The following is a 56211-nucleotide window of genomic DNA, read 5'->3' on the forward strand; positions in this document are numbered from 1 at the left end:
GGGTGCTCATGAAGCCGGCGAGCACCGCGGCGTACGTGAGGAACGAGAACATGATCATCGCGGCTTCGCTCGCGCCGGTCGGCGCCGTGCGGAACAGCAGCAGCGCGGGGCTACCGACCGCACTGCGCAGGATCTCGATGCGGTCCGCCTCGGTCGGGTAGCGGTCCTGTACCGACGCCACCACGATCGGGACGAACAGCGCCGTGCCGGCGATCCACAGTGGAAGCTGGACGCGGTCCCGCCGGATCGCCAGCCGCACGAGGCGACCGGTACCCGTGAAGGCGCTCATCAGACCATCGCCTCCTGTAGCTCGTCGCCGTAGTGGCGCATGAACAGCTCCTCCAGCGACGGCGGGGCGCTGGTGAGCGTCCGCACCTCGAAGCGGGTCAGGTAGCGCAGCGCGTGGTCCAGCTCGTGACTGTCCACATCGAACTTCGCGCGGGTGCCCTCGACCTTTGCGTCGTGTACCCCCGACTGCTCCTCGAGGCCGGTGATCGGGTGGGTGGTCTCCACCGAGATCGACGTGCGCGTCAGGTGGCGCAGCTCGCTCAGCGTGCCGGCCTCCACGGTCCTGCCCTGCCGGATGATGCTCACCCGGTCGCAGAGCGCCTCCACCTCCGAGAAGATGTGGCTGGAAAGGAGGACGGTGCGGCCCTCGTGCTTCACCTCGCGCACGCACTCCTGGAAGGCCGCCTCCATCAACGGGTCGAGGCCCGAGGTCGGCTCGTCGAGGATGTAGAGCTCGACGTCGGAGGCGAACGCGGCGACGACCGCCACCTTCTGCCGGTTGCCCTTGGAGTACGTGCGGGCCTTCTTGCTCGGGTCGAGCTGAAACCGCTCGACCAGCTCGGCGCGGCGCCGCTTGTCCAGCCCGCCGCGGAGGGCGCCGAAGAGGTCGATCGCCTCCCCGCCGGTCAGGTTGGGCCAGAGGTTCACGTCGCCGGGTACGTAGGCGAGCCGCCGATGCAACGCCACCGCGTCCCGCCACGGGTGGCCGCCGAGCAGGCTCACGTCGCCGGCGTCGGCGCGGAGCAGGCCGAGCAGCACCCGGATGGTCGTGGACTTGCCCGAGCCGTTCGGGCCCAGGAAGCCGTGCACCTCACCGGTGTCGACGGACAGGTCGAGCCCGTCCAGCGCGCGGGTCTGACCGAAGGTCTTCACCAGGCCAGAGACCGAGATCGCAGATGTCATACCGCTGAAGCTACGCTCGTTTCACAAATTTGTGAAACGTCAGAAGCGTATGAATAGCGTCAAGAAATGTGACCCGGGCCACCGCCCTGTCAGAGCTGGGCGTCGACCACCTCGCCGATGCCGGAGGCGACCAACTCGTCGCGGATCACGGCGGCGTCGCCCTCGACGACCAGCGTGAGACCGTGCGGGTTGAGGTGGCTGGCGGCCGCCTGGGAGACCGTCGCCTCGTCGGCCGCCAGCAGGGTCGCGCGCAGGTTGGCGTGGTAGTCGTCGGGCAGGTTGTGCACCACCAACGTGGCCAGGGCACCGGCGATCGCGCCCGGCGTCTGAAGCTCGACCGACAGCTGCCCCGCCCGCCACGACCGGGCCACCGCCAGCTCCGGCTCGGTGACGCCCTCGGCCGCGGTACGCGAGATCTCGCCGACGGTGTCGACCAGCGCCGGCACGGTGACCGCGGTCTGCACGCTCGAGCTGACCAGCAGCCGGCCGAAGCGGCGGGACTGGCCGAACTCGCCGCGGATGCCGTACGTGTACCCGCGCACCTCGCGGATCAGGTGGTTGAGCCGGGAGGTGAACGCCCCGCCCAGCACCGTCGCGGCCAGCGTCATCGGCACGTAGTCGGGGTGCGCGCGGTGTGGCGCGGCGTGCCCGAGCCGCAGCGTCGACTGCACCGAGCCGGGTCGGTCGACGAGCACGACCCGCCGCTCGGTACGCGGATCGATCGGCAGCGGCCCGCCCATCCCCTCGACCGGCGCACCGGCACCGGCGAAGACCGCCGCGCCGAGCGCGTCGAGGTCGACCGTCGTCAGGTCGCCGGCGACCACCAGCGTGCCCCGCTGGCCGAACCAGCCGCCGTGGTACCCGGTCACGTCGTCGACCGTGATCGCCGCGACCGAGTCGGGGTCGCCGTGCAGCGGGCGGCCGTGCCGCTGGTCGCGCCCGAAGAGGTCGGCCCGCAGCGCGGCCTCGGCTCGCGGCCCGGGGTCCGCCCACTCCATCCGGAGCGCGGTCGCCTCGTCGTCGCGCACCCGGGCGATGTCCGCCGGGTCCAGGCGCGGAGTGCGGGCCGCCTCGGCGAGCAGCGCCACCGCGTCCGGCAGCCGGTCGACCGGCGCCTGCACGCCGATCCGGAACGAGTCCCAGTCCACTGTGGTGAAAAGCTCGGCGCCCAGGCTCTCCAGCGCGAGCGCGTACGCGGCCGAGTCGCGCTCGCCCGTGCCCTCCTCCAAGGCCTTGGCCACCACAGCGGCGAGCCCTTCGCGGCCGGCCGGCTCGCGGCCGGCGCCGGCGTCGATCAGCAGGATCGCGATCGCCAAAGCCTGGCCGGGCAGGTGGGCGGCGACCACGCCGTCGCGGCGCACGACCTCGGGAAAGCGGTACGGCCGGGCGGCACCAGGCCCCGGACGCTCGGCGACCAGACTCACGAAGGCTCCTCGGTCAGGTAGGTGAGGGTGACGCGGCTCGACGGGCGCAGCTCGGCGGCGACCTCGGCCACGGCGTCGAGCGTGACCGCCTGCCAGGCCGGCAGCCGATCCCCCGCCCGCGCCGCGTCGCCGAACTGCGTGGCGTACCGGCTCAGCGCGTCCGCCCGACCCGCCACTGTGGACACCTGCCGCCACCACGCGGTGGCCAGCAGCGCCTTGGCCCGATCCAGCTCCTCCTGGCTGACGTCGGCGAGCCCGTCGAGCACGCCGACCAGGCCGGCCTCCAGGTCGGCGGCGGACACGCCGTCGCGGGCGGTCGCGCTCACGATCAGCGGGGCGGGCGCGTGCGCCAGGTCGACGCCGTACGCCGAGACGTAGTCCGGCTGGGCGAGCCGCGCCCCGTCCGCGAGCCTCTGGTAGAGGCGGCTGCCCCGGCCGTTGCCGAGGATCGTGGCGAGCACGGTGACCGCGTCGTACTCCGCCGAGCCGAACGCGTGGGTGCGCTGCGCGATGTAGATGCGCGGGGCGGGCACGTCGCCGACCACGTCCTCGCGCACCGGACCGCCGGGCGGCGCCGGCCGCGTGCCGTCGGGGGCGGGCGGGATGTCGGTACGCGCCGGCAGCCCGCCGAAGTATTTCTCGGCGAGCGCGAACACCTCGGCCGGCACCACGTCGCCCACGACCGACAGCACCGCGTTGTTGGGCGCGTAGTACGTGGTGTGGAAGGCCGCGAACGTCGGCAGGTCGGCCGCGTTGAGGTCGTCCATCGAGCCGATCGTCGCGTGGTGGTACGGGTGGCCGGGCGGGTAGAGCAGCGGCAGCAGGCGCAGCCAGGCGTCGCCGTACGGCACGTTGTCGTACCGCTGGCGCCGCTCGTTCTTGACCACCTCGCGCTGGTTGTCGAGCGTCTCCTGGGTGAGCGCCGGCACGAGCCCGCCCATCCGGTCCGCCTCGAGCCACAGCGCCAGCTCCAGGTGCTCCGACGGCACGGTCTCGAAGTAGTTGGTGCGGTCGGGGTTGGTGGTCGCGTTGAGCGAGCCGCCGGCGCCCTGGATCAGCCGCATGTGCTCGGTCTTCGCCACGTGCGCCGACCCCTCGAACATCAGGTGCTCGAAGAGGTGCGCGAACCCGGTCTGCCCCTCCGGCTCGTGCCGCGATCCCACGTCGTACCAGATATTGACGGCCACGACTGGTGCCGTGCGATCTTCGCTGACCACGACGCGGAGGCCGTTGTCGAGGCGGGTGGTTTCGATGGGCCACGGGTAGCCGGTCGGCGACATGCGCTCGACGGTAGCGGATCTATTGCGTTCCGCACGCAACGGTCCCTCGGCGGTGTCCGGGGCGGGCCGGGAAGCATACTCGGGACATGCTGTGTGAGCCGTACCTGCTCGATCCCACCGCGGACGGCGTGCACGTCGTCTGGCACACCGAGGGGCCCGGCTCCCACCACGCGGTGCTCGTCGGTCCGGCCGTCGCGGCCATGACCGGCGACCAGGCCCGTGCCGCGGCCGCCGGCGACGCGGGTGAGGGATGGCGCCGCGTCGGCGCGGACACCGTCGAGCTGTCCCGCACCCGGGAGGACCAGGAGTCCGCGGTACCGGGCCGGACGTACCCGATCGTCACCCGCCGCCCCGTGTACCGGCACCTGGCCACCGTCACCGGCCTCGCGGGTGGGCGCACGCCGTACCGGGTGGTGTCCGACGGCACGGTCACCGCCGCGTACACGCTCGCGCCCGCCCCGCCGCCCGACCGGCCGGTGCGCCTGCTGCTCACCAGCGACCACCAGCTCAAGGCGATGGTGCCGGTCAACCTGGCGAAGGTGGCCGAGACGGCGGGCGAGACCTTCGACGGCGTGCTGATGGCCGGCGACATGGTAAACGCGCCCGACCGGGCCAGCGAGTGGTTCGACAGCACGGCCGAGCCGCCGTTCTTCCGCACGTTCGAGCGGATCCTGGCGCACTCGCCGATCTACCCCGCGCTCGGCAACCACGAGGTGATGGGGCGCTGGTCGGAGACCGCGACGCTGGACGCCCAGTTCAACGACCCGCAGCCGGGCGACTGGGACATCACCACGTACGCGGAGCTGTTCCCGTACCCGCGCAGCGAGTCCGGCGGCCAGAAGTGGTGGTCCCGCACGATCGGCGACGTGCACGTGATCTGCCTCTTCGCCACGCAGGTGTGGCGCTCGCCGCACCCCGAGGGCCGGGGCAAGTTTCAGGAGGCGCTCGAAGACGTCGACAACCCCGACCGCTGGGGCTGGGGCCAGTTCATCTTCGAGCCAATCAAGCGCGGCTCACCCCAGTTCGCCTTCCTGGAGGCCGAGCTGGCGTCGTCCGCCGCGCGGGCCGCGCGCTATCGCGTGGTGATGTTCCACCACCCGAGCCACGGGCTGGGCAACCACTCGGTGCCGCCGTACACCGATCCGGTCCAGGTCGTCGGGCACAAGTCGATCCGGTACGAGTACCCCCTGGCCGACGACCACATCCTGCGCGACGTGGAGCCGCTGCTCTCCGCGTCCGGCGTGCACCTCGTCCTCAATGGACACTCGCACGTGTGGAACCGCTTCCGGAACGCGGCCGGCGTGCACTGGCTCGAAACGTCCAATGTGGGCAACAGCTACGGCGCCTACGACGTCACCTCCGGCATGACCCGCTGGTACCCGCCGGGCTACGTACTACAGGGCGACCCGGGCGGCCTCCAGCCGGTGGTGCCGACGGTCGCTCCCCTGGTGCGCCCCGACGGCGTGCCGCTGCCCTTCGTGGCGAGCAACGAGGTCACCGTCTTCACCCTGCTCGACTCGGCGGCGGGCGTCGTGCGCTCATACCGCCACGACACCCGCCACCCCGAGTCACCCGCGATCCTCTTCGACGAGTTCCCCTTGCGCTGAAAGGCCCCTTCGCCGTCATACCCCGGTCCGCAGGTGACGCGGACCGGGGCAAATTTCCGCCTCTAAGAAAGTCCTACCTGAAGGGGCCGCGGACCTCGTAGGTGATGCCGCCGGACGACGAGCCTGACGTGCCGCGCTGTGACGAGAAGTACAGGCGCGTGCCGTCCGGGGAGAAGGCCGGGCCGGTGATCTCCGAGCCGGACTGCCCGGCGAGGCGGATGAACGGCGCCACCACCCCGGCCGGCGTGATGATGTTGATCTCCATGTTGCCGCCGTCCTCGGCGACGAAGAGGTCGCCCGAGTCCGAGCCGGTGATGTTGTCGACGCCGGTCAACGGGGCGGTGCCGCTCACCAGCGAGTCGTCGTAGGCGAGGTCGATCCGCTGGTTGACCGCGTCGTAGGCCCACACCCGGTTGTCGCCCTTGGTCGTGAACCAGCAGACGCCGTCGGCGTAGTAGCAGCCCTCGCCGCCGTTGAACCGCTTGGCGCCGGAGACCTGGCTCCGGGTGCGGGTGGGGCTGCCGTCCGGGTCGGGCACCGGCGCCCAACTCACCGGACCGCTGGTGGCCGTGCCGGCGACCAGCACCTCCAGCGTGCCGGACGAGAGGTTGCCCCAGCTGGTGGGACGGAAGCGGTAGAAGCAACCGTTGGTCTCGTCCTCGGTCAGGTAGATCACCCGCCGGTCCGGGTCGGCCGCGGCCGCCTCGTGTGTGAAGCGTCCCATCGCCGGCCGCCGCACCGCCGCGGTCCCGCCCAGCGGGTACGTCTCGTACACGTACCCCAGGTCGGTCTCCTCGCAGGACAGCCAGGTGCCCCACGGGGTGGCGCCGCCGGCGCAGTTGCGGTTGGTGTTGCCCAGGATCCGGTACGCGGACGCGACGCTGCCGTCCGCGTTGAACCGCACCGCCGAGGCACCTCCCGTGGACGAGATCTCGGAGTTGGACACGTACACCCAGCCGGACCCGGCCACGAAGCACGCGCCGCCGTCCGGGGCGTCGTGCCAGGTGTACCCGGCCACCGCCTGGCGGGAACGGGCGATGATCCGGCTGGTGAAGCCGGTCGGCAGTTGTACGCCGTTGGCGTCGGCGGCGCGCAGCCCGCCGTAGGGACTCGGCCCGGGCTGGGCGGGGGCGGCGAAGGCAGCCGACCAGAGGCTGCCGGAGAAGGCGGCGGTGCCCGCTCCGATGACGGTGGCACGCAACACAGTGCGACGATCCATGCCGGAAACGTATTGATTGATCGGTGTCGTGCGGCATGCCCGGAAGGTGAACGCCGGACGACGGTCCGTTGATAGTCCAGCGATGGGATATGATGCGACGGTGACCCGATGGTATGCGTGCTTTAGTTGGCCGGCGCTGGCGCCGGCGACTGAGGCATGACCGCATGACCTAGTCACCACCGCCAGAGCCGGCACAGGGCAGGAGAGACTCCTGCCCTTTCGCGTGCAACGACGACGCAGAGCCGGCTTCGGCCCCGGGACGCCGGCCCCGGGGTGGCTGGCGGAAGGAACCCCACGTGACTCTCCCGAGTGTGCAGCGGGTCAGCGACACCCGGATCGACAAGGTCGTGCCGCTGGTGTCGCCCGCGCTGCTCCACCATGAGCTGCCCCTTGACGACGATCTTTCGGCCGCGGTGGTCGACGGCCGGCGTGCCGTGGCCCGCGTGCTGGACCGGGAGGACGACCGCCTCATGGTCGTCGTGGGCCCGTGTTCGGTGCACGACCCCGCGGCCGCCCTCGAGTACGCCGACCGGCTCGCCGAGACGGCGGCGCGGCTCGCCGACGACCTGCTGATCGTGATGCGGGTCTACTTCGAAAAGCCGCGCTCGACCGTCGGCTGGAAGGGGCTCATCAACGACCCCGGCCTCGACGGCTCCGGCGACGTCAACACCGGCCTGCGTACCGCCCGCTCGCTGCTGCTCCAGGTGCTGCGCAAGGGCTTGCCGGTCGGCTGCGAGTTCCTCGACCCGATCACCCCGCAGTACATCGCCGACACCGTCTCGTGGGGTGCGATCGGCGCCCGCACGGTGGAGAGCCAGGTGCACCGCCAGCTCGCCTCGGGCCTTTCGATGCCGATCGGCATGAAGAACAGGCCGGACGGGGCGATCTCCACGGCCGTCGACGCGATCCGGGCCGCGGCGGTGCCGCACGTGTTTCCCGGTATCGACGTGTCCGGCACGCCGGCGATCCTGCACACCCGCGGCAACGCCGACTGCCACCTGGTGCTACGCGGCGGCCGCGGCGGGCCCAACTACGGCGCCGAGGACGTCGCCGGCGCGCTCGACCTGCTGCGCGCGGCCGGGCTGCCGGAGCGGCTGATCGTCGACGCCAGCCACGACAACAGCGGCAAGGACCACACCCGCCAGCCCGTGGTCGCCGAGGACGTGGCCGCCCAGCTCGCCGCCGGCCAGCGCGGCATCGCCGGGGTCATGCTCGAGTCGTTCCTGGTACCGGGCCGGCAAGACCTGGACCCGACGCGCCCCCTCGCCTACGGCAAGTCGATCACCGACGCGTGCATGGGCTGGGACACGACGGTCCAGGTCCTGGAAGGGCTCGCCTCCGCCCGCCGCTGATGCCTACGCGATCTTGCACCCCGCATTCCGGCGCGGGGTGCAAGCTCAGGCGGTTCTGCGGCGCTCGCTGGAGCCCATGAAGCGGGCCGCCAGCCAGACGAAGAGGACCGCGAGCGCGATCTGGATGGCGTGCCGGATCCAGTCGATGCCCTTGGTGTCGCCGACGCCGAGCCAGTCGGCGAGCACGCCACCGAGCAGCGCCGCCGCGATGCCGACGCCGATGGTGACCCAGACGGAGATGTTCTGCCGGCCGGGCAGGAGCAGCCGACCCAGCATGCCGACGATGGCGCCACCGATGATGGCCCAGAGAATCGTTCCGATCATGTGGGGAGCGTATGACCGGTGCTCGCCTAAAAGAGGTGAATTGCCAGGAAAGCCCGGACCACTCGTGAAAGTGCTGTGAAGATCGGTATCAGCTGCAACCCCAGCCTCACCTCTGGACGTCTTTGCAGGCGTGACCGAACCTCTCCTCCGCTTCCACCCCGGGCGCGCCGCCGGACGGCCCCGGCGCCACGCGCTCGTCAACCTCGCGACGCTCGTGGTGTGCGGCCTCCTCGCCGGCCTCGTCGTCGCGGCCGCGATGTTTCCGGCGCTGGCCGCCTCGGGCCTCGCGGCGAAGGCGGGAGCGGAGTCGTTCGAGGCCTTGCCCACCGAGCTCACGACCACCCAGGCGCCGCAGCAGACCGAGGTGTACGCGTCCGACGGCAAGACGCTGATCTCGCGGTTCTTCGACGAAAACCGCGACGACGTCACGTTCGACCAGATCTCCGAGCCGATGCGCGAGGCGATGATCGCGGCGGAAGACCACAACTTCTACGTGCACAACGGCGTCGACGTGAAGGGCACGTTCCGCGCCCTGCTCAACAACAGCACCGGCGGGGCACAGCAGGGCGCCTCGACGCTGACGATGCAGTTCGTGCGGATGTCCACCATCTACACCGCGCCCACGTACGACAGCGCGGTCAAGGCGGGCGAGGACACCACCGCCCGCAAGGTCCGCGAGATGCGGCTGGCGCAGCAGGCGGAGAAGAGGTTTTCCAAGGACGAGATCCTCACCCGCTACCTCAACCTCGCACCGTTCGGTCACAACACGTACGGGGTCAACGCCGCCAGCCAGTTCTACTTCGGGAAGAAGCCGAAGGACCTGACCATCCCGGAGGCGGCGCTGATCGCCGGCATGGTCAAGTCGCCCACCTACAACGACCCGCTGGATCCCAAGGGCAAGGAGCGCGCGCTCGACCGGCGCAACTGGGTGATCGGCCAGATGGTGGAGATCAAGGCGATCACCGCGGCCGAAGGCGAGGCCGCGAAGAAGGTCAAGCTGACGGTCAAGGGAAAGCGCCCGCCGAAGGGCTGCACGGTCACCAAGCCGAACGACTGGGGCTTCTTCTGCGACTACTTCCGCCGGTGGTGGCTCGGCCAGGAGGCCTTCGGCGCCACGCCGTACGACCGCGAGCGGCGGCTGCACGGTGGCGGCTACCGCGTCGTAACCACGCTCGACCCGAGCGTGCAGAAGAAGGCCCGGGACAACGTGGAGGAGCACCTCAAGACCGGCAACAAGCACGCGCTCATGGTCGCCGCGATCGAGCCGGGCACCGGGCGGGTGCGCGCGCTCGCCACCAACCGGGTGTTCAAGCTCGACAACTCCAAGAACAAGCCCACGACCAATCCGAAGAACCAGGGGCAGAGGGGCACCTACCCGAACACCACCAACCCGTTGCTCACGGGGGGCAGCGGTTACCAGTTCGGGTCGACCTTCAAGATCTTCACGCTGGTGGCCGCGCTCGAGAAGGGATATCCGCTCGCCACCACGATCAACGCCCCGCAGCAGTACAAGTCCAAGTACCACGCCTCGGGCAGCTCGGCCTGCCCCGGCACCGACCAGTGGTGCCCGAAGAACAGCAGCCCCAGCCTCGCCGGCGTGCACAACGCCTGGACCGGCTTCGGCAAGTCGGTCAACACGTACTTCGTGCCGCTGGAGGAGATGGCCGGCGCGGCCAACACCGTGGAAGCCGCGAAGAAACTGGGCATCCGCTTCCTCAACGAGGACGACGCCAGCATGGCGAACGACAAGGAGAAGGCCGACGGGTGGGGCTCCTTCACGCTCGGCGTCTCCGGCACGACCCCGCTCGACCTCGCCAACGCGTACGCCACCCTCGCCGCGGACGGCAGGCACTGCGAGCCGATCCCGGTACAGGAGATCAAGGACTTCGAGGGCAAGAAGCTCGACGTCGCCAACCCACGCTGCGACCAGGCGGTCGACCGTGACGTGGCGCGCGCCGCGATCGACGCCGCGCGGTGCCCGGTTGGCGACAGGTCCGCGTTCGGCGAGTGCAACGGCACGACCGCCGCCGACGCGTTCCGCACCATCAAGCACCCGATCGCCGGCAAGACCGGTACGACCGACAGCAAGCGCACCGCCTCGCTGGTCGTCACCAGCCGGACGATGGCGGTCGCCGGCATCCTGGTCGACCCGGACTGGCCGGAGACCACGGCGAACATGGACCACGGCATCGTCAACCCCGCCGTGTACGAGACGCTCGCCGACATCATGCGGGGCAAGGCGCAGCAGGACTTCCCGCGCCCCAGCCAGAAGATCGCGTACGGCACGCAGCGCCAGATCCCGACCGTCACCTGCCAGACCGTCGAAGCAGCGACGTCCACATTGGAGGGTCAGGGTTTCCGGGTCGAGGTGAACGAGGTGCCGATCCCGTCGTCCTGCCCCGCCGGCACGGTCGCCGGCACCGAACCGGCCGGACGCACCATCGACGGCGGCCTGGTGGTGCTTCGCAAGAGCAATGGGGTCGCCGGCCCCCCTCCCACCGCGTCGCCTCCCACGCGGTAAGAGGCCGGCACGCAAAGAGCGCCGCCCGGTGGGATGGCCACCGGGCGGCGCTGGCGTCGGTGTGCAGGTCGCCTCTCGGCGAGTGGCACGACGCGGCTCCAGCCGGACGGTATTCCGCGAAGGCAAATAGGTGAGGCCCGGGGACACTGGACACACCGTCAGTCATCTCAACGGCACGCCCCCGCCAGGTGTTCCGGGGCCCGGGGGTGGCCCGCGCCACACCCGACCGGCTCAGTCGCGGAGGCGGCTCGGGTCGACCTCCCGGCCGGGATAACGGGTGAGGTACTCCGTCTCCAGCTCGGCCGTGCGCCGCAGGTGGTTGGCCACCGCGGCGTCGGAGCCGTGTCGCAGCGTGTCCAGCCGGGTCCGGTGCAGGCTGCTCATCTCCCGGAAGAGGTCGTCATCGGTGAGGTCGGCCCCGTCGACACCGGTGTCGAGCTCGGCCGCCGCGCCTTCGGCGTACTGCGCAGGTCCGCTCATGTCCCACCGTTGCCCGGCCCGAACCTCGCCGAAACCCCGCCGGTACTCTCGGGCGTATGAGGCGGCTGTGGTCACCGGCGTGGATCGCGCGCCACGTGCTCGCGGTCGGGCTCGTGGCCGGCTTCCTGGCCCTCGGCTGGTGGCAGATCAGCCGAGCCGCCGGGGGCAACACCCTCAGTTGGGCGTACGCGTTCGAGTGGCCCGTGTTCGCCGCGTTCGTGGTGTTCATCTGGGTGCGCGAGGTGCGCCTCACGCTCCGCGGTAAGCCCGAGGTGCCGGTCTCACCGGCCCCGTCGGGCTCAGCGGCCACGGCCTACCGCCGCCCCGTCCGCACCGCGCGGCAGCCCGTCGGGTACGACGATGGCGCCGACCCGGAGCTTGCGGCGTACAACCGATATCTGGCCTGGCTCAACGAGCACCCGGACGCCCGGCCCGCCGACTACCCGGGGTGAGTAGAGGAGTAACCGTGGGGGGAGCCCTGCTGCGCTACCGCGCGATCGCGTACATCGTGGGCGTGGTCCTGATCGTGCTCGTGGTGATCGGCATGCCGCTCAAGTACGTCTGGGACGAGCCTTCCATCGTGGAGACCGTAGGCCCGGCACACGGCTTCCTCTACATGATCTACCTGGTCGCGGTCTTCGACCTGGCCCGCCGCGCCCGGTGGGGGCTGCGTCGCATGCTTCTGGTCATGCTCGCGGGCACGATTCCGTTTCTTTCCTTCTACGCCGAGCGGGTCGCGACCCGGTGGGTGCGCGAGCCCGTCGCCGTCACCGGTTGAACTCACCGGCGCGCAGCGCCGCGCAGAACACCCTCCATGCTGTCGCGGTGACCTCAATGAACGGCCCGTCCGGCGACGCAGAGTTACGGATCGCGACGTGAGCCTCGTCCAAGGCCACCTCGACACAGTTCAGCGACTCACACTGCCCGCTCTTACGCCACTTCGTCGGTCCATCCGCCACGGCAACCTGCCCCTCCGCGGGCTGGTGCGCGCCGGCCATGACGGCACCGCCCCGCACTCGCGCTGCTATCAAATGTTCCATGCCGAGGCATATGCAGAAAGGAGGGCGTACATGAATGAATGACCTCCTCGCCGCTACCAATGTGCCACACGCCGTCGCGGCTTCCGTGAACAACAAAAAGAGGCATCCGTCGTGGATGCCCCGCTGGTGCCGGAGGAGAGCTCCCCGGGCGGAGAGACCCGGGGAACAGGACCCTACTGAAGGTCGAACTGACCTGCGCGAACGCCGCTGATGAACGCTGCCCACACCGGGCGGGCGAAGGCCAACTGCGTGTCCGGAACCGAGTTGTTGCGAATAGCAACCTCGTCGGCGCGCTCGGCTACCTCGACGCAGTTGTGCGCCTCGCAGCGTGCGCTCTTCCGCCACACGTCGGTGACGGAATGTGTCTGGGACATCCGGTGCTCCTCTTAAGCAGCCGCAAATGTCGCGGCAGAGCGCCGTGACGCCACACTGTAGCGCATGAAGAGTGGACCGATGCGCCCAAACCGCCGCACTTACGGCCGAGTCCGAACTGCCCCTTTGACGGATGCTCAGGCACCCCGGGCACGATGCTGGAAAAGCTAGCAGGGCAGGTGTAGCCTTCACAAGACTAGCTAAATGGCAGGTCGCGTCTAGCCAGGTGGCATTCTGCACAGATCATTTTCTTGCACGGACGGGTCTACTGCACGGTGACACATCGTGGGCGCGTGACGCGCGCAGCCGGGGAGGGTCGCCGATGACGACGGTGCACGGGCCTACGGTCGGCCGGCGCCGGCTGCGGTCCGCGCTGCGCCGGGCGAGAGACGCCGCCGGGCTGACCCAGGAGCAGGTGGCGGCCGCCATGGACTGGTCGCTCTCCAAGCTGATCCGCATCGAGGCCGGCTCCGTGTCGATCTCCACCAACGACGTCAAGGCGCTGCTCGGTCACTACCGGATGACCGACCAGCACCAGATCAACGAGCTGGTCGAGCTGGCCCGGGTCTCCCGGCGCCGCACCTGGTGGTCGCAGTACAAAGACACCCTCCCCAGTGCCTACGCGGCGTACATCGGGCTGGAGGCGGAGGCGTTCAAGCTCTCCTTCTTCCAGCCCTCCGGCATCCCCGGCCTCCTACAGACCGACTCCTACGCGCGGGCCGCCGTCACCGCGGCCTCGACCACCGTGGGCGACACGATGGACGCGGAGCAGATCGAGCTCCGACACGCGATCCGCATGCGGCGGCAAAAGGAAGTGCTCGACCGCCCCGACCGGCCACACATCGACGTGGTGCTCGACGAAGCCGCGCTGCACCGGCAGACCGGCGGCCCGGAGAGCCTGCGCGAGCAGCTGCGTCACCTGGCCGACGTCGGACGGCGCGCCCAGGTGACGATCAGGGTGCTCCCGTTCACGGCGGGCGACTACGCCCCTCAAGGCCCGTTCGTGATCCTGCGCTTCCCTGACGATGACGACACCGACATCGTCTATCTCGAGGGAGTGCTCGCCCAAGACGTGCTCGACCGCCCCACCGACGTAGCGGCGTATCAGCAGATGTTCGACCGACTCTGGGAGATGTCCCTCCAGCCCGACGAGTCCCTCGAAAAGATCACCAAGATGGCCGACCAGCTCGGCTGATCGGCGAAACAACGCAGGAGCGGCGGCATGACTGCGACATATGGACCCACCGTTGGTCGGCGACGGTTGCGGTCCGCGTTGCGCGCGGCGCGTGAGGCGGCAGGCTTCACGCAGGAGCAGGTTGCCACGGAGATGGACTGGTCCCTGTCGAAGATCATCCGGATCGAGTCAGGTGCCGTCGGCGTCTCGCCCATCGACGCGCGCGCCCTGCTGCGGCTCTACGGGGTGACCGACAAGCCGCGGGTCGACGAGCTCGTCGGGCTGGCCCGTTCGTCGCGGGTGCGCCGGTGGTGGTCGTCGTACGCGGGCGCCCTCCCCGCGCCGTACACGGCCTACATCGGGCTGGAGGCGGAGACCTCGTCGGTGCTCTGCTACACGCCCACCAAGCTCCCCGCGCTCTTCCAGACCGAGGCTTACGCGGCCAAGGCGCTGCGCCGCCAGCCGGGCGCCGACGAGGAGAGCCAGATCGCGGTGCGGCTCGCCCGCCAGCGGGAGGTGCTGGGCAAGGACGACCCGCCACACATCACCGCGGTGATCGACGAGGCGGTCGTGCGGCGCATCGCCAGCGACCCGCGTACGAAGCGGGAGCAGCTGGAGCGGCTCGTCTCGCTGTGCGGCGAGCCCAACATCACCATCCAGGTGCTGCCGTTCGCGGCGGGCGTCGACGGCTTTCCCAACCCGTTCGCGATCCTGGAGTTTCCCGACCCGACCGACGACGCCGTGATGTACCTGGAAAACGGCCTCGGCGACGACGTGGTCGACCAGCCCGACCTGGTAAAGCCCTACCGGCACGAGTTTGACCGGCTGCGCGAGATGGCGCTGAGCCCGACCGAGACCCAGGACATGATCAAACGGATCGTGGGCGAGCTCGACTGAGCCCGCCCACGATCGGTGTGGCCCCCCGGCCCCACCGCGCCCCTCGTCCGCCGTTGACCCGCTTTGCCGCGCGGCGGCCGAACTCGGGACGAAGTCTCTATGGCTAGCGCATGCGCCAGATGTTCATCGTTACCAGCGGCTCGGCCAGCCCGCCGAGCCGGTATGCCTCTTGCGCCCGGAGCAGCGCCCGGGTGACCTGCCCGTACTGCCGCTCCTCGTCGCTGCTGAAGAGCAGCACCGTCATCCCGCGAAACTCGCCCCACAGCTCGTAGGCCCGCGGCCGCAGGCGGTGGCCGATCGTCGCCACGAGGAATGGGACGAACGCCACCGCCGTGAGCGCCAGGTAGGCCTGTGCACTCAGGTGGTTGAGCTCGGTGGTCATGCCGAGCGTGATCCCGATGGCGGCCAGCACGATCGCGGTCACCGTCACCGACCGCACGGTGAGCTGATGTGCTGGGCCTCGGGCCGTGTGCAGGTGCCTGAGCTCGCCGACCGGGAACCGGCGCCCACCGACGATGAACCAGTCGCGGGTAACCAGGATGCCGGGCTGTTGGTACAGCGGAGCAGGCGGTTTCGGGCTCGTTACGTCTGCTTGCGTTACGGGCTGTGCTGCTGGTGACCGCGCGGGGTAGCGAGTAGTCTGCACTTCAATGCCTCCTACGGCTCGTGAGGCGGGCTGGTGTGGTGGTTCTTGAGATCGGCACCTGGTGGCAGCCAGGTGCCGATCGTCTTTCTCGCTCTGTTCCGTCTGGCGATCAAGTGCCGCTTCAGCAACCTCAAGGGCCCTGCTGCCATTGTGCGAGATGCCATCTAGTCGAGGGAAGGGGTGCAATCAGCCACCTGGCAGATTGGCAGCGGTCGGCTAGCTGCATCGCGGGGCTTTCAGGCCCGCATATCCGATTTGTCAGCGCCGTCGCCCACCCAACGCGTAGACCGACAAATCGCCCTTCACCCGTCTGGCCGACCGACCTGGGTGTACGACCTAATCACTTAGAGTGACACAGACATTCGCCCCGTTCGCGGGCGTCCGTCACAAGTCATCCTTCCGCCACTTTCGCCCGCCCGGCCCCGACGCTAGGTTGGAGCCGCTGGTCCGGTAGTCAGTCACTCCCCCGGGTGACGCCGGTCCGGTGCCGCCTAATCGCACGACGATTACTCTCCGTCAGCGAGTTGGGGACCCACCGAATGCACTGGGGTGAATCCGCGGCCCGCCCGCCCCTCGGCGGACCCGGTAGGGCGATCTTCCCGCCCGAATCCGTCAGCTCACGTCGCCTCGCCGCTCGCGGCGAGCCGCCGCTAGCGCAAGCTGCCGAGTTTGATGGGTCGCGCGCAAGCTCGCTCACCCGGTAGGCGGCGTTGGGGAAGAAGGGTTCACCGTTTGTCTTCCGCGCGGAAGCTGCTCCACGCCCTCGTGCTGATCGGGCTCGGGATCGGGCTGACCGTGCCGGCAGCGGCCGCACAGGCCGAGCCGTCGCCGAGCGAGCTGACGGAGCAGATCAACAAGGCATCCACCGAGCTGGAGAAGGTCGTCGAGTCGTACAACAAGCTCAACGAGCAGCTCAAGCAGACCAAGGCCGCCGCCACGGCGCTCAGCGCCAAGATGGGCCCGCTGGAGGCCCAGCTCGCCAAGGCGGACACCGAGGTGGGCCAGATGGCTTCGGTGGCGTACCGGACGGGCCAGGTGGGCACCGCGAGCGCCCTGCTGAACGGCAGCGGGCCGCTCGCCGACCGGCTCGGCATGCTCGACCAGCTGGCCCGCGACCGCAAGCGGCAGCTGGAGGGTTTCACCGAGGCCGAGCGCCGGTTCACCGAGCAGAAGGCGACGCTCGACGCCACCCAGGCCAAGCAGACCGCCCAGCTCAAGGAGCTCGCGGCCGGCAAGAAGAAGATCGAGGGCGACCTCGACAAGCTGTACAAGATGCGCGAGGAGGCGTACGGCTCGGCCACCACCTCCAGCGGCGGCTACACCGGGTCGATCCCCTCGATCTCCGGTAAGGCGGGCGTGGCGGTGCGGTTCGCGTACAACGCGATCGGCACGCCCTACGTCTGGGCCGGCGAGAGCTCCAGCGGGTACGACTGCTCGGGCCTCACGCTCGCCGCCTGGCGAGCGGCCGGCAAGTCGCTGCCGCACAACGCCGCGATGCAGTGGGACGTGGTGGCACACATCGGCCGCGGCTCCCTCCAGGCGGGCGACCTCGTCTTCTACAACGGTCTCGGCCACGTCGCGATCTACGTGGGCAGCGGCAAGGTGATCCACGCGCCGCAGGCCGGCGAGAGCGTCGAGCTGGCATCGGTCGACATGATGACCCCGTACGGCTACGGCAGAGTCAGATAAATCTTCAAGTGCGCCGATCGAGGGCGGCTTGCGGCGGGTCCATCGCGGACGCGCCGTCGGCAGCCCTCGATCGGCGCACAAGTCCTTGATCGGCGGGAGGACGGGCCGGCCGGAAGTGTCGTACCGCGGGTTCACCGTCGAGGCATGACCGAAGTCTTTCTGGCGGCCACCGAGCCGTTCTCGTTCGACCTGTCCCTGCGCGCCCTGGCCGGCTTCGCGCCCTGCGCCGGTGGCCATGTGATCTCCGGGGGCCGGGTGCGCAAGGCGTTCCTGCTCGGCTCCGAGGCGGTGGTCGCCGACGTCGGGCCTGCTTCCGAGGGTCCGGGCGTCGTGCTCACCCTCCACGCCGACCGCCACCTCTTACCCACCGAGCGGGCGGTGGTGCATCGCGCCGTCGGGCGGTGGCTCGGCCTCGACGACGACCTCGGTGCCTTCCTCGACGTCGCCGGGCGCGACCCGGCCATGGCCGGGCTGCTGCGCGCCGCGCACGGGCTACACCAGGTGCGCTTCTCCTCGCTCGCCGAGGGCGCGGTCTACTTCGCGCTCGTCCAGCGGAGCACCCAGTGGTATGCGGCGGCCCGCAAGCGCCGGGTGGCCGCCGAGCTCGGGCCGTCCCTGACGCTCGACGGGGTGGAGCACGTCGCGTTCCCTTCGCTCGCCACGGTCGCCGCGCGAGACGACGCCGATCTCGTCCGCTTCGCGGGCAATCGGCTGCGCGCCCGCCGCCTGCGCGAGGTGGTCGAGGGGGTGGCCTCGCTCGACGAGGAGTGGCTCCGCACCGGGCCGTATGAGGACGTTCGCAAGGCGCTGCTGGCCCTGCCGGGCGTCGGCGCGTTCACCGCGCACGCGCTGTTGTTGCGCGTGCTCGGCCGCCCCGATGGCGTGCCGCTCCACATGCCCCAGTTCGAAGACGCCGCTCGCGCGGTGTATGGCAACCCACCGCCCAGCCCCGCCGAGTTGCGCGCGGCATACGGGTCTTCGATCGGCTGGTGGGCCTACTACGTGCGCACCGCCCGCTCGTGGCAGCCGGAAGACACCCTGGTGGCCGCATAGACGGGCGAGCGGCCGGTGTCCTATTCGGACACCGGCCGCTCAGCGGGCAGATGGTGGGGGGTGTGTGTCAGGCGGCCTGGAGGCCCTCGGCCCGAGCCAGCTCGCGCAGCCGGCCCAGCGCCTGGATCTCCAGCTGGCGGATCCGCTCGCGGGAGAGGGAGAAGCGCGAGGCGACCTCGGTGAGCGAGTGCTCGCGCCCGTCCTCCAGGCCGTAGCGGGCCCGCATGATGCCGGCCGACCGGTCGTCGAGGTGGTTGAGCAGGCCCTCGATCCGCTGCCGCTCGAGGGCGGTCAGCACGACCTCCTCGGGCGACGGCGCGTCGCTGTCGGCCACCAGGTCACCGAGGTTGGTGTCGCCGTCGTCGCCGACCGGCGTGTCGAGCGACACGGTGTCCTGCGACCAGCGCACCAGCTCGTGCACCCGCTCCACCGGCACGCCCAGCGCCACCGCGATCTGCTCCGGCTCCGGGTCGGAGCCGAGCTCGCGGGTCAGCTGGCGAGCCACGTTACGCATCCGGTTGACGTCTTCGACGAGGTGCACCGGCAGCCGCACGGTGCGCTCCTGCTGGGCGATCGCCCGGCTGATGGCCTGGCGGATCCACCACGTCGCGTACGTCGAAAACTTGAAACCGCGCTCGTAGTCGAACTTCTCCACGGCGCGCACCAGGCCGGTGTTGCCCTCCTGGATCAGGTCGAGCATCGGCATGCCCGACCGCACGTAGCGGCGGGCGATCGACACGACCAGCCGGAGGTTGGCCCGGATGAAGAGGTCCTTGGCGCGCTCGCCCTCGAAGACGATGCGCTCGAGCTCCTCCTGGCCGACGCCCTTCGGGATCTGCCCCTCGTCGAGCAGGTGCTCGGCGTAGAGCCCGGCCTCGATGGCCTTCGAGAGGTCGACCTCGGTGGCGGCGTCGAGCAGTGGCGTCCGGGAGATCTCGTGTAGGTAGACGCCAACCAGGTCGCGCTCTTCGGCGACCTCGTCGGTGCGCATCACCACATTGCTTTCCACGTTGCTCACGATCCCCTCGTTCGCCCCTCTTGCTCTCTTGCCTGCGGTCCCCACGTTCATCAGCCCTCCCCCGTAACTTCCGCTATCCCCCGCGGTGCTGACACCTACACAACAGATGAGACGCGTAAGGGATTCCATCTGCTGAGTCGAAAGTGTCACGAATGCCTGAGTACTAGCTGAGAGCGCGGTGCATAGTTGCTGTGCACTGCCCTCATCAGGACGTTCGGGGTCCGACCCGGTGGTGGATTGGGCGGCCGCTGTGCATACTTCGCCCGAATAATGACAACATCCGAGCTCCATAAGGCACAGCGATCCGGGTCACTACCTGTCTGCGATCCTCGTCACTTCACAGTACGCACGTACGCCGACGCCGGTTCACTGTCGGATCAAGGATTACCCGGCCCTCAACGGCGCTAACTCAAGCCCGCTCGGCATCCATCTCAACCGTGACGGTCGTCACGCCCGACCGGTGGCGAGCAGGGCGACGGCACCCCGCACCTGACCCGCCGAGCGCGCCAGCGCGCCCCGTGCGTCGGCCACGCTCGCGCCCGAGACGAGCGCCACAAGAGCGGCCTTGAGGTCGCCGTCCGCGTCGGCGAGGGCCCGGCGGCAGGCTTCCTCGCCGTACCCGGTGGCCTCCTCCAGGATGGAGATCATGCGGCCGCGCAGCTTCGCGTTGGTGGCGACCATGTCGATCATCAGGTTGGAGTAGACCCGGCCGAGCCGCACCATCACCGCGGTGGAGAAGGCGTTCAGCACCAGCTTCTGCGCGGTCGCCGCCTTCATCCGGGTGGAGCCGGTCACCACCTCCGGCCCGGTGTCCACGCCGATGAAGACGTCCACCTCGGCGGCCGCCGCGGCGGCGGGGTCGGCGGCCACCAGCACGGTGCCGGCACCCGCCGCACGCGAGGCGCGCAGCGCGCCCAGCACGTACGGGGTGCGCCCGCTCGCGGCCAGCCCCACCACGAGGTCGCCGGCGTGCACGCAGTCGGCGGCCTCGCGCTCGCCGCCGCCGTCGCTGTCCTCCGCGTCCTCGACCGGCCGGAAGACCGCCCCGGTGCCGCCGGCGAGATGGGCGCAGAACCAGTCTTCCGGCGAGTTGAACGTCGGCGGCAGCTCCGCCACGTCGAGCACTCCCAGCCGTCCGGAGGTACCCGCGCCGAAGTAGTGCACCCGGCGACCGGAGCGGATCGCCACGACCGCCAGGTCGACGGCGGCCGCGATCTCGTCGAGCACGGCCGCCACCGCGGTCGGCACGGTGCGATCGGCCTCGTTGATGACCCGTACGACGTCGCGGGTCGACATCAGGTCCAGGTCGACGCTGTCCGGGTTGCGGCGCTCGGTCGGCGAGCCGACCCGGACGACCGCGCGCCCGTCCGCTTCCGCCGTCACCGGGACCGCCGGGCCGCACCCACGCGGTGGGTCTGCACGGCCTCGGCGGTGACCTCGAGCGCGCGGCGCGCCTTGGTCCGGTTGCGGGCCGCGACGCCGACGAAGAGGCAGTCGACGACGGTCAGCTGGGCCAGGCGGCTGGCCATCGCACCCGATCGGTACGTGGTCTCGCGCGCCGCCGTGGTGAGCACGAAGTCGGCCACCTCGGTGATCGGGGATCTGGGGAAGTTGGTCAGGGCGACCGTGGTGGCGCCCCGCGCGCGGGCCTGCTGGAGCACCTCGATGACGTCGGAGGTGGTGCCGGAGTGCGAGATGCCCATCGCCACGTCACCCTTGCCGAGCAGCGCGGCCGAGGTGAGCGCGAGGTGCACGTCCGGCCAGGCGAACGCGGTGCGCCCGATGCGGTGCAGCTTTTGCTGGAAGTCGGAGGCGACGAAACCACTCGCGGCGGCGCCGTAGATGTCTACCCTGCCGGCACTGTTGATGGCGTCGACCACCTGCTCGCAGACGGCGGGGTCGAGCTGCTCGGCCGTCTCCTCCACCGCGCGGGCGTCGTTGAACGAGATCGTCGCGATGATCTGGGCCAGGTCGGCACCGGGCGGGATGTCGCCGCCGACCACGCGCGCGTCCGGCGGCTCGACCCGGCGCGCGGCCTCGGCGGCGAGCCGGATGCGCAGCTGCGGGTAGCCCTCCATGCCGACCGAGCGGCAGAAGCGGATGACCGTGGCCTCGGATGTCTCCGCGGCGGTCGCGAGATCGGTGATCGTGCGCCGCGCGGCGTCGGCCGGATCGGCCACGACGAGGCGCGCGACGCGCTGCTCCGCGGGCGACAGCGACGGAAGCAGGCCGCTGATGTGCACAATCAGCCCGCTCGACTCGTGAGTCGCGGAAACCTTCGTCGTTTTCGCCACGGATGAAACTTACTTTCACAGAGGTCGGACCGTCAACCGTGACCTCGCTATCTGCGACGGTACGCCGTGGACCTTTCCACCGCGTCCGGCTTTCGCCCGCCGAGCGTGCCATTCCTTACACCCGTTCGGTTGGATGGCGGGGATACGGTGTGGCAATGGCCGATCGCACCGCATTGATCACCGGTGGCACGGGCGGGTTGGGCGGTGCCGTCACCGCCGCTTTCGTCGCGGCGGGTTGGCGCGCCGTCGTGCCGGTGCGCAAAGATCCGCCCGAGGGCGGCAGCGCCGAATACCTGACCGCGGACCTCACCGATCCCGCGGCGGTCGAGTCGGTGGTTTCGGCCGCCGTGTCCGACCCGGCCGCGCCTCTGCGGGCCGTGGTCAACCTCGTGGGCGGGTACGCGCCGGGCGGTCTCGTGCACGAGACCCCGATCGAAGACTTCGAGCGGATGCTGTCGCTCAACCTGCGCCCCACCTACCTCGTCACCCAGGCGGCGCTGCCACACCTGATCGAGGCCGGCGGCGGGGCCGTGGTCTGCGTCTCCTCCCGGGCGGCGGTCTCACCCTTCCCCGGCGCGGCCGGCTACGTCACCTCGAAGGCCGCCGTGCTGGCTTTCGCCAACGCGGTAGCGGTGGAGTACAAGGCAAAGGGGGTGCGGTGCAACACCGTGCTGCCGAGCGTGATCGACACCCCGGCCAACAGGGCCGCCCAGCCTGACGCGGACCCGTCGCGGTGGGTACGGCCGGAGGAGATCGCGACGGTGATCCGGTTTCTCGCCGGCGAGGAGTCGGCGCCGACCAGTGGCGCGGCGATCCCGGTCTACGGGCGGGCGTAGCTCCGGTCGGCCAGCGCCGCGAGGCGCTCCTGGATACGGGCGGTCACCTCGTCCGGCGTACCATTTCCGTCAATCACCACGAAAGAGCCGAATTCAGGCAGCGACCGGTACGCGACGGTCGACGTCGCCAGGAAGTCCTCGCTCTCGTGGTCTTCGGCCCGCAGGTCGATGCGGCGGACCGCCTCGGCCGGATCCACCGCGAGGAAGAACGTCACGTCCGGCCGGGGAAACAGCGCGTACGCCCGGCGGGCCAGCCACTCGGCGACCCGGCTGCCGTCGTGGGCGCGGATGCTCGCGTACTGGCAGACCGCGTACCGGTCCATGACCGCGACCCGGCCGCGCAGGCGGGAGCGGAGCAGCGCTCGGGCGATGGCCAGCCAGCGAAGGATCGACTCGACCAGGAGGAGCCCAGCCCGGCCGAGCAGCCGCTGAGCGTCGCCGCCGCGGCCCAGGCGCTTGGCCAGCCGGCTGAACCACCTGCGGCCGCCGGCGTTCTGCCAGTAGGTGGCCGGAAGGCCGGCCTCGGTCAACGCGGTGGCCAGGCGGTGGGCCTGGGTGGTCTTGCCAGAGCCGTCGACGCCCACGAGCGCGACAACCCGTGGGTGCCCGGTCACAGCGGGCCGAACTCTGGAGTAGATCACAGCAGCCCACAGTACTCGGGCTGCACAACATCGTACTTTCGGCTAGATTTCCGTGAACCGTTTGGTCTAGGGTGAGATAGCTGATCGGTTAATCAACCCCTGAATGATCGGACAGCTGAGAAGACGGACAGGAACTGACACGAGTCCGGACACAGGTGCAGGGAGGACCACCATGACCGCGACACACGTGCACCAGACGAAGAGCAGTGCCCACCTGGACCAGCGCCAGGCGACCGATAACGCGGCGGATCTGATGGCCGCGATGGCCTCGCTGCCGCCGCACCACCCGTCCCGGGCCCGCGTGCGCGACCAGGTGATCGAGTCCTGGCTCCCGCTGGCACAGCACCTCGCCAACCGCTTCGCCGGCCGTGGCGAGCCGATCGAAGACCTGGTGCAGACGGCGACAGTCGGGCTGATCAAGGCGGTCGACAAGTTCGACCCCGAGCGCGGCGTCGAGTTCGCCGCCTATGCGATCCCCACCATCATCGGCGAGATCAAGCGCCACTTCCGCGACCGCACGTGGGACATCCGGGTGCCCCGCCGCCTCCAGGAGCTGCGGCTGAGCATCTCCGAGGCGACGAGCACGCTGCTTCAGACGCTCGGCCGCTCGCCGACGGTCGCCGACATCGCCGCCCACATCGGGATCAGCGAAGAAGAGGTGCTGGAAGGGTTGGAAGGCGCCCGGGCGTACAACGCCGTGTCGCTCTCCATGCCGACCAGCGACGGCGACCGTGCCACCGAGCTTGGCGACATGCTCGGCAGCGAGGACAGCGAGTTCGAGCTCGCCGAGCTGCGCGTCGCGCTCGGGCCGGCGCTCGCCGCGCTCGACCAGCGCGAGCAGAAGATCCTGACGCTCCGCTTCTACGGCAACATGACGCAGTCGCAGATCGCCGACCAGATCGGGGTCTCGCAGATGCACGTGTCCCGGCTGCTCGCCCGGGCACTCGCCAAGCTGCGTGGCCACCTCGGCGAGGACGCCGCCTAGGCGCTCGCCACCCCCAGACGCTCGACGGCGGTTCGCCGGATGAGCGGCCCTTCACGCGCGGACGGACCGGTGCGCCTCTATCAAGGGGCAGGGGCCACCGGTCCGTCCGTGCGTGTCAACGGGCCTTCACCTGGGTATTTGTTCTTCCTTCCCCCGAGCGACGACGCTGAGGAGCTTTTATGAGCGTGGACGACGGACTGCTCATCACACTCAAACGGGTCGCCGCAACGCTCAAGCAGGCAGAGATCCCGTTCGCACTCGGCGGCAGCTTCGCCGTGTACGCGCACGGCGGCCACTCCGGTGACCACGACGTCGACTTCCTCCTTCGCGAGGAGGACGTCGAGCGGGCGCTGGAAGCGTTGGTGGCGACCGGTTTCCGGGCCGAGCGGCCGCCGGAAGACTGGTTGGTCAAGGTCTACGACGAGGATCGGATGGTCGACCTCATCCACCACCCGCTGGACACTCCGGTGACCGCGGAGACCCTCGCCGACACCGTCCCCCGGGTCGTCGACGCGATCGTCATGCCGTGCGTGACCGCCACGCAGCTGATGATCCACAAGCTGCTGAGCTTCACCGAGCACTACTGTGACTTCACCCGCGGCCTGCCGCTGGCCCGGTCTCTGCGCGAGCAGATCGACTGGGACCGGGTGCGTAAGGAAACCGCGCCGTCGCCGTACGCCGAGGCGTTCCTGCTGCTGCTCGAACGACTGGAGGTCGTTCCATGATCGATGAATATGTGGAGGCGGCCGTACAGCGGCTGCTGACCGAGCACGGGGGCCTCGCCGAGCAGGGCATCACGGTGGCTCGCCGGGAACGCACGATGGTCCTCTGCGGTGAGGTGGAAAGCCCCGCCCGCCGGGATGAGATCGTGCGGCTGGTCGAGGAGAACTTCCCCGACGTCCCCCTGTGGGTCGACATCGGCATCACCCGCGCGAACGCACCGAGCGAGGCGGAGGACCTGCTGTGAAGGACCCGAACGACCCGCCTATCCGCATCGCGGCGGTGGGCGACGTCCACATGGACCAGGACGTGCTCGGCCGCTTCCGCCCCGCCCTGGATCAGCTGCCCGAACACGCCGACGTGCTGCTGCTCGCCGGTGACCTGACCCGGCACGGCACCGAGGCGGAAGCGCGCTGCGTGGCACAGGAGTTCGGCCAGCTCGGCGTCCCGGTGATCGCCGTGCTCGGCAACCACGACTACCACTGCGACCAGGTCGACAAGGTCGTCGACGTGCTCACCAACGAGGGCGGCATCACCGTCCTCGAAGGAGACAGCACGGTCGTGGAGACGCCGGCCTGCCGCCTCGGTGTTGCCGGCGCGAAGGGCTTCGGCGGCGGGTTCGCGGGGCGGTGCGCCAGCGAGTTCGGCGAGCCGGAGATGAAGGCGTTCGTGCGCACGACGAGCACGGTGGCCGAGCGGCTGGGCCAGGTGCTGCGCGACCTCGACTGCGACGTGCGGGTCGCGCTGACCCACTACGCGCCGGTGCCGGACACGTTGGCCGGCGAGCCGCCCGAGATCTACCCATTTCTCGGCTCGTACCTGCTCGGTCAGGCCATCGACTCGGCGCCGACCGCCCTGGCGGTGCACGGGCACGCACACGCCGGCAGCGAGCGGGGCGCCACCCCGGGCGGCGTTCGGGTGCGTAACGTCGCGCATCCGGTCATCAAGCAGGCCTACAGCGTCTTCCGGCTTGGCTGAGAATAGGTTTCTGCCGGCGAGCGCGGGGGTACCTCACAACACATGGAATTTCTTCTGTGGATTATCGCAGTTGTGCTCGTGGTCGCCGGCATCCTGGCGCTCTTCCGCCGGCAGGTCCTGTGGGGCGTCGTCCTCATCATCGTGGGGCTGCTCGTTGGCCCCGGTGGCGTCAGCATCTTCACCTAGTCACCAGGTGCTTTCGCACCGCTACCCCTCGGCGTATCTGAGCGGTCTGGGCGACTTGCGGCCACCCCAACGGCTGTAAGTCGCCCAGATCTTGGTAAGGGGCGCACAACCTGTGCGGCCGCCCGGCCACCGGCGTGCCTCAATCACTGCCGTGGCTGAGATCCATCACCTGACGTACGGTGCCGTCAATCCCGTCGTCGCGTACCTGATCGCCTTCGTCGGCTCGCTGCTCGGTCTGGTCTGCACGAGCCGGGCCCGGGCCGCCCGCCATCGCCGGCGGCGCGCCCGCTGGCTCGTCCTCGCCGCCATCACGATCGGCGGGGCCGCGATCTGGCTCATGCACTTCACCGCCATGTTCGGCTTCGACGTACCGGACAGCCCGGTCCGGTACAGCCCGACGCTCACCGTCGCGAGCCTCGTCGTTGCGGTCGTTACCGTGGGATCCGGCCTCTTCGTCGTCGGCCGCGGCGAGCCGAACGGCGGCCGTATCGTCCTTGGCGGCCTGCTCACCGGCGCCGGCGCGGTGGCGATGCACTACACCGCGATGGCCGCCGTGCGGGTCGCCGGCCGCATCGAGTACTCCGGCGCGCTCGTCGGAGCCTCCACCCTCATCGCCGTCGCGTGCGCGACCCTGGCGCTCTGGCTCGTCATCGCGGTACGCGGCTGGCGTGCGGTCGTCGGCGGCGCGTTCGTGCTCGGGCTCGCCGTGTGCGGCATGCACTACACCGGCATGGCGGCGATGCGCGTGCGGCTGTGGACACCCGGTGAGACCCGGGTAGAAGGGCTCAGCCCGTCACTGCTCATCGTGCCGATCACGGTCCTGGCCGCGGTCACGCTGATCGGTGTGGCGTTCAGCGCGCTCCAGGCGATGACCGAGGAGGAGTTCGCCGACGACCGGTGGCCCGCGTCCCGGGCCGCCGGCCGGCCCGCGCCGATCGACGCGGGCCCGCCGTACGTGCGCGCTGTCGGAATGCGCCGCGTCCGCTGATCAGCAGCGCGGGACGCTCGGGATGAAGCCGTCGTATCCGGTGTAGACATACGCGTCGGAGACGAACCTGCCGGTGCCGATGCGGTCCCAGATGTTGCTCGTGCCGTACGTGCCGGTGACCGTCGTCCCGGTCGTCTGGCAGTAGATGGTGACGGTGGCGCCGTCGGCGACGGTGCCGACCGAGGCGTAGCCCGTGCCGGGTCCGGATCGGACGGTCAGCGGCGAGCCGGCCGTGTTGACGGTGCCCGACCCGGTGTTGCCGCCGGAGCAGGCGTTGTCGCTGGTGTACGTCTTCGTGCCCCAGTAGAGCGCGAGCGCGCCGTTGAAGCGCACCTGGATGTCCGCCCCGTTCAGGCGCTGCTCGTAGTGCAGGTGCGGGCCAGTCGAGCCGCCGGTGGTGCCGACGTAGCCGATGACGCTGCCGTAGCCCACCGTCTGTCCAACAGAGACGTTGAACGCGTTGAGGTGCGCGTAGTACGTGGTGTACCCGCTGCCGTGGTTGATGCGCACGTACTTGCCGTAGCTCGTGTTGCCGAGGTCGGTGACCCGGTCGACGGTGCCGGGCGCGCTGGCGACGACGGGGTCGCCGGTGTCGTCCGTGCGGTTGAAGTCGATGGCGTTGGCAGGGCTGTGGTTGGTGCGGGTCTGGCCGGACCACGACTGTCCACAGGGGAATGGGACCTTGAACGTCGGTGCGGCCTGTGCCGGGCCGGGCGCCACGATGACCACGGCGGCCGCGGTGGCGGTAACGGCGAGGAGTCGGAGCACGCGTCTTGCCATGGAAGTCCTCCTGCGTCGAAAACCTTCCTGCTTGCGCGGCAGTTTGACAGAAAGCTTCATCGAGCGGAAGGAGGGCCGACGGAAATTGGCGTGATCCGGTATACCTGGGCCCATGGCTTCCCCGGCGTACCTCGCGACCATGCCGCTGCACGCGATCACCGAGGTCTACGGGGAAGACGGCCTGCGGCAGCGGTTCGCGCTGGAGGTCGCCCGCTTCGCCGCCGCCGACCAGGATCGGCTGACCGAGGCGCTGGAGCTGGCCGCGCACCTGCACCGCGACGACCGCCGGACCCGCGAGCCGTACCTCAACCACCTGCTCCGGGTCGCGATCCGGATCATGTCGCACTACGGCGTGACCGACGTCGACGTACTCGTGGCGGCGTTGCTCCACGACACGGTCGAAGACCACCCCGAGGAGCTGGGCGGCGACGCCGAGGCGGCGCTGGCCGAGCTGGCCCGGCGGTTCAACCCGCGGGTCGCCGACCTGGTCCGCGCGGTGACCAACCCGGAGTACGACCCGGGGCGCGACCGCCACGAGCAATACCGGGCGCACGTGGCGGAGAGCCTCGACCGCCACCCGTGGGCACGCGTGATCAAGGTGTCCGACTTCACCGACAACGGGGTGGGCGTCATACACACCACCGGGCCGAAGGTGCACAGCTCAGCCACGAAGTACCGGCCGCTCGTGCCGGTCTTCCGGGAGCTGGTCGGCCGCCCGGACACGCCGCTCTCCGACCCGACGAAGGCGCACATCATGGACCAGCTCGACCTCGCGGAGAGCCGGTTCGCGGCCATCCTCGACGGCCATGGAAGCGCTCCCGACGTTTCCTAATCGTTACGGCTTCCTTACTCGAAAGCCTGGACGAAAGATCGGTGCAAGCGCTTACATGTGTAGACGCCCCAAGTCGGGACCGGCACGTGAGCCAACGCACCGTGCCGGCGAGGAAGGAGGACGGCATGGCGGTCTTTCCAAGACGACGCCAAGCCATCGTGATCGCCACCGTGGTCGGGTTGGCGCTCAGCGCCACCGCGTGCGGGGACGGCGACGACAGCGGAAGTGGCAGCAACGGAAGCTCGGCGGAGTGCTCCGCCTTTGACAAGTACGACGGCAACGACGGCAAGAAGGTCAAGATCTACGCGTCCATCCGTGACACGGAGGCCGACCTGCTTGAGCAGTCCTGGAAGCAGTTCAGCGACTGCACCGGCATCGAGATCGACTACGAGGGCAGCGGCGAGTTCGAGGCGCAGCTCCAGGTTCTTGTGGACGGCGGCAACGCGCCGGACATCGCCTTCATCCCCCAGCCCGGTCTGCTGGGCACGTTCGCGAAGTCGGGCAAGCTCAAGCCCGCTCCCGCCGACACCAAGGCTTCGGCGGAGGCCAACTACCCCGCTGACTGGCTGAAGTACGGCACGGTCGACGGCACGTTCTACGGCGCGCCGCTCGGCTCCAACGTCAAGTCCTTCGTCTGGTACTCGCCGAAGACCTTCCAGGAGAAGGGCTACGCGGTCCCCAAGACCTGGGACGAGCTCATCGCACTCAGCGACAAGATCGCTCAGGGCGGCGAAAAGCCCTGGTGCGCGGGCATCGAGTCCGGTGACGCCACCGGCTGGCCGGCCACCGACTGGATCGAGGACATCATGCTCCGCGACCAGTCGCCCGAGGTTTACGACCAGTGGGTGACCCACCAGATCCCGTTCAACGACCCGAAGGTCGCCGCCGCGGTCGACCGCGCCGGCACGATCCTCAAGAACGACAAGTACGTCAACGCCGGGTTCGGCCCCGTGAAGAGCATCTCGACCACGTCGTTCCAGGAGGCGGGCCTGCCGATCCTGGAAGACAAGTGCTACCTGCACCGCCAGGCGTCCTTCTACGCCAACCAGTGGCCGCAGGGCACGAAGGTGGCCGAGGACGGCGACGTGTTCGCCTTCTACTTCCCGGCCGTCGACCCGAGCAAGGGCGAGCCGGTGCTCGCGGCCGGTGAGTTCACCGCCGCGTTCGCCGACCGTCCCGAGGTCCAGGCGGTGCAGAACTACCTGGCCACGCCCGAGTACGCCAACTCCCGGGCCAAGCTCGGCAACTGGGTGTCGGGCAGCAAGGGCGCGGACATCAACAACTTCGCCAACCCGATCGACAAGCTGTCGGTCGAGATCCTGCAAGACCAGAGCAAGGTGCTCCGCTTCGACGGCTCCGACCTGATGCCGTCGGCCGTCGGCGCCGGCACGTTCTGGAAGGGCATGGTCGAGTGGATCAACGGTAAGGACACCGCGAGCGTGCTCGCCGGTATCCAGAGCTCCTGGAAGTAGCGCATAGACGGCCGGCCCGACCCCTTCCCTCGGGGTCGGGCCGGCCGATCCCCCTCGGGAGGGCGGATGGAATTCGCGGACATTTCCCCCAAGCTCACCATGTTGGTGTACGGCCTCGTCGCGTTCGCGGTCGTCGTCGGTGGGCTCTTGCTTCTGCTTGACGTCGTACCCACCTACTTCGCCCGCCGGCGGGAGCGCCAGCTCATCGCCGTCGCCGCCGGCGACGCGCCCGCGCCACCCGCGGGCCGCCTGCGCAAGCCCCGCGAGTTCGGGTACGCGATCTTCTTCCTCCTCCCGGTCGTGGTCCTGGTGCTGATCGGGCTGGTGGTGCCATTGATCCGGACCACCATCCTGTCGTTCCAGAACGGCGACAGCTCCGGGTGGGTTGGCCTGGACAACTACGGCTGGATGTTCAGCAACGGCGACATCCTCGGTGTGCTGTGGAACAGCCTCCTCTGGGTCGTGCTGGTGCCGCTGGTGGCGACCTCGGTGGGGCTCCTCTACGCCGTGCTCGTCGACCGCGCCCGCTTCGAGGCGGTCGCCAAGTCGCTGATCTTCCTGCCGATGGCGATCTCGATGGTCGGCGCGAGCATCATCTGGCGGTTCGTGTACGCGTACCGCGGCGAGGAGCAGGATCAGATCGGTCTGCTCAACCAGATCGTGGTGTGGCTCGGCGGCGCGCCGCAGCAGTGGCTGCTCGAGTCGCCGCTCAACACGTTGCTGCTGATCATGGTCCTGGTCTGGATCCAGGCCGGCTTCGCGATGGTCATCCTCTCCGCCGCCATCAAGGCGATCCCCGCCGACATCGTGGAGGCGGCCCGCCTCGACGGCGTCACCGCGTGGCAGATGTTCTGGCGGATCACGATGCCGAGCATCCGGCCCGCCCTGATCGTCGTGGTCGTGGCCATCACGGTCGCCACGATGAAGATCTTCGACATCGTGCGGACGATGACCAACGGCAACTACGACACCAACGTCATCGCCCTGGAGATGTACAACCAGGCGTTCCGTTATCAGGAGGTCGGGCAGGGCTCGGCACTGGCCGTGTTCCTGTTCATCCTGGTGATCCCGATCGTCATCTTCCAGGTCCGCAACCTGCGCCAGCAGCGGGAGGGCTGACATGGCTACCACGACTCCCGTCCTGCCCGGCCTCACCGCGGAGCCGCTGCCCAAGACGGTGGCCGGCCGCGTGCGCAAGCGGCTCAACACCCGCGCCGCCACGATCGTCTCGATCCTCATCGCGGTGCTGTGGACGGTGCCCACCTTCGGCCTGTTCATCTCGTCGCTGCGTCCCGAGCAGGCGATCAAGACCACCGGCTGGTGGACGTTCTTCAGCGACCCCCAGCTGACGCTGGAAAACTACAACGAGGTCCTCTTCGGACAGTCGGCCTCCTCCGGCCAGCTGGCCAACTACTTCGTCAACTCGCTCGTCATCACGATCCCGTCGGTGCTCTTCCCGGTGGCGTTCGCCGCGATGGCGGCCTACGCGCTCTCCTGGATCCAGTTTCGCGGGCGGGAGTGGCTCTACATCCTCATCTTCGCGCTCCAGATCGTGCCGCTCCAGATGTCGCTCGTACCGCTGCTGAGCTTCTTCTCCCGGGGCGTCTCGCTGGGCGGCATCACGCTCATGCCCGCCTGGCAGCTGGAAGACGAGCAGAAGTTCATCCAGGTGTGGTTCGCGCACACCTGCTTCGCCCTGCCGTTCGCCGTGTTCCTGCTGCACAACTTCGTGTCGCAGCTGCCCGGCGAGCTGATGGAGGCGGCCCGGGTAGACGGGGCCAGCCACCCGAAGATCTTCCGGACCATCGTGTTGCCGTTGATCACGCCGGCGCTGGCATCGCTGACCATCTTCCAGTTCCTGTGGGTCTGGAACGACCTGCTCGTAGCGCTCATCTTCGCGGGAGGCGGGGACGAAACGGCCCCGCTGACGGTACGGCTCGCCGAGCTGGCCGGCACCCGCGGCAACGAGTGGCAACGGCTGACGTCCGGCGCGTTCGTGTCGATCGTCATCCCGCTGATCGTCTTCCTCTCCCTCCAGCGGTACTTCGTCCGGGGTCTCCTCACCGGCAGCGTGAAGGGCTGATGGCCGTGTGCGGGTGGGTGGCCCGGCCACCCGCCCGCCGACGGTCGACTGGGGAGGTGCACGCGTGACAAAGATCGACGATGTCGCGCGACTGGCCGGCGTATCGACGGCCACCGTTTCCCGGGCACTGCGCGGCCTGCCGACGGTGTCCCAGGCCACCCGCGACCGGGTGCTCGCGGCCGCGGCCCAGCTCGGATACGCCGCCTCGCCAAGCGCGTCGCGCCTGGCCGGCGGCAAGTCCGGGGCGGTTGCGGTGGTCGTGCCGCGGATCACCCGCTGGTTCTTCGCGACCGTGGTCGAGGCCGCCGAGCAGGCGCTGCACGAGGCCGGCTACGACCTGCTGCTGCACAACCTCGGCGGCAGCGAGACCGAGCGGCAGCGGCTGCTGCACACGGCCGCGCTGCACAAGCGCGTCGACGCGCTGATGCTGGTGGCCACACCGCTCCAAGGCGTCGACCTCGAGGCGGTCACCGGCCTCGCCCTGCCCGGCGTGACGGTCAGCTCGGGCACCGGCGTGCCGGGCTGGCCCAGCATCCGGATCGACGACGTCGCCGCCGCGTACACCGCCACGTCACACCTCATCGGGTGCGGCCACCGGCGGATCGCGCACATCTCCGGCGATCCCGCCGACGAGCTGGCATTCACCACGCACATCGACCGCCGCCGCGGCTACTGGCAGGCGCTGGCCGAGGTCGGCGTCACCCCGGACCCGGCGCTGGACGTGGAGGAGGAGTTCACGGTCTCCGGCGGCGAGCGGGCGGTGGCCACGCTGCTGCGGCGGGGCGACCCGCCCACCGCCATATTCGCGGCCTGCGACGAGATCGCCATGGGCGCGATGGCGGCCCTACGGCAGGCGGGGCTCAAGGTGCCAGAAGACATCAGCGTGATCGGCATCGACGACCACGACCTGGCCGGTGTGGTGGGCCTCACAACAGTGGCCCAGCCAGCCGCCGATCAAGGCCGCCTCGCGGCCAACATCCTTCTCGGCCCGCTGACCGGCGGCGAGTACCCAGGAGAGGAAACCGTGATCCTGCCAACTCAGTTGATCGTTCGCGAATCTACCGCGCCGCCTCGGGCAAACTAGAGCGATGCCTGAGCAGAGCAAAGACTGGTGGCGCACAGCCGTCATCTACCAGATCTATCCCCGGTCCTTCGCCGACTCCAACGGCGACGGCATCGGCGACCTGCCCGGCATCACGGCGCGGCTCGACCACCTCGTCGAGCTCGGCGTCGACGCCCTCTGGCTGTCGCCCTTCTACCCCTCGCCGCAGGCGGACGCCGGCTACGACGTGTCCGACTACCGAGACGTGGATCCCCTCTTCGGCCGCCTCGACGACGCCGACAAGCTCCTCGCCGCGGCCCGCGAGCGGGGCCTGCGGGTGATCGTCGACCTGGTGCCCAACCACACGTCGAGCGAGCACCCGTGGTTCAAGCAGGCGCTCGCCGCCGGCCCGGGCAGTCCCGAGCGGGCCCGCTACATCTTCCGGACGCACAAGCCGAACAACTGGGAGAGCACGTTCGGCGGCCCGGCCTGGACCCAGGTGCCCGACGGCGAGTGGTACCTGCACCTGTTCGACGCGGGCCAGCCCGACCTCAACTGGGACCACCCCGAGGTGCGCGCCGAGTTCCGCGACATCCTGCGCTTCTGGCTCGACCGCGGTGTCGACGGCTTCCGGGTCGACGTCGCGCACGGGCTGATCAAGCAGGCCGACCTCGCCGACTGGCACTACCCGGTCGAGCCGCTCACCGGCCCGGCCACGGAGGGCATCCGCCCCCCGATGTGGGACCAGGACGCCGTGCACGACGTCTACCGCGACTGGCGGCGGGTCCTGGAGGAGTACCCCGGCGAGCGCGTGCTCGTAGCCGAGGCCTGGGTCTCGCCCGCCGAGCGGCTCGCGGCGTACGTGCGGCCGGACGAGATGCACCAGGCGTTCAACTTCGAGTACCTGGAGGCCGCCTGGACCGCGGCCGCCCAGCACGAGGTGATCACCCGGTCGCTGGCGGCCAACGGGACGGTCGGCGCGCCGACCACGTGGGTGCTGTCCAACCACGACGTGCTCCGCCACGCCTCCCGCCTCGGCCTGCCGATCGGCACCATGCGCCCGCGCGGCATCGGCGTCGGCGACCCGCAGCCTGACCTCGTGCTCGGCCTGCGCCGGGCCCGCGCGGCGACGCTGCTGATGCTGGCCCTGCCCGGCTCGGCCTACCTCTACCAGGGCGAGGAGCTGGGCCTGCCGGAGCACACGACGATGCCGGACGAGGAACGGCAGGATCCGATGTTCCGGCGTACCAACGGCGAACAGAAGGGGCGCGACGGCTGCCGGGTCCCGATCCCGTGGCAGAGCGACGCCCCGTCGTACGGGTTCGGCCCCACCAACGCGAGCTGGCTCCCCCAGCCCGCGAACTGGGCCGGATACGCGCTCGACCGGCAGCGCGGGGTGCCCGGCTCGACGTACGAGATGTACCGCGCGGCCCTGCGCCTGCGTGCCCAGCAGGGGCTCGGCCCCGGCTCGCTCACCTGGGCCGAAGGGCCAGAGGGCGTGCTCGCCTTCCGCAACGGCGACGTGTACGTGCTGACCAACTTCGGCGAGACACCGGCCTCCCTGCCCGCGGGCGCCCGCCCGCTGATCAGCAGCGAGGAGCTGCACGCCGACGGCACGGTGCCGACGGACGTCACGGTGTGGGCTGTGGTGTAGCCGGCTTGCTCCGCTCGGCGCGGGCCTCCAGCAACTCGTGGACGGTGGCGATGTCCGCCGGCGAGGTGCGGGAGGCCCGCAGGTACATCAGGCCGGTCGGCACGAAGAAGAGCTGGAAGGCGGCCAGCCCCACCGCGTAGTTGAGCGGCGGCGGCAACGGCCCCTGTAGCGCCCGAAACGCCACCCCGGCCAGGCCGTTGCCGACCGCGCGCCCCACGCCGTTGGTGAGGTTGCCCAGGCTGTACACGGTGCCGCGGTGCTCGGGCGGGTTGACGTCCGCGATAAGTGCGAACCAGTTGGGCGAGTTGGCCGAGGTCAGCGCCAGCGCGACGAGCGCGGTGAGCAGGCTCAGCCCCACGGTCGGCTCGGTGAACACACTGGACAGCACGGCCCGGACCACCGCGCCCGCACCGGCGCCGTCGGGCACGTCGATGCGGATCGGCACGAAGAAGAGCACGAGGTACAGCGGAACCGCCGCGAGGATGCCGACGGCCGCCACCATGGCCCGCCCGCCGGGGTCGCGCCGCTGGAGCCGGTCGCCGATCAGACCGCCGAGGATCGAGAAGCCCGCGCCGAGCTGAAACAGCGTGGCGAAGATGCTGCCCACCACGATGGCGGTGTCGTCGCTGTAGCCCTGTGCCTCGGCCCGCTCCCGGAAGAGCACCGGCAGCCACACCAGCGATCCGAACGCCACCTGTGCGGTCAGCCCTTGCAGCACGAGCCAGAGGTTGGTCCGGCGGTCCAGGATCGTGGGCAGGTCGTCGCGGCTGATCCGGTAGTCGTAGTCGACCACGCCGGCGAGCTCGGCGTCACTCTGGCCGCGCCGCACGTCGTACGTGAACAGGTACGCCACTGTGGCCGCCACCCCGACCACCGTGAGCACCAGGAACGGCACCCGCCAGTCCCCCCGCCCGAGCAGCCCGCCGACGAGCGTGCCGGCGAGCGTGCCGATCCCCTGCGACAGCCCCCAGAAGCTCATCACCAGCCCGCGGCGGCGCGGCGCGATGAGGTCGCTGACCACGGAGAACCCGACCGAGGCGACCGCGCCCAACCCGACCGCGGCGACGATCTGCGCCGCGAAGAACGTCACGTAGCCGCCGCTCAGCGCCGTGCCCCCGGTGCCCGCCGCCCACACCAGCGTGCCGATCATGAGCAGCGGCTTGCGGTGGTGTCGATCTCCCGTGTACGCCCAGGCGACGGCGGCGACCGCGCTGAAGAGGAAGGTGATCGCGGTGACCAGCCCGACGGCACTCTCGGCCACGCCGAACGACTCGCTGATGCTCCCGTAGAGCGGCGGCACGAGCCCGATGGCGACGTTGTCGAGCGAGGCGAGCACGACGAAGACCACCACGCTGTAGGTCCGGTGCGCCCGCCCGCCACCACTCATGACCGGCACCCAACCAGCACCAGATAACGAAGCGGTAGCGCCACGCCGCCGAGGGCCGGCCCATCCGTTCCGAAGTTGATAAGTTCAATTCGGTAGCGGCTGCCTGTATCAACTTCACAGCTATGCATCTGGAGAGCGGGTCGTGGTGAGCAGGGGACGCCCCAGCCGGGAGACGGTCTATGCGCGACTGGATAGCGCGCTGCTGGAGCTGAACCAGAGGCTCGGTGGCTTACCTAACCCGAAGGAGGCCCAGGGCATCTGGGAGGATATTTGGCACCAGGAGGCGCATCACTCCACGGCGCTGGAGGGCAACACCCTAATTCTCCGTGAAGTGGAAGCCCTTTTGGAGCAAGGCCGGGCCGTCGGCGCCAAGCCGCTGCGCGAATACAACGAGGTCCGCGGCTATGCGGACGCCGCGAAATGGGTTTACGGGCAGGCACTCGAGCCGGAGGGGTGGCACGACGGACGGCTGGTCACCGTCAGTGAGGTACGGCAGGTGCACCACACCGCGATGACTCCGGTGTGGAATGTGGCCCCACATCCGGACGCTACCGGCCGCGAGGGTCCGGGGAGCTTCCGCGAGCACGACATCCAGTCGTTCGCCGGCGGCATGCGGCCACCCGCGTGGCCACTGGTCCCGGCCCAGGTCGAGCACTGGGCTGCGGAGGTGTGCACGCTTGGCCAGCAGATCACCGCGGGCGTCGCGACTCCTCGCCCGCTGCCAGAGGCACTCGCCCACCTGCACAACGAGTTCGAGCGGATCCATCCCTTCATCGACGGAAACGGACGGGCCGGCCGCCTGCTACTCAACCTGATTCTCGTGCGCCTCGGTTATCCGCCGGTGATCATCTTCAAGCAGCAACGGGCGGCGTACCTCACGGCCTTGCAGCGCGCCGACAGTGGCGACTGTGGCGCGCTCGGTGAGTTGATCGCACGGGCGATGCACGACAATCTCAACCGCTTCATCGTGCCCAACCTGGCCGGTCCGGCTCGATTGGTGCCGCTGGCCGCGCTGGTGACGGACGAGTTCACGATGGCGGCCCTGCGGCAGGCCGCCCAGCGAGGACGACTGGACGCGCTGCAAGGACCCGACGGCGTCTGGCGGAGCTCCCGCAAGGCGGTGAACGCCTACCGCGCGTCTCGGGGCAAGCGGACGCGGCGGACGCCCTAGATACAAACCGTTTGTACTACAAGCTGTTTGTACTGCCCGGCCTGGTGACGACCAGGCCGAGCTCTTCGGCGCGATCCCAGACCGGGCGCATCGCGGCCTCCGGGTCGCGGTGGAAGACGCTGGCCCGCAGGCGCACGAAGACGCAGTTGCCGACGCGTTCCAGGATGGCCTGGCGGCGGAGGTCGTGTGCGAACGCCTCGGCGCCGTGATAGCTGTCGCCGTCGCACTCGATGGCCAGGCGGCGGCCGTCCGGAGCGGCGATCATGAAGTCGACCTTGAACGTGCCGATGCGGAACTGTGGCACCGCGCGCAGCCCGGCGCCGGTCAGCTGGCGGTGCACCGCGCGCTGGAACTCCGTCACCGGCTCGCCGCCGACCTCTGGCGGCGCGGGCGGGCGCTGGGCGTACCCGAGCAGTGCCGCGCGGGCGTCGTCGGGGTGCAGGTCGGCGGGCGTGACCGAGTGGAAGAGCCACAGCTGGTCGCGGGCACGGGACGCGGCGACGTTGATGCGACGGTGGAAGTCGCGCTTGGTGAACGCGCCGATCGCGCCGTCGGCCGAAGACACCACCATCGACACGAGCACCACGTCGCGCTCGTCGCCCTGGAACGTGTATGGGTCGCCGACCCGCAGCTCGCGCCGCTCCAGCTCGTCCGGGCCGATCTCCTCGCGGAGCCGGTGCTGGAGATAGGCCGCCTGCCCGCTCCCGGAGAGCAGGCTGACCACGCCGAGCGTGCGGCCGGTGTACGACGGGTCGGCCACGATCGCCGCCACGCGGGCCACCAGCGCCTCCGCCTCGGCCACGTTGACCTCGCCGTACTCCGGGAGGGTCACCCGCTTGCCCTGCGGTACGTGCTCGGCCACCACGGAGCGGTCGAGGCCGCTGCGGGCGGCGCGGAGTGGCTGGATCTTGCCGTCGTAGTAGACGCCGCTGGAGAAGCCGATGATCTCGGGCACGCTGCGGAAGTGCTCGGTCAGCAGGATGCGCTGTGGCGAGCGGCGTACCGCGTGGTCGTAGAGGCTGCTCTCGGTGTCGAAGTGCTCCGCCGAGGGCACGCCGGCCGGGTGCAGGTGAGTGGCGACAAGGCCGTTGACCCGGTCGGTCGGTACGCCGACGAGCTGCGGCCCGATCTGCTGGTCGTCGCCGACCACGACCGCGCGGCGGGCGAGCGTGAGCACCGGCAGCGCGAAGAGGTCGGCCTGGGACGCCTCGTCGACGATCACCACGTCGAAGATCGGCGCCTGCCCCGGGAATTGCTCCAGCGCCCGGTCGATCGACATGATCCAGACCGGGACCGCGGTGACCGCCTCGGACATGGCCCGCTGCGCGGCGGCCTGCCAGTGCGCGGCGCTCTTGCCCGTGCCCTTGCCGATCTTGCGGAGCGCGGCGGTCCAGTCGGCGAGCGCGGCCTTGCGCCGGTCGTCGAGCGCCAGGGCGACCTCGAGCCAGGCCGAGGTGACCACCAGGTCGCCGGTGAGCCGGCGGATCTGGTCGCGGGCCCGCTCCAGCCGGCGTCCCAGGTCGGCGCCGTCGACGTCGCCGATCACCTCGTCGAACCAGGTCTGCGCCTGCCGCCACTGCCACGCCCGCAGCGCCGCCCCGCCGTCGAAGTCGCCCGCACCGGTGTCGATCGCCGCCGCCCACTGGGGGGCGACCGCGGCGAGGCGGGCGTGCAGCACGGCGTACCGGGTGGCGTCCGGCCGCAGTGTCCACAGTCGACGGATCTCGGCCAGCGCCGCGTCCCAGCCGGCGAGGTCGTCGCGCTCCCACGCCGCGGCGAGCGCCTGGATCTGCGGCGCCTCGGGCGCGAACCGGCGCAGCCACTCGGCCATCGCCGTGCGCTCGGCCTCGAGGCGGTCGGCGAGGAAGACGTTGCCCGCGGCCTCGACCGCGCCGGCCAGCTCGGCGATCTGCCGGGCGTCGACGTCGCGCGGGCAGCGCGGGAAGACGGTGACCAGCGTGGCGTGCAGCTCCGGCCAGCGGACGCTTTCCCACTCCAGCGCCGCTACCGCCGAGGAGAGCAGGCGCCCCGCCCACAGCTCGGGCTCGGCGGAGACATCCTGCGGGACGGGCGCGTCGAGCCGCGTGCGCCACTCGCCCCACCGCGCGGCGAGCTGCTGCCGCAACTGCTCGCGCTCCACGGTGGCGATCACGAGGTCGACGTCGTCGGCGGTGCGCAGCGGCTCGCCGTCGACCTGCACCTCGGCGACGACCCGGGCCAGCTCGGCGTGGGTGAGGCGGCGGACCGGCTTGCCGGCCGCGTACCGCGCGCGGATCTCGGTGAGCTGGGTGAGCAGGCGGCGGGGCTGCGTCGAGTGCGGCTCGGGGATCGTGATCCGCCGCCCGGCCAGGAACGCGGTGCGCCGCCCCAGCTCGTCGAGCAGCTGCTGGCAGCCGGCGACGTGGCCGTCCCACACCGCGCGCCAGCTCGGGTCGCGGATCAGCAGGCCGAGCCGGTCGGTCCAGCTCCCCTCGCGGCGGGTCAAATCGTCGGCCGCCCCGCGCAGGGCCGCGGCTAGCTCGTCGACGGCCGTGGAACCGACCGCGCGTACCCCGTCTATGGCCATGCCGCGGTCGCGCAGCGCGTCGACCACCTTGCGGGCGTCGCGCATCGCGTCTCTCTGCGCGGCGACCGCCTCACCGACCGGAAGCTGGCCGTCGGCGGGCAGGGGCCCGAGCGCGGCGGCGCGGTCCGCGGCGGTCAGCCGCCGCGACAGCTCCGCGAGTACGGCGAACTCGGCGGCCTCCAGCGGCGCCGGCGTGCCCGGCGCGATCGGGTCGGGCACGAGCGCGTCGGCGGCGTGGCGGCGCAGCCACTCGCCCACCTCGCCGGCGCTCCGCCCGCCGTAGCGCCGCGCCTCCCGCTCGGCGGCCGCCAGCAGCTCGGCGCGGGCCGCGGCGAACGCCTCCTCGGCCGCCTCCACGTCGGCGAGCAGGCGCCGCACCCAGGCCGCCTCCGCCTCACTGTCCAATGTGGCGGCGCGGTCGGCGAGCTCACGGGCGGCGACCTGGAGCTGCACGAGCTGGTCGGCGGAGCGGCCCAGCACCGCCAGGCAGAGCGGCTGGATCTCCTCGGGCAGCCCGTCGCGGAGTACCCGAAGGGGGTCTTCCTTCTGGGCGAGGACGAGCACCCGCTTGCCGTGCGCGACGAGGTGGCAGATGAGGTTGCGGATGGTGTGTGTCTTGCCGGTGCCGGGCGGGCCCTGCACGGCGACGTTTCGGTGCGCGGCCAGCCGCCGGGCGATCGACTCCTGTGCGTCGTTGGTGGCCATCGGCATCAGCAGCCGCTCGCTGGTGCGCACCCACGCGTCGGTGTCGTCGTCGGGCATCCGCAGCCGGCTCGGCTCGTGGGCGAGCACGCCGGCGAGCGCGCCCACCTCGGTGCTGCTGCCGCTGGTCAGCCGCTCCTGGAGCAGCTCCAGGAAGCGCCGGACCATCCGCTGGCGGGGGCGCACGAAGAGGACGCCGGTGTCGACGACGGTCTCCGGCTCGAGGCCGAGGCGGCGCACCGCCCGCCGGCCGAAGTCGAGCCGCTCGGCCGCGTCCCACGGGTCGATGTCGACCTGGCCGCCGGTGCCGCCGAGGTCGAGCAGGTCGGCCACCCGCCGCGCGTCGAGGTCACCGAGCGCGTCGGCCTGTATCCGCGGCGGGCCCTGCGGGGTCACCGAGACGGTGGTCGAGTCCGGGTCGTACTCGATCGCGACCGGCGTGGCCAGCAGCGGGTAGTGGATGTCGCGGTGGCGCAGGACCAGGTGGCCCCAGACCAGCTCGACCCGGGCGGCGTCGATGTCGACCCGGTAGCGCAGGTCGTAGAGGCGGTCGTGCAGCCGCCGGGTCACCTCGGAGAGCTGGTGGTCGCGGGCCCACGGCTCCCACTGCTTGTCACGCCACTCGGTGAACGCGGCCTCCACCTCGGGATCGACCTCGCCGATCGTGGGCGGTGCCGTGTCGGAGAGATCCCAGACCAGGTGGCGCAGCAGCGGTGTGGGGATCGAGGGCGGGTCGGGCGGGTCCGGGCGGCCGACCCGCAGCCAGCTCCCGCCCGGCTTGAACGGGCCGACCCCGCACTCGACGTGGGCGGGCAGGTCGGCCTGCCAGTACGCGTCAACGGCCGGCACGGCCCGCACCGGCTTTTCCAGGAGCGTGCGCACGGCCAGCAGGTACTCGGTGAGCGCGACCGCCCGCGCGTGCACCGCTGACGGCGAGTCGCCGTCAGCGGTCTGCTCCGCGTCGTCCTGCGCTTCGGTCATACCCATCGACGGTAACCCGCCGGTGCACCGTAATGCGCGTTGATCAAGCGGTTCGGTCGATCACGTGTTCGCGTGCCTCCGCGTAGCGCTCCCGGATCGCCGGGACGGCCTTGCCTTCGTACTCCTCGACCGCGCCTCCGGACCAGGCCGGTGGCTCGTCGCCGCCGAGCGCGACCCAGGCCGCCTGGCGGGCCGCGCCGTCGGCGACGTACTCACCCGGCGGCGGGACGACCACCGGTGCCCCGAAGACCTCCGGCGCGATCCGGCGGACCGCCTCCGAGCGGGCGCCGCCGCCCACGAGGATCACCCTGTTGACCACCGCACCCTGCGCCACCAGCGCGTCGAGACCGTCGGCGAGCGCGCAGAGCATGCCCTCCACGGCCGCCCGGGCCAAGTGTGCCGGGGTGGACGTGCCCAGCGTCAGCCCGTGCAGCGCGCCGGTCGAGTTCGGACGGTTGGGGGTGCGCTCGCCCTCCAGGTACGGCACGAGGGCCAGCCCGCCCGCCCCGGCCGGCGCGCTCAGCGCCAGCCGGGAGAGCTCCGCGTGGTCGACGCCGAGCAGCCTCGCGGCCGCGTCCAGCACCCGGGCCGCGTTGAGCGTGGCGACCAGCGGCAGGAAGCGCCCGGTGGTGTCGGCGAACCCGGCGACCGTGCCGCTCGGGTCGGCGGCCGGCGTCTCCGCGACGCTGAACGCCGTACCCGACGTGCCGATCGAGACCAGCACGTCGCCGGGCAGGGCGCCGGCACCCAGCGCGGCCGCGGCGTTGTCGCCCGCGCCCGGCCCGAGCGGGGCACCGCCCGGCAGGGTGCCCGCGACGCCGGTGGGCCCGAGCACCTCCGGCACGAGTGGCTCCCGCCCGAACGCCCGCCGGAGCAGGTCGGGCCGGTACTCCCCGGTGGGCGTTGACCAGTAGCCGGTGCCGCTGGCGTCGCTGCGGTCGGTGCGCAGCGCGGCGAGGCTCCCGGCACCGGCCAGCTTCCAGGTCAGCCAGTCGTGCGGCAGGCACACCGCGGCGGTGCGGTCGGCGTTGGCCGGCTCGTTGCTGGCCAGCCAGCGCAGCTTGGTGATGGTGAACGAGGCCACCGGCACCAGGCCCACCGCCTCGGCCCACGCCTGCCCGCCGCCCAGCTCCTCGATCAGCTCGGCGGCGGCGCCGGCGGAACGGGTGTCGTTCCACAGCAGGGCCGGACGGACCACCTCGCCGCTCTCGTCGAGGCAGACCATGCCGTGCTGCTGCCCGGCCACCGAGGCGGCGGCCACGTCGTCCAGACCGCCCGCGCCCTCGATCGCCTGGCCGAGCGCCGCCCACCAGGCGGCCGGATCGACCTCGGTGCCGTCCGGGTGGCTGGCCCGCCCCTCACGCACGAGCGCGCCGGTCTCCGCGTCCCGGACGACCACCTTGCACGACTGGGTGGACGAGTCCACTCCCGCGACGAGCATGGCCCCGCCCTCAGCGAGCCCCGAGCGCGTGCTCGGCGGCGAGCTGGTTGAGGCGGACGAAGTGGTAGCCCTGCTCGCCCTTGGCGTCGGGGTCGAAGTCTTCCCACGCGGTGCGGTCGGCCAGCAGGTCGGCGACCGTCTCGCCCTCGCCGAGCGTGGGCTGGGACAGCTCCGCCACCTTCGCGGCGGCCAGTGCCTCCTGCACCTCGGGGTCGGCCCGGAACGCCTTGGCGCGCTCCTTGAGCAGCAGGTACATCCGCATGTTGGCCCGGGCCGACTCCCAAACGCCCTCGTAGTCCTCGGTGCGGGAGGGCTTGTAGTCGAAGTGGCGGGGGCCCTCGTAGGCCTGGCCGCCGGCCGGCCCGCCGTGCTCCAGCAGGTCGACCAGCGCGAACGCGTTGAGCAGGTCGCCGTGGCCGAAGACCAGGTCCTGGTCGAACTTGATGCCGCGCTGCCCGTTGAGGTCGATGTGGAAGAGCTTGCCGGCCCACAGCGCCTGGGCGATGCCGTGCGCGAAGTTGAGCCCGGCCATCTGCTCGTGCCCCACCTCGGGGTTGAGGCCGACCATGTCGCCGTGCTCCAGTTGGGCGATGAAGGCGAGCGCGTGACCCACCGTCGGCAGCAGGATGTCGCCGCGCGGCTCGTTGGGCTTGGGCTCCAGCGCGAAGCGGAGGCCGTAGCCGCGGTCGACGACGTACTGCGCGAGCGTGTCGACGGCCTCCCGGTAGCGGTCGAGCGCGGCCCGGACGTCCTTCGCCGAGTCGTACTCCGCGCCCTCGCGGCCACCCCACATCACGAACGTCTGCGCGCCGAGCTCGGCGGCGAGGTCGATGTTGCGCAGCACCTTGCGCAGCGCGTAGCGGCGGACCGTGCGGTCGTTGCTGGTGAAGCCGCCGTCCTTGAACACCGGGTGGGTGAAGAGGTTGGTGGTCACCATCGGGATGACCAGGCCGGTCTCGTCGAGCGCCTTGCGGAAGCGGCCGAGGATCTCGTCGCGGCTGGCATTGTCGGAGCCGAACGGCACGACGTCGTCGTCGTGGAACGTCATGCCGTATGCGCCCAGCTCGGTCAGCTTGTGGACGGCCTCGACCGGGTCGAGGGGCGCGCGGGTGGCGTCACCGAAGGGATCGCGGGCCTGCCAACCCACGGTCCAGAGGCCGAAGGAGAACTTGTCGGCGCGCGTCGGCTGGACAGACATATTGACCTCCGTGTGGCATCCACGATTTGTTCAACGGTTGAATTATTTGCCCCCACTGTGGCACTGTCAAGGGCATGACGGACGCGCCTGTACGGCAGGCCTCGCTGCGCGAGCACAACCTGGGGCTGGTGCTCCGCCAGGCCGCGAACGCCGCCCGTCCGCCCTCCCGCGCCGACATCGCCGCCGCCACAAGTCTCACCCGCGCCACCGTCTCCGCGCTGGTAGATGACCTGATCGCGGGTGGCCTGCTGACCGAGGTAGAGCCCGCGCCGAGGGCCGGCGCCGGGCGCCCCGCCGCCGGCCTTGTGCTTTCCGCGAGCGGCCCGGCCGGTCTCGGCCTGGAGATCAACGTCGACTACCTGTCGGCCTGCGTGGTGGACCTCGCCGGGACCGTCCGCCACCGGGAGGTACGCCACGCCGACCAGCGCCCCGGCCGCCCGGCCGAGGTGCTCGCCGAGGTCGCCGAGCTCGCCGCCGCGGCCCGCGCACACGCCGAGCGGCAGGGCCTGACCCTCGCCGGGGCGGCCCTCGCCGTGCCCGGACTCGTGACCCCCACCGGCCTCGTCCGCCTCGCTCCCAACCTCGGCTGGCGCGACGTGGACGTGCCCGCCGGCCTCGCACAGGGGCTGGCGGGCTCCGGTCCGCGAAGCGAAGCGACGAGGCGGGATGGCGCCGGCCCTCTGGGGCGCTCAGCCGCGCTCGACGGCCTACCGGTCACTGTGGACAACGAGGCCAACCTCGCCGCGCTGGGCGAGCTGCACGCCGGCCCGGCCGGCCCGGCCAGCTTCCTCTACGTATCCGGCGAGATCGGCATCGGCGCCGGCATCGTGCTGCACGGCACCCTCTTCCGCGGCGCCCGCGGCTGGAGCGGCGAGCTCGGTCACATGGCCGTGCGCCCGGACGGCCCCGCCTGCCGGTGCGGCGCACGCGGCTGCCTGGAGCAGTACGCCGGCCAGGAAGCCATCCTCCGCGCCGCCGGCACCGACGATTTGCTCCCACAGGCCAAGGCGGGCAACCCGGCGGTGCTGGACGCCCTCTCCGCGGCCGGCGCCGCACTCGGGGTAGCGGTAGCCGGCGTGGTCAACCTCCTCGACGTCGAGGCGGTCGTGCTCGGCGGCATCTACGCGCCACTCGCCCCTTGGCTGTGCCCCGCGGTCGAGGCCGAGATCCGCCAGCGGGTGCTGACGGCCGGCTGGTCCCCTGTGGACATACGCCCGTCGGTCCTCGGCGCCGACGCCGCCGTGGTCGGCGCCGCCGGCTCGGTGGTCCGCACCATCCACGACCACCCGGCCCGCTGGCTCACCCGCGTCTAGAGCCTTTTCGGAGTCGAGGTGGCCGGCCGATACGTTCCTTTTAGGACAAAGATTTGAGCTACCGCGACGTCCGTCGTGGTCCAGACCGCCGCTCCCGCGGCCTCACCCGTCCGCCGCCGGTCCCGCTCACCCCGTTGGGCCGCGCGGCGGTCGCTGTTTGTCCACAATGCCTGCTCCCGGGTCGGCGCTCTGGGAAAGCAACAGGGGTTTCGTCGCCGCGGGTAACCGCCGCGGCGGTGTGAGCCGCGCGAGATTCCAGATCTCGGAGAGTTAGGGCGCTATTTCAACCCTAAGCCTCCTAGATCTCGAAGTCCCGACCCATGAGCTGGTAACGCTGCGTCAGGATGGCGAAGGAAGGCCCCGCGAAGACCCCCTTCGGGGCTTGTCCCGCGGACCTGCCAGTGGACGGCCGGAGATCTCGGCTCGCCCCGCGAGCCGCCGGCCGGGAACGGTCCCCGCGGGAGCATACGGCCTCCAGCTGACGCGGACGGGGGCTCAGCATCTGGGCGGCACCGTGATCGTTAGCCCTACAGCCGTACGACACGCCGGAGACAGTGCGGGTAGTGGGCTACCGATCATCGCGGCGCGGTGGTCAGCCGCGCGTCTTTAGCGGCCTGGGTGTGTCGCGCAGAGGGTGAGCCGCCAAAGACGGTTGTCTAGTAGGCGCCTCGGCTGGCCATGACGGCGCCGATGGTCTTCCACATGATGACGACGTCGGTGGCGAGGGACCAGTTTTCGACGTAGTAGAGGTCTAGGCGCAGACCGTCCTCCCAGGACAGGTCCGAGCGGCCGCTGACCTGCCACAGGCCGGTGATGCCGGGCTTGACCAGCAGGCGGCGGGCGATGTCGCCGTCGTAGCGGGCGACCTCGGAGGGCAGCGGCGGGCGTGGGCCGACCAGGCTCATGTGGCCGACCAGCACGTTGAGCAGCTGGGGCAGCTCGTCCAATGAGTACTTGCGGAGGATGCGGCCGACGCGGGTGACCCGAGGGTCCTTGCGCATCTTGAAGAGCAGGCCATCGTGCTCGTTGTTGGCGGCCAGCTTGGCCAGCATCTCGTCGGCGTTGACCACCATGGTGCGGAACTTGTACACGCCGAACTCGCGGCCGCCCTGGCCGACGCGGATCTGCCGGAAGATGACCGGGCCCTTGCTGTCGAGCTTGATGGCCAGGGCGATCAGGAGCATCAGCGGCAGCGCGATCGTCAGGCCGAACAGCGCGGTGAACCGGTCGACGAAGCCCTTGACGATCTTGCGGGTGCCGCGGAACTCGGGCGCCTCCACGTGGATCAGCGGCAGGCCGGCGACCGGGCGGGTGTGGATCCGTGGGCCGGCGACGTCGGTGAGGGCGGGCGCGAGCACCAGGTCGATGCCGGTGCCTTCCATCTGCCAGCCGAGCCGGCGCAGGCGGGCGGCGGTCAGCTCGCCGGAAGCGGTCACCGCGACCGTGTCGACGCCGGCCGCGCGGGCGGCCTCGAGGATGCTGCGGAACGAGCCCACCACCGGCACGTCGCCGAGCCGCTGCGGCACCGGTGCGAGCAGCGCGTCCGGGATGCAGGCGCCGACCACGCGGTAGCCGGCGTACGGCTCGCGGCGGAGCGTGTGCACGAGCTCCAGCACGTGCGGGGCGTCGCCGACCACCAGCACGCGGCGGGACCAGCCGGTGCCCCGGACGCGCGCCCGGTGCAGCCACTTGCGGGCCACGTAGCGCCCGGCGACGAGGCCGATCGTGCCGGTCGCGAACGTCAGGGCCAGGAAGCCCCGGGCGACGCCGACGTTGGCCACGTAGCCGACGATCGCGATGCCGCCGGCCAGGCGGAGGCTCGCTGAGGTGACCCGGCGGTACTCGTCGGCGCCGTAGCCGAGCACGCGGTCGTCGTAGCAGCGAAGCAGCTTGAGTGAGGCGAGCCAGACCAGCACGAGGGCTGGTCCGACCACCGGGTAGGGGATCTGCGAGCCGACCGGCGCACCCCCGCCGAACGGCTCCACCACCCAGTTGAACCGGCCGAAGTAGCCCGCGAGGACGGCGAGCGAGATGATGCCGAGATCCAGCACCACCAATGCCCGCTCGTACGTGCGCAGCCTCGTGCGAAGCAGCGCACCTGTCGTTTCTAATGCCCCCGGAGCCCCCACCGGACGCGTCAGGAGAGTCGCCGACGTCACCAGCCCTCCCCCAGCTTGTTTAAGTCGACCGTGCCCTCACGGCAAGCGCCGGACCCATTTTGGGGCCGGCGGCGCCTGAGCACCAGGACATCTTGAACCCACTGCGGCACCCCGCAAGTGCTTCGGACAAAAAACTGTCAGTTCATTGCGATCAACCACCCGAACGTACATGTACGCAAGGTAGTCAATTGCCTACAACCGGTATATCCGCAGGTCAGCGGGGGGCTGCGGGGCGCAGCGCGAGGGCTTTGAGGAAGATGTCGCCGATTTTCGTCGGGTCCTTGGTGACGAAGACTCCGCCGCCTGTGACATTGGTAATCCGCTTGAGCTGACCCTCGTCGACGCCGTCGCCGATGCCCAAGATGATCACCTGGACGGGCTTCTTCGGGTCGGCGAGATCCTTCAGCTGGGCCAGCAGGGCCTGCTCGCTGATGCCGTTGGCGTCGTCGTTCTTACCGTCCGTGAACATGACGATCGAGTTGACCCGGTCGGCCGCCCAGCCGTCCTGGACTTCCTTGTACGCCGCGAGCATCGTGTCGTAGAGCCCGGTGTCGCCGTCGGACTTCGGCTCGATGGACTTCAGGGCGGCGAGCGCCTGCGATCGGTTGCTGCTCAGTGGACCGATCGGCACGAGCTCGAGCCAGTCTTTGCCGCCGTCGAGCTGAGTGGAGAACGTCCACAGGCCGAGCGCCCACGAGTCGTCGAAGAGGCCGAGCCCGGCCTGGGCCGCCGCGAGCGTCACCGCCATCCGGGTGGCGTTGCGGGCCTCGGGCACCGTCTCCAGCATCGAGCCGGAAACGTCCATGACGGCGAGCATGCGGCCCGGCGCGGTGACGGCCGTCCAGGTGGCCAGCGAGCGGTCGAGCGCGAGCGGGTCGAGGTCGCCGGCCGCCTTGCCGCCGGCGTTGGGCGTCGGGGACGGCGGCCCGCCGGCCGGGCTGGGCGCGCCGGTGGGCGGCGCGAAGCCGGTCCCCCACGTGCCGTCGGGCGAGCGGAGGCCCTGCGCGCCGAGCCGGTCGCGGAAGGTGCCGCTGTCGAGCGCGTCGTGGACCGCCTCGGCCGCGGCCGCCTTGGCCGGGTCGACTCCCGGCATGATCGCGAACGGGTAGTCGAGCGGGGTCGGCGTCGGCTCGACGTAGAGCGCGGCGAGCGGCACCGGCGGCTTCTTCGCGTTGTACGCGATGACGTCCTTTTCGGACAGTGGCGCCACGCTGAGCCCGGAGGCGAGCGAGGCGGCGTCGGAGGCCTGTGGAAACTTGGCCACCAGGTCGTCACGGAGCGCCGAGCGCCCGATGGCCAGCGACCGCAGGGCGGCGGTCTGCGCCTGCCTGTTGCTGCCCGCGCCGGCCGCCGCGCTGAGCGAGAGCAGCCCGGAGAGGCCGGCCGCGTCGCGGGTCGGCTCGACGATCCCGGTGCGCAGGCCGGTGCCGGTGGTCATCTGCTTGAGCAGGTCGGCCCAGCCCACCTTCTTTTCCGGCCAGCCGAGGCTCTCGGCGAGCGGCTCCGGCATCGCGGCCACCACCGGGCTGCGCGCGACCGACCCACCGTCTGAGGGGGTGAAGCCGGGCGCCAGGGTCTTGAGCCGCACCAGCCAGGTCGAGGAGTCGGGCAGCCACACGTCGGGCAGCTCCAGCGTGCCGTTGGCGCTGCCGACTCCGGCGAGGCCGACGCTGTGCTGCGCCGCGATCACCGCCGCCACGTCGACCGAGTTGACCTCGCTGACGTCGACCGCCACGCAGGTGCCGTCGACCGAGCCGCCGTCCGCGCGCCAAGCGTCCACCGTGGAACGCACAGCGGGTGCGATCTCGGGTGAGGCGGCGACGGCAAGCTTCACCTCGCCGGTGCACCGGGAGCCGACGAGCTCTCGATATCCGAACCACGAGCCACCCACGACGAGGACAAGCGCCACCGCCACAGCGATGGCGCCTGCTCCGCGGTAGTTGCTACGCATGCGATGGCGGCCTGGCACGGTCCCCATCCTGCTGACGCTTCCTGCACATCGCCAGGTACGTTCGGCCGAAAGTTACGGATCAGGGACCTTCTGGTTGATATTCGGTCACGTGGCGTAGCTGTATAGCGCCGGTGCGTTTTGGGAATCCCCCATATACCGGGGCAATCCACAATCGTTCAAGAGAGGCGCTTCATTCGCGATATCGGCCTATAAGGACTTAGCGGGCAAAACGCAGGTAGGGCTCGGCAGATCGAGTACCCTGCCCGGCTCCTGCGGGACGCCGGAGTCCCGATCCAGGTGGAAACCGACCACCGCGTGCGAGCGCTCGTTGGCCACGTACAGGTGCTCGCCCACCACCGCGAAGTGCCGCGGCCAGTGGCCACCGGTCGGCACCTCGGCCAGGTATGCGAGGGCGTCGTCGGCGAGCGAGAACACCGAGACCGTGTCGATCCCGCGGTTGGCGACGTAGAGGAAGCGGCCGTCGGGGCGCACCGCGATCTCAGAGGGCTGCGCCCCGGTGAGCCGGGTGGTGGCCATCCGGCCGCGCTCGTGCAGCACACCGGCGGCGCCGTCGATGTCGTAGGCGGTCACGGTCGCGTCGAGCTCGCCCACCAGGTAGGCGCGCTTGCCGTCCGGGTGGCGGGCGATGTGTCGCGGCCCCATGCCGGCGTGCACGTGGATCCGCGGCCCGATCGGCACGAGACGGCCGGTGGCGGCCTCCAACTCGTACCGGTAGACGGCGTCGGTGCCCAGGTCGATCACGAGGATCGCGCCGCCGCCCGGATTGGGTGAGGCCATGTGGGCGTGCGCCCGCTCCTGCCGCTCGGGGTTGGGGCCCTTGCCGTCGTGCACCAGCAGGTCGGTGCGCTCACCCAGCGCGCCGTCGTCACCCAGCCGGTGTACGGCCACGCTCCCGCTCGTGTAGTTAGTGCTCACGAGGTATCGCCCGCCGGGCGCCACGACGAGGTGGCAGGGGTGGGCGCCGCCGGTGGCGCCGGTGCCGAGGGAGCGCAGGTCGGTCTCGCCATCCACGGCCCAGGCGTGCACCTCGCCCTCCTCGACCTCGCTCGTCGAGTAGAGCACCGGGAGAGTCGGGTGCCAGGCGAGGAACGAGGGCGACTGGGTGCGCGCCACCACGCCCAGCGAGTCGAGCCGGCCGGTCGCCGGGTCACGCCGCACGGCGGTGATGCCCGTGCCTTCCCCGCCCATCTCCGCCGTGTAGCACCCGATGTAGAGGAGTCCGGTCACGCTCTGATCCAACCAGACGACCACCGGTTGATCTAGCGTCTGCAGATCGTATAGGATCTACGATCGTGGTGACGATGAGGCCGGCCCGGCGACTGACCCTCACCGAGGACGTGTACGCGTCGGTGCAGGCGCTGATCATGGACCACGCCGTCGCGCCCGGCGCCCGGATCAACATCGACGCCCTCGCCCGCCAGCTGGAGGTCTCACCCACGCCGGTGCGCGAGGCGCTCGCCCGGCTGGAGGCCGACGGGCTGGTCCGCAAGCGCCCGCTGGCCGGATACACGGCCGCGCCGCTGCTCACCCGCGACGAGTTCGAGGAGCTGGTGGAGATGCGGCTCATCCTGGAGCCGCCGGCGGCGAGCCGTGCCGCCGGTGTGACCGCGGCGTCCGATGTGGACCGGCTCCGCGCCGAGGCCGACCTCCCCGACCCGCAGCCGGGAATCGCCGCTTTCACCGCGCAGGACGCCCGCTTCCACAACCTCGTCGCCGAGCTCTCCGCCAACCGCATGCTGCACGAGGCCGTGGTGCGGCTCCGCTCGCACCTGCACCTCTTCCGGCTCCACTTCCCGCCGGCCCACTACGGGATCAGCGCGGAGGAGCACCACCGCGTGGTCGACGCGATCGCCGCGCGCGACCCGGAGCGCGCGGGAGCGGCCATGCGCGCGCACATCACCGCCGCCCGGGAGCGGCATCTCCCCTACTTCGGGAGGCCCGCGTGAAAGTCGCGCTCTTCGTCACCTGCGTCAACGACCTCGTCTTCCCCGGCACCGGCCGCGCGGTGGTCCAGATCCTGGAGCGGCTCGGCCACACCGTGGAGTTTCCCGCCGAGCAGGGCTGCTGCGGCCAGATGCACGCCAACAGCGGCTACCGCGAAGAGGCGCTGCCGCTGGTGGCCAACTACGCCAAGACCTTCGACGGGTACGACGCGGTGGTCTGCCCGTCCGGCTCGTGCGTGGCGATGGTCCGCGACTGGTACCCCAAGCTGGTGCCCGGTGCCGCCGGGGTGGCCGCCCGTACGTACGAGCTGTCCGAGCTGCTGGTCGACGTGCTCGGCGTGACCGACGTGGGCGCGGTGTTCCCGCACAAGGTGACGTACCACCCCACCTGCCACGGCCTGCGCATGCTCCGCCTCGGCGACCGGCCGCGGCGGCTGCTGGAGGCGGTCCGCGACCTGGATCTCGTCGACCTGCCCGGCGCGGAGGAGTGCTGCGGCTTCGGCGGCACGTTCGCGATGAAGAACGCCGGCGTATCGGGCGCCATGCTCGCCGACAAGTGCCGCTCCATCGTGGACACCGGCGCCGCGTACGTGGCGGCGGTCGACAACTCGTGCCTCGCGCACATCGGCGGCGGCCTGTCCCGCGGCGGTGGCCCGGCCAAGCCGATCCACTACGCCGAGATCCTGGCGGCGACCTCATGAGTGGCATCGTCGCGAAGCGACCGTTTCCGGCGGCGGCGCGCAAGGAGCTGGCCGACGCGCAGCTGCGCGCCAACCTCCGCAAGGCCACCCACACGATCCGCGACAAGCGGCTGCGCGTGGTCGGCGAGGTGCCCGATTGGGAGGCGCTGCGCCGCTCCGGCGCGGCCGTCAAGGACGACGTGCTGAGCCGCCTGCCCGAGCTGCTCGAACAGTTCGAGGCGGCGGCCACGGCGGCCGGCGCGACGGTCCACTGGGCCCGCGACGCGGCCGAGGCCTGCGCGGTGGTCACCGGGCTGGTGCGCGACACCGGCGCCGCCGAGGTCGTCAAGGTGAAGTCGATGGTCACCCAGGAGATCGGCCTCAACGAAGCGCTGGAGGCGGCCGGCATCGCGGCGGTGGAGACCGACCTGGCCGAGCTGATCGTCCAGCTCGCCGGCGACACCCCCTCGCACATCCTGGTGCCGGCGATCCACTACAACCGCTCGCAGATCCGCGACATCTTCAAGCGCAACGGCCTCTCGGCGTTGACCGACGACCCGCCCGCGCTGGCCGAGGCGGCACGGCGGCACCTGCGCGCCAAGTTCCTCTCCGCGCGGGTGGGCATCTCGGGCGCCAACTTCGCGGTCGCCGAGTCCGGCACGCTCGTGGTGGTCGAGTCCGAGGGCAACGGCCGGATGTGCCTCACGCTCCCGGAGACGCTCATCTCGGTCGTGGGCATCGAGAAGATCGTGCCGACGTTCCGCGACCTGGAGGTCTTCCTCCAGCTGCTGCCGCGCTCCTCGACGGGCGAGCGGATGAACCCGTACACGTCACTGTGGACCGGCGTCACGCCCGGCGACGGGCCGCAGACCGTCCACATCGTCCTCGTCGACAACGGACGCACGGACACCCTCGCCGATGACGTGGGTCGGCAGGCGCTGCGCTGCATCCGCTGCTCCGCCTGCCTCAACGTCTGCCCGGTGTACGAGCGGGTCGGCGGCCACGCCTACGGCTCCGTCTACCCTGGACCGATCGGCGCGATCCTCTCCCCGCAGATGAGCGGCGAGGGCGCCAACCACACCCTGCCGTACGCGTCCACGCTCTGTGGCGCCTGCTACGACGCCTGCCCGGTGCGGATCAACATCCCGGAGGTGCTGGTCCACCTGCGACAGACCGGCCCGCACCCGCCGGCCGAGCGGGCCGCGATGCGCGCGCTGTCGTGGGTGATGCGCGACCGCCGCCGCTACACCGCGGCCCTCCGCGCCGCCCGCCGCGGCGCCGCCCCGGTGCGCTGGGTGGCCGGCCGCCGCGGCACGGTGCGCCACCTTCCGTGGCCCCTGTCGAAGTGGACGTCCACACGGGACGCTCCCCTGCCTGCGAAGCAGACCTTCCGCGAGTGGTGGGCCAATGAACGCGGCGCCTAATCCCACGACAGCCCTCAAGACTCGAAGAAGAACAGAAGCATTGAGCTACCGCGATGTCCGTCGTGGTCCAGACCGTTGCGCGGGGTCCCCGGGGAAACGTGGAGCGCAGCGGAGCGTTTTCTTGGGGTGCATTTCCCGCGGCCTCACCCGTCCGCTGTTGGTTGAGGCGTCGCTTCGCGACGCCGTTCGGGCTTGCCCCGCGGACATGGCAGCGGAGGTCGGGGATTTCGGCTCGCTCCGCGAGCCGCCGACCTGCGCGGTCTCCGGCGGGAGCAGCGGTCCGCAGGTGACGCGGACCGGGAAATGTTCTCATGAATATCCGGCGGTGGGCCCATGAGTGCGCGTGACGAGGTGTTGCGGCGGGTGCGGGCGGCGCGGCCGAGCACGGCCGTCACCGTGCCGCGGGAGTACCGGGCCGTCGACGGCGACACCGACCTCGTGGATCTGCTCGTGGACCGGCTGCTCGACTACAAGGCGACCGTGCGGCGGTGCGGCGCGGACGGGCTGGGCGGCGCGGTCGGCGAGCTGCTGAGCGGCGCCTCGGCCGTGGTCACGCCGGCCGGTGTGCCGGACGCCTGGCTCGCCGGATACCAGGGCGATGTCTTGCGAGAACCGCTCGCGGTGGCCGACCTCGACGCGCCCGGGGTGGCAGTGCTGACCGGATGTGCCGTCGCGATCGCGCGCACCGGGACGCTGGTGCTGGACGCGGGGCCGGACCAGGGGCGGCGCGCGCTCACGCTGGTGCCCGACCACCACGTCTGCGTCGTCCACAGCGGACAGATCGTGGGCGGGGTGCCGGAGGCGCTGGCCCGGCTGGCAGACCCCACGCGGCCGCTCACGCTGGTCTCCGGGCCCTCGGCGACGAGCGACATCGAGCTAAACCGGGTCGAGGGCGTGCACGGGCCGCGGCGGCTCGACGTCGTCCTGGTGGTGGATTGACGTTACCTCGCCACGCAGGCGGGGCTGGTCGGCGCAGATCTTCTTGAGCAGCGCGACGATCGGGCGCAGGTGGTTGGGGCGGGGGTTGGCCGTCGTCACGTGCACCTCCAGCGTCAGCCGCTCGGTCTCGTGGTGCAGCGGCACCCACTTGGAGTGCTCCACGCCCGCACCGCCGAAGCGCATGCCGGGCTTGTAGATGAGCGCGATGTCCGACGGCGCCAGGACGAGCGGGCTGGCCAGGCCGCACTCGTGCAGCAGGGCGACCCGCTCGATGACACTGCCGATCTCGTACGTGGCGCTGGCCACCCGCCGCTCCTCGCCCGGGTCCTCGATCCGGTTGGCGGCGATCCGCTCCTCCAGCAGGATGCGTGCGCGCGAGTCCTTGGGCGGCACGTGCGAGACGCTGCGCACGAACTCGGCCAGCGGCATCGCGTCGCCCGGGTACTCGGCCGGCACCAGCACCTCCAGCTGCGACTCGTACAGCAGGTCGGACTGGAGCTCCTCGCGAAACTCGGCGGGTGGCGGCTGGCCGATCGCGAGGTGGTACGTGCCTGTGGTGAGCGGCCAGAAGGCCTGGTCGAAGAAGGACTCGTTGCCGCGGTCGCTCTGCTTGAGCTCCTCGATGCCGACCTTCTCCTCACCTGCCGGGTGCTGGGCGAGCGTCTCGACGTAGAGGGTCTTGACGATCGTGGCGTGGTGCGGGAGGCAGACCAGCCGGGTCACGTCCGACTCGGCGAGACGGCCCCGCTCCTCCTGGTACAGGCTGCGAACGCGTTCGCAGAATCGCTGGAAGCGCTGGCCGCGGACGGTCAGCTCCGCCTTGCCGCGCGGTCCCACGCCCTCGCGCAGCGCGGGGCGCCCCAGCCACCTGTTGATCTTCAGGAGGATGGTGCGCACGCCCTCGACGGTGATGTGCTCGTCGTACCGGTCGGCGAGCAGCCGCACGGCACGCTGCCGGGTGCCGGCCTCCACCACCGCCATGAAGACGACGCAGTCCCACTCGTCCGGCGCGCGGTCCCTCACCTTTCCCACAGCGGAAAGTTACGGCCCACACACGGCCTGCTTAGGTGATTTGCGGTACAGCGGCGTGGCTCCCGACAAGCGGAGCTTGCCGAGCGCAACAAATAGTTCTTCCGATCTTGGCCGAACCCGCGCCGCCAGGCACCGCCGAAAACCGGCCGCGATAATCGCCGCAACAGGTACAAAGCGGATGTGTTCGCCCGGCCGAGCTGGCACTCGCTCATCTTCTACGTCGGGGCCGCCAACGTGGCTCGGACGCTGCTCGCCCGTTGCCAAGGCGACCCCGAGCCGCACGCACACGTCGGCGTGTACGCGCTCTGCGCCGCGCTGGCCGTCCTCGTCGCCCGGCTCGTGGAGCGGGCCCGCAGCGCGCTCACCTCACGGGTGTGGAGCGCGTGCCTCGGCATGACCGGCCTGCTCTACGCCACGCTGCACGGCGACATCCACCCCTGGGCGCCGGTGCCGGCGGCGGCGCTGCTCCTCGCGGCAGTGTGCGCGGGCGAGCTCGGCTACCGGCTCAGGGGCACCCGCCGCCCC

The 56211-nt window shown here is 70.8% G+C and carries 51 protein-coding genes, 1 pseudogene and 1 riboswitch (2 of these 53 cut by a window edge); of the genes and pseudogenes, 29 read left to right on the forward strand and 23 right to left on the reverse strand.

Going from position 1 to position 56211, the window contains the following annotated elements; genetic code table 11:
* From AC5L36_RS30455 to AC5L36_RS30470, 4 genes are all read right to left on the reverse strand, one after another.
* Window positions 1–289 carry the 5' portion of an ABC transporter permease gene (locus AC5L36_RS30455; protein WP_441219832.1) on the reverse strand. Its footprint begins 1346 nt before the window's first position, so only the first 289 of its 1635 coding nucleotides appear in the window; it begins with the start codon at window positions 287–289; the stop codon falls past the left edge of the window.
* Window positions 289–1191, reverse strand: a complete 903-nt coding sequence (locus tag AC5L36_RS30460; RefSeq protein ID WP_441219833.1) for an ABC transporter ATP-binding protein — start codon at window positions 1189–1191, stop codon at window positions 289–291. The genes AC5L36_RS30455 and AC5L36_RS30460 overlap by 1 nt, the downstream gene beginning before the upstream one ends.
* An 89-nt stretch (window positions 1192–1280) precedes the next feature.
* Window positions 1281–2615: a M16 family metallopeptidase gene (locus AC5L36_RS30465; protein ID WP_441219834.1), complete on the reverse strand. Its 1335-nt coding sequence runs from the start codon at window positions 2613–2615 to the stop codon at window positions 1281–1283.
* The gene (locus AC5L36_RS30470) at window positions 2612–3895 is read right to left on the reverse strand and encodes a M16 family metallopeptidase (RefSeq protein ID WP_441219835.1); all 1284 of its coding nucleotides are present in this window, start codon (window positions 3893–3895) and stop codon (window positions 2612–2614) included. The genes AC5L36_RS30465 and AC5L36_RS30470 overlap by 4 nt, the downstream gene beginning before the upstream one ends.
* 86 nt (window positions 3896–3981) lie before the next feature.
* Between AC5L36_RS30470 and AC5L36_RS30475 the strand changes: the two genes are divergently transcribed.
* Window positions 3982–5502 carry a metallophosphoesterase family protein gene (locus AC5L36_RS30475; RefSeq protein WP_441219836.1) on the forward strand — a complete coding sequence of 507 codons (1521 nt, stop codon included), beginning with the start codon at window positions 3982–3984 and terminating at the stop codon, window positions 5500–5502.
* 73 nt (window positions 5503–5575) lie between these two features.
* On the opposite strand, the gene AC5L36_RS30480 is transcribed toward AC5L36_RS30475, so the two are convergent.
* Window positions 5576–6721, reverse strand: a complete 1146-nt coding sequence (locus AC5L36_RS30480; RefSeq protein WP_441219837.1) for an alkaline phosphatase PhoX — start codon at window positions 6719–6721, stop codon at window positions 5576–5578.
* Between the two features lie 296 nt (window positions 6722–7017).
* Here AC5L36_RS30480 and AC5L36_RS30485 point away from each other — a divergent pair, with 296 nt between their 5' ends.
* Entirely contained in the window at window positions 7018–8073 is a 1056-nt protein-coding gene (locus AC5L36_RS30485) for a 3-deoxy-7-phosphoheptulonate synthase (protein ID WP_441219838.1), read from the forward strand.
* A 45-nt stretch (window positions 8074–8118) separates the two neighbouring features.
* Here AC5L36_RS30485 and AC5L36_RS30490 read toward each other — a convergent pair whose 3' ends face one another.
* Complete coding sequence (locus AC5L36_RS30490; RefSeq protein ID WP_441219839.1) at window positions 8119–8397, reverse strand: GlsB/YeaQ/YmgE family stress response membrane protein; 279 nt, start codon at window positions 8395–8397, stop codon at window positions 8119–8121.
* A gap of 130 nt (window positions 8398–8527) precedes the next feature.
* On the opposite strand from AC5L36_RS30490, the gene AC5L36_RS30495 reads away from it, so the two are divergent.
* Window positions 8528–10918, forward strand: a complete 2391-nt coding sequence (locus AC5L36_RS30495; RefSeq protein WP_441219840.1) for a transglycosylase domain-containing protein — start codon at window positions 8528–8530, stop codon at window positions 10916–10918.
* Between the two features lie 231 nt (window positions 10919–11149).
* On the opposite strand, the gene AC5L36_RS30500 is transcribed toward AC5L36_RS30495, so the two are convergent.
* On the reverse strand, window positions 11150–11398 hold the full coding sequence (locus AC5L36_RS30500; RefSeq protein WP_441219841.1) for a DUF6158 family protein: 249 nt from the start codon (window positions 11396–11398) through the stop codon (window positions 11150–11152).
* Between the two features lie 56 nt (window positions 11399–11454).
* On the opposite strand from AC5L36_RS30500, the gene AC5L36_RS30505 reads away from it, so the two are divergent.
* A complete protein-coding gene (locus AC5L36_RS30505; protein ID WP_441219842.1) occupies window positions 11455–11850 on the forward strand; it encodes a hypothetical protein in 396 nt (131 codons plus the stop codon).
* Between the two features lie 14 nt (window positions 11851–11864).
* Window positions 11865–12176, forward strand: a complete 312-nt coding sequence (locus AC5L36_RS30510) for a DUF3817 domain-containing protein (protein WP_441219843.1) — start codon at window positions 11865–11867, stop codon at window positions 12174–12176.
* On the opposite strand, the gene AC5L36_RS30515 is transcribed toward AC5L36_RS30510, so the two are convergent.
* Window positions 12166–12396 (reverse strand): DUF397 domain-containing protein, encoded by a 231-nt coding sequence (locus AC5L36_RS30515; RefSeq protein WP_441219844.1) that lies wholly within the window; start codon window positions 12394–12396, stop codon window positions 12166–12168. The genes AC5L36_RS30510 and AC5L36_RS30515 overlap by 11 nt on opposite strands.
* A gap of 215 nt (window positions 12397–12611) precedes the next feature.
* Window positions 12612–12812, reverse strand: a complete 201-nt coding sequence (locus AC5L36_RS30520) for a DUF397 domain-containing protein (RefSeq protein ID WP_441219845.1) — start codon at window positions 12810–12812, stop codon at window positions 12612–12614.
* Between the two features lie 320 nt (window positions 12813–13132).
* Between AC5L36_RS30520 and AC5L36_RS30525 the strand changes: the two genes are divergently transcribed.
* On the forward strand, window positions 13133–14005 hold the full coding sequence (locus AC5L36_RS30525; protein WP_441219846.1) for a helix-turn-helix domain-containing protein: 873 nt from the start codon (window positions 13133–13135) through the stop codon (window positions 14003–14005).
* 27 nt (window positions 14006–14032) lie between these two features.
* Window positions 14033–14881 carry a helix-turn-helix domain-containing protein gene (locus AC5L36_RS30530; RefSeq protein WP_441219847.1) on the forward strand — a complete coding sequence of 283 codons (849 nt, stop codon included), beginning with the start codon at window positions 14033–14035 and terminating at the stop codon, window positions 14879–14881.
* Window positions 14882–14984: 103 nt separating this feature from the next.
* Here the strand turns inward: AC5L36_RS30530 and AC5L36_RS30535 are convergent, their stop codons facing one another.
* The gene (locus AC5L36_RS30535; RefSeq protein WP_441219848.1) at window positions 14985–15527 is read right to left on the reverse strand and encodes a DUF6232 family protein; all 543 of its coding nucleotides are present in this window, start codon (window positions 15525–15527) and stop codon (window positions 14985–14987) included.
* A 528-nt stretch (window positions 15528–16055) separates the two neighbouring features.
* Window positions 16056–16148: riboswitch (cyclic di-AMP (ydaO/yuaA leader) on the forward strand.
* A gap of 111 nt (window positions 16149–16259) precedes the next feature.
* Here AC5L36_RS30535 and AC5L36_RS30540 point away from each other — a divergent pair.
* Together AC5L36_RS30540 and AC5L36_RS30545 are read left to right on the forward strand one after the other, a co-directional pair.
* Window positions 16260–17216 carry a C40 family peptidase gene (locus AC5L36_RS30540; protein ID WP_441219849.1) on the forward strand — a complete coding sequence of 319 codons (957 nt, stop codon included), beginning with the start codon at window positions 16260–16262 and terminating at the stop codon, window positions 17214–17216.
* Window positions 17217–17360: 144 nt separating this feature from the next.
* Window positions 17361–18269 carry a DNA-3-methyladenine glycosylase family protein gene (locus AC5L36_RS30545; RefSeq protein ID WP_441219850.1) on the forward strand — a complete coding sequence of 303 codons (909 nt, stop codon included), beginning with the start codon at window positions 17361–17363 and terminating at the stop codon, window positions 18267–18269.
* A 67-nt stretch (window positions 18270–18336) separates the two neighbouring features.
* Here the strand turns inward: AC5L36_RS30545 and AC5L36_RS30550 are convergent, their stop codons facing one another.
* The 3 genes from AC5L36_RS30550 to AC5L36_RS30560 all read right to left on the reverse strand — a co-directional run bounded on the left by AC5L36_RS30550 (window position 18337) and on the right by AC5L36_RS30560 (window position 21581).
* Window positions 18337–19338, reverse strand: coding sequence for a sigma-70 family RNA polymerase sigma factor (locus AC5L36_RS30550; RefSeq protein ID WP_441219851.1), 1002 nt, complete (start codon window positions 19336–19338; stop codon window positions 18337–18339).
* A gap of 396 nt (window positions 19339–19734) precedes the next feature.
* Entirely contained in the window at window positions 19735–20670 is a 936-nt protein-coding gene (gene murQ / locus AC5L36_RS30555; RefSeq protein ID WP_441219852.1) for an N-acetylmuramic acid 6-phosphate etherase, read from the reverse strand.
* Window positions 20667–21581, reverse strand: a complete 915-nt coding sequence (locus AC5L36_RS30560; protein WP_441219853.1) for a MurR/RpiR family transcriptional regulator — start codon at window positions 21579–21581, stop codon at window positions 20667–20669. The genes murQ and AC5L36_RS30560 overlap by 4 nt, the downstream gene beginning before the upstream one ends.
* A 155-nt stretch (window positions 21582–21736) precedes the next feature.
* On the opposite strand from AC5L36_RS30560, the gene AC5L36_RS30565 reads away from it, so the two are divergent.
* Window positions 21737–22417, forward strand: a complete 681-nt coding sequence (locus AC5L36_RS30565) for an SDR family NAD(P)-dependent oxidoreductase (protein ID WP_441219854.1) — start codon at window positions 21737–21739, stop codon at window positions 22415–22417.
* A gap of 20 nt (window positions 22418–22437) precedes the next feature.
* On the opposite strand, the pseudogene AC5L36_RS30570 reads toward AC5L36_RS30565, so the two are convergent.
* A pseudogene (locus AC5L36_RS30570) lies at window positions 22438–23070 on the reverse strand (dTMP kinase); the annotation flags it as partial.
* 160 nt (window positions 23071–23230) lie between these two features.
* Between AC5L36_RS30570 and AC5L36_RS30575 the strand changes: the two are divergent.
* The 6 genes from AC5L36_RS30575 to AC5L36_RS30600 all read left to right on the forward strand — a co-directional run bounded on the left by AC5L36_RS30575 (window position 23231) and on the right by AC5L36_RS30600 (window position 26915).
* A complete protein-coding gene (locus AC5L36_RS30575) occupies window positions 23231–24043 on the forward strand; it encodes a SigB/SigF/SigG family RNA polymerase sigma factor (RefSeq protein ID WP_441219855.1) in 813 nt (270 codons plus the stop codon).
* 179 nt (window positions 24044–24222) lie between these two features.
* A complete protein-coding gene (locus AC5L36_RS30580; protein ID WP_441219856.1) occupies window positions 24223–24768 on the forward strand; it encodes a nucleotidyltransferase in 546 nt (181 codons plus the stop codon).
* A complete protein-coding gene (locus AC5L36_RS30585; protein WP_441219857.1) occupies window positions 24765–25010 on the forward strand; it encodes a hypothetical protein in 246 nt (81 codons plus the stop codon). The genes AC5L36_RS30580 and AC5L36_RS30585 overlap by 4 nt, the downstream gene beginning before the upstream one ends.
* On the forward strand, window positions 25007–25741 hold the full coding sequence (locus AC5L36_RS30590) for a metallophosphoesterase family protein (RefSeq protein ID WP_441219858.1): 735 nt from the start codon (window positions 25007–25009) through the stop codon (window positions 25739–25741). Before AC5L36_RS30585 ends, AC5L36_RS30590 begins: the two co-directional genes overlap by 4 nt.
* A gap of 42 nt (window positions 25742–25783) precedes the next feature.
* Window positions 25784–25927 (forward strand): GPGG-motif small membrane protein, encoded by a 144-nt coding sequence (locus AC5L36_RS30595; RefSeq protein ID WP_441219859.1) that lies wholly within the window; start codon window positions 25784–25786, stop codon window positions 25925–25927.
* Between the two features lie 151 nt (window positions 25928–26078).
* Window positions 26079–26915: an MHYT domain-containing protein gene (locus tag AC5L36_RS30600; protein ID WP_441219860.1), complete on the forward strand. Its 837-nt coding sequence runs from the start codon at window positions 26079–26081 to the stop codon at window positions 26913–26915.
* Here AC5L36_RS30600 and AC5L36_RS30605 read toward each other — a convergent pair whose 3' ends face one another.
* On the reverse strand, window positions 26916–27695 hold the full coding sequence (locus tag AC5L36_RS30605; protein WP_441219861.1) for a M23 family metallopeptidase: 780 nt from the start codon (window positions 27693–27695) through the stop codon (window positions 26916–26918).
* Window positions 27696–27807: 112 nt separating this feature from the next.
* Here AC5L36_RS30605 and AC5L36_RS30610 point away from each other — a divergent pair, with 112 nt between their 5' ends.
* From AC5L36_RS30610 to AC5L36_RS30635, 6 genes are all read left to right on the forward strand, one after another.
* Window positions 27808–28527: an HD domain-containing protein gene (locus tag AC5L36_RS30610; RefSeq protein ID WP_441219862.1), complete on the forward strand. Its 720-nt coding sequence runs from the start codon at window positions 27808–27810 to the stop codon at window positions 28525–28527.
* 125 nt (window positions 28528–28652) lie between these two features.
* On the forward strand, window positions 28653–29999 hold the full coding sequence (locus AC5L36_RS30615; protein ID WP_441219863.1) for an ABC transporter substrate-binding protein: 1347 nt from the start codon (window positions 28653–28655) through the stop codon (window positions 29997–29999).
* 66 nt (window positions 30000–30065) lie between these two features.
* A complete protein-coding gene (locus tag AC5L36_RS30620) occupies window positions 30066–31118 on the forward strand; it encodes a carbohydrate ABC transporter permease (RefSeq protein ID WP_441219864.1) in 1053 nt (350 codons plus the stop codon).
* A gap of 1 nt (window position 31119) precedes the next feature.
* Entirely contained in the window at window positions 31120–32082 is a 963-nt protein-coding gene (locus tag AC5L36_RS30625) for a carbohydrate ABC transporter permease (RefSeq protein ID WP_441219865.1), read from the forward strand.
* 64 nt (window positions 32083–32146) lie between these two features.
* The gene (locus AC5L36_RS30630; protein ID WP_441219866.1) at window positions 32147–33166 is read left to right on the forward strand and encodes a LacI family DNA-binding transcriptional regulator; all 1020 of its coding nucleotides are present in this window, start codon (window positions 32147–32149) and stop codon (window positions 33164–33166) included.
* A 4-nt stretch (window positions 33167–33170) separates the two neighbouring features.
* Complete coding sequence (locus tag AC5L36_RS30635; RefSeq protein WP_441219867.1) at window positions 33171–34778, forward strand: glycoside hydrolase family 13 protein; 1608 nt, start codon at window positions 33171–33173, stop codon at window positions 34776–34778.
* Here AC5L36_RS30635 and AC5L36_RS30640 read toward each other — a convergent pair.
* On the reverse strand, window positions 34756–36165 hold the full coding sequence (locus AC5L36_RS30640; protein ID WP_441219868.1) for an MFS transporter: 1410 nt from the start codon (window positions 36163–36165) through the stop codon (window positions 34756–34758). The two genes, AC5L36_RS30635 and AC5L36_RS30640, sit on opposite strands and share 23 nt — an antisense overlap.
* A 145-nt stretch (window positions 36166–36310) precedes the next feature.
* On the opposite strand from AC5L36_RS30640, the gene AC5L36_RS30645 reads away from it, so the two are divergent.
* Window positions 36311–37336, forward strand: a complete 1026-nt coding sequence (locus AC5L36_RS30645) for a Fic family protein (protein WP_441219869.1) — start codon at window positions 36311–36313, stop codon at window positions 37334–37336.
* Window positions 37337–37352: 16 nt separating this feature from the next.
* Here the strand turns inward: AC5L36_RS30645 and AC5L36_RS30650 are convergent, their stop codons facing one another.
* Genes AC5L36_RS30650 through xylA form a run of 3 tightly spaced genes read right to left on the reverse strand, consistent with a single transcriptional unit; the run spans window position 37353 to window position 44224 of the window.
* A complete protein-coding gene (locus AC5L36_RS30650) occupies window positions 37353–41585 on the reverse strand; it encodes a PDDEXK-like endonuclease domain-containing protein (protein WP_441219870.1) in 4233 nt (1410 codons plus the stop codon).
* A 43-nt stretch (window positions 41586–41628) separates the two neighbouring features.
* A complete protein-coding gene (gene xylB / locus AC5L36_RS30655) occupies window positions 41629–43026 on the reverse strand; it encodes a xylulokinase (RefSeq protein WP_441219871.1) in 1398 nt (465 codons plus the stop codon).
* 10 nt (window positions 43027–43036) lie between these two features.
* Window positions 43037–44224: a xylose isomerase gene (gene xylA, locus AC5L36_RS30660; protein ID WP_441219872.1), complete on the reverse strand. Its 1188-nt coding sequence runs from the start codon at window positions 44222–44224 to the stop codon at window positions 43037–43039.
* Between the two features lie 74 nt (window positions 44225–44298).
* On the opposite strand from xylA, the gene AC5L36_RS30665 reads away from it, so the two are divergent.
* Entirely contained in the window at window positions 44299–45537 is a 1239-nt protein-coding gene (locus tag AC5L36_RS30665) for an ROK family protein (RefSeq protein ID WP_441219873.1), read from the forward strand.
* Between the two features lie 656 nt (window positions 45538–46193).
* Here AC5L36_RS30665 and AC5L36_RS30670 read toward each other — a convergent pair.
* The 3 genes from AC5L36_RS30670 to AC5L36_RS30680 form a co-directional block, all read right to left on the reverse strand.
* Window positions 46194–47696: a sugar transferase gene (locus AC5L36_RS30670; RefSeq protein WP_441219874.1), complete on the reverse strand. Its 1503-nt coding sequence runs from the start codon at window positions 47694–47696 to the stop codon at window positions 46194–46196.
* A 214-nt stretch (window positions 47697–47910) separates the two neighbouring features.
* The gene (locus tag AC5L36_RS30675) at window positions 47911–49647 is read right to left on the reverse strand and encodes a VWA domain-containing protein (RefSeq protein WP_441219984.1); all 1737 of its coding nucleotides are present in this window, start codon (window positions 49645–49647) and stop codon (window positions 47911–47913) included.
* A 207-nt stretch (window positions 49648–49854) separates the two neighbouring features.
* Window positions 49855–50895 carry a lactonase family protein gene (locus AC5L36_RS30680; protein ID WP_441219875.1) on the reverse strand — a complete coding sequence of 347 codons (1041 nt, stop codon included), beginning with the start codon at window positions 50893–50895 and terminating at the stop codon, window positions 49855–49857.
* 74 nt (window positions 50896–50969) lie between these two features.
* On the opposite strand from AC5L36_RS30680, the gene AC5L36_RS30685 reads away from it, so the two are divergent.
* The 4 genes from AC5L36_RS30685 to AC5L36_RS30700 all read left to right on the forward strand — a co-directional run bounded on the left by AC5L36_RS30685 (window position 50970) and on the right by AC5L36_RS30700 (window position 54654).
* On the forward strand, window positions 50970–51614 hold the full coding sequence (locus tag AC5L36_RS30685) for a GntR family transcriptional regulator (protein WP_441219985.1): 645 nt from the start codon (window positions 50970–50972) through the stop codon (window positions 51612–51614).
* Entirely contained in the window at window positions 51611–52312 is a 702-nt protein-coding gene (locus AC5L36_RS30690; protein WP_441219876.1) for a (Fe-S)-binding protein, read from the forward strand. The genes AC5L36_RS30685 and AC5L36_RS30690 overlap by 4 nt, the downstream gene beginning before the upstream one ends.
* Window positions 52309–53715 carry a LutB/LldF family L-lactate oxidation iron-sulfur protein gene (locus AC5L36_RS30695; protein ID WP_441219877.1) on the forward strand — a complete coding sequence of 469 codons (1407 nt, stop codon included), beginning with the start codon at window positions 52309–52311 and terminating at the stop codon, window positions 53713–53715. The genes AC5L36_RS30690 and AC5L36_RS30695 overlap by 4 nt, the downstream gene beginning before the upstream one ends.
* 333 nt (window positions 53716–54048) lie before the next feature.
* A complete protein-coding gene (locus tag AC5L36_RS30700) occupies window positions 54049–54654 on the forward strand; it encodes a LutC/YkgG family protein (protein WP_441219878.1) in 606 nt (201 codons plus the stop codon).
* Here AC5L36_RS30700 and AC5L36_RS30705 read toward each other — a convergent pair.
* Entirely contained in the window at window positions 54592–55686 is a 1095-nt protein-coding gene (locus AC5L36_RS30705; protein WP_441219879.1) for a hypothetical protein, read from the reverse strand. The genes AC5L36_RS30700 and AC5L36_RS30705 overlap by 63 nt on opposite strands.
* Before the next feature lie 180 nt (window positions 55687–55866).
* On the opposite strand from AC5L36_RS30705, the gene AC5L36_RS30710 reads away from it, so the two are divergent.
* Window positions 55867–56211, forward strand: partial view of a hypothetical protein gene (locus tag AC5L36_RS30710; RefSeq protein WP_441219880.1) — the beginning only. 360 nt of this gene lie beyond the right edge of the window; only the first 345 of its 705 coding nucleotides appear in the window; its start codon is at window positions 55867–55869; the stop codon falls past the right edge of the window.

The organism is Phytohabitans sp. LZ39, assembly GCF_059359075.1.

What these genes read in the sequence shown, in the direction of transcription:
- AC5L36_RS30460 (WP_441219833.1), bottom strand. Translation starts at nt 1,191, where the DNA reads ATGACATCTGCGATCTCGGTCTCTGGCCTGGTGAAGACCTTCGGTCAG.
- AC5L36_RS30470 (WP_441219835.1), bottom strand. Translation starts at nt 3,895, where the DNA reads ATGTCGCCGACCGGCTACCCGTGGCCCATCGAAACCACCCGCCTCGAC.
- AC5L36_RS30475 (WP_441219836.1), top strand. Translation starts at nt 3,982, where the DNA reads ATGCTGTGTGAGCCGTACCTGCTCGATCCCACCGCGGACGGCGTGCAC.
- AC5L36_RS30480 (WP_441219837.1), bottom strand. Translation starts at nt 6,721, where the DNA reads ATGGATCGTCGCACTGTGTTGCGTGCCACCGTCATCGGAGCGGGCACC.
- AC5L36_RS30490 (WP_441219839.1), bottom strand. Translation starts at nt 8,397, where the DNA reads ATGATCGGAACGATTCTCTGGGCCATCATCGGTGGCGCCATCGTCGGC.
- AC5L36_RS30500 (WP_441219841.1), bottom strand. Translation starts at nt 11,398, where the DNA reads ATGAGCGGACCTGCGCAGTACGCCGAAGGCGCGGCGGCCGAGCTCGAC.
- AC5L36_RS30505 (WP_441219842.1), top strand. Translation starts at nt 11,455, where the DNA reads ATGAGGCGGCTGTGGTCACCGGCGTGGATCGCGCGCCACGTGCTCGCG.
- AC5L36_RS30515 (WP_441219844.1), bottom strand. Translation starts at nt 12,396, where the DNA reads ATGGCCGGCGCGCACCAGCCCGCGGAGGGGCAGGTTGCCGTGGCGGAT.
- AC5L36_RS30520 (WP_441219845.1), bottom strand. Translation starts at nt 12,812, where the DNA reads ATGTCCCAGACACATTCCGTCACCGACGTGTGGCGGAAGAGCGCACGC.
- AC5L36_RS30525 (WP_441219846.1), top strand. Translation starts at nt 13,133, where the DNA reads ATGACGACGGTGCACGGGCCTACGGTCGGCCGGCGCCGGCTGCGGTCC.
- AC5L36_RS30530 (WP_441219847.1), top strand. Translation starts at nt 14,033, where the DNA reads ATGACTGCGACATATGGACCCACCGTTGGTCGGCGACGGTTGCGGTCC.
- AC5L36_RS30545 (WP_441219850.1), top strand. Translation starts at nt 17,361, where the DNA reads ATGACCGAAGTCTTTCTGGCGGCCACCGAGCCGTTCTCGTTCGACCTG.
- AC5L36_RS30550 (WP_441219851.1), bottom strand. Translation starts at nt 19,338, where the DNA reads ATGAACGTGGGGACCGCAGGCAAGAGAGCAAGAGGGGCGAACGAGGGG.
- AC5L36_RS30565 (WP_441219854.1), top strand. Translation starts at nt 21,737, where the DNA reads ATGGCCGATCGCACCGCATTGATCACCGGTGGCACGGGCGGGTTGGGC.
- AC5L36_RS30575 (WP_441219855.1), top strand. Translation starts at nt 23,231, where the DNA reads ATGACCGCGACACACGTGCACCAGACGAAGAGCAGTGCCCACCTGGAC.
- AC5L36_RS30580 (WP_441219856.1), top strand. Translation starts at nt 24,223, where the DNA reads ATGAGCGTGGACGACGGACTGCTCATCACACTCAAACGGGTCGCCGCA.
- AC5L36_RS30585 (WP_441219857.1), top strand. Translation starts at nt 24,765, where the DNA reads ATGATCGATGAATATGTGGAGGCGGCCGTACAGCGGCTGCTGACCGAG.
- AC5L36_RS30595 (WP_441219859.1), top strand. Translation starts at nt 25,784, where the DNA reads ATGGAATTTCTTCTGTGGATTATCGCAGTTGTGCTCGTGGTCGCCGGC.
- AC5L36_RS30605 (WP_441219861.1), bottom strand. Translation starts at nt 27,695, where the DNA reads ATGGCAAGACGCGTGCTCCGACTCCTCGCCGTTACCGCCACCGCGGCC.
- AC5L36_RS30610 (WP_441219862.1), top strand. Translation starts at nt 27,808, where the DNA reads ATGGCTTCCCCGGCGTACCTCGCGACCATGCCGCTGCACGCGATCACC.
- AC5L36_RS30615 (WP_441219863.1), top strand. Translation starts at nt 28,653, where the DNA reads ATGGCGGTCTTTCCAAGACGACGCCAAGCCATCGTGATCGCCACCGTG.
- AC5L36_RS30620 (WP_441219864.1), top strand. Translation starts at nt 30,066, where the DNA reads ATGGAATTCGCGGACATTTCCCCCAAGCTCACCATGTTGGTGTACGGC.
- AC5L36_RS30625 (WP_441219865.1), top strand. Translation starts at nt 31,120, where the DNA reads ATGGCTACCACGACTCCCGTCCTGCCCGGCCTCACCGCGGAGCCGCTG.
- AC5L36_RS30635 (WP_441219867.1), top strand. Translation starts at nt 33,171, where the DNA reads ATGCCTGAGCAGAGCAAAGACTGGTGGCGCACAGCCGTCATCTACCAG.
- AC5L36_RS30640 (WP_441219868.1), bottom strand. Translation starts at nt 36,165, where the DNA reads ATGAGTGGTGGCGGGCGGGCGCACCGGACCTACAGCGTGGTGGTCTTC.
- AC5L36_RS30650 (WP_441219870.1), bottom strand. Translation starts at nt 41,585, where the DNA reads ATGACCGAAGCGCAGGACGACGCGGAGCAGACCGCTGACGGCGACTCG.
- xylB (WP_441219871.1), bottom strand. Translation starts at nt 43,026, where the DNA reads ATGCTCGTCGCGGGAGTGGACTCGTCCACCCAGTCGTGCAAGGTGGTC.
- xylA (WP_441219872.1), bottom strand. Translation starts at nt 44,224, where the DNA reads ATGTCTGTCCAGCCGACGCGCGCCGACAAGTTCTCCTTCGGCCTCTGG.
- AC5L36_RS30665 (WP_441219873.1), top strand. Translation starts at nt 44,299, where the DNA reads ATGACGGACGCGCCTGTACGGCAGGCCTCGCTGCGCGAGCACAACCTG.
- AC5L36_RS30675 (WP_441219984.1), bottom strand. Translation starts at nt 49,647, where the DNA reads ATGCGTAGCAACTACCGCGGAGCAGGCGCCATCGCTGTGGCGGTGGCG.
- AC5L36_RS30685 (WP_441219985.1), top strand. Translation starts at nt 50,970, where the DNA reads ATGAGGCCGGCCCGGCGACTGACCCTCACCGAGGACGTGTACGCGTCG.
- AC5L36_RS30695 (WP_441219877.1), top strand. Translation starts at nt 52,309, where the DNA reads ATGAGTGGCATCGTCGCGAAGCGACCGTTTCCGGCGGCGGCGCGCAAG.
- AC5L36_RS30700 (WP_441219878.1), top strand. Translation starts at nt 54,049, where the DNA reads ATGAGTGCGCGTGACGAGGTGTTGCGGCGGGTGCGGGCGGCGCGGCCG.